The organism is Bacteroidota bacterium (assembly GCA_021300195.1).
Classification (GTDB): Bacteria; Bacteroidota; Bacteroidia; order J057; family JAJTIE01; genus JAJTIE01.
This window is the reverse complement of the sequence record JAJTIE010000005.1, coordinates 172,728-223,398: the sequence shown is the minus strand read 5'-3', so window position 1 is coordinate 223,398 and position 50,671 is coordinate 172,728. Positions and strand designations below refer to the sequence as shown.

The 50,671-nt window shown below is 58.8% G+C and carries 42 protein-coding genes and 1 tRNA gene; 27 read left to right on the top strand and 16 right to left on the bottom strand.

Going from position 1 to position 50,671, the window contains the following annotated elements; genetic code table 11:
* On the bottom strand, positions 1-1,721 hold a 1,721-nt coding region (locus tag LW884_02290), incomplete at its 3' end, for a hypothetical protein (GenBank protein MCE3007166.1).
* A 163-nt stretch (positions 1,722-1,884) separates the two neighbouring features.
* Between LW884_02290 and metG the strand changes: the two genes are divergently transcribed.
* A complete protein-coding gene (gene metG, locus LW884_02285) occupies positions 1,885-4,035 on the top strand; it encodes a methionine--tRNA ligase (protein MCE3007165.1) in 2,151 nt (716 codons plus the stop codon).
* A 23-nt stretch (positions 4,036-4,058) separates the two neighbouring features.
* A complete protein-coding gene (locus LW884_02280; GenBank protein ID MCE3007164.1) occupies positions 4,059-5,498 on the top strand; it encodes a DASH family cryptochrome in 1,440 nt (479 codons plus the stop codon).
* A 9-nt stretch (positions 5,499-5,507) separates the two neighbouring features.
* On the opposite strand, the gene LW884_02275 is transcribed toward LW884_02280, so the two are convergent.
* The gene (locus LW884_02275; protein ID MCE3007163.1) at positions 5,508-5,828 is read right to left on the bottom strand and encodes a hypothetical protein; all 321 of its coding nucleotides are present in this window, start codon (positions 5,826-5,828) and stop codon (positions 5,508-5,510) included.
* 109 nt (positions 5,829-5,937) lie between these two features.
* Between LW884_02275 and LW884_02270 the strand changes: the two genes are divergently transcribed.
* Positions 5,938-6,204 carry a hypothetical protein gene (locus tag LW884_02270; protein ID MCE3007162.1) on the top strand — a complete coding sequence of 89 codons (267 nt, stop codon included), beginning with the start codon at positions 5,938-5,940 and terminating at the stop codon, positions 6,202-6,204.
* 56 nt (positions 6,205-6,260) lie between these two features.
* Here LW884_02270 and LW884_02265 read toward each other — a convergent pair whose 3' ends face one another.
* Positions 6,261-7,712 (bottom strand): hypothetical protein, encoded by a 1,452-nt coding sequence (locus LW884_02265; protein MCE3007161.1) that lies wholly within the window; start codon positions 7,710-7,712, stop codon positions 6,261-6,263.
* A 435-nt stretch (positions 7,713-8,147) separates the two neighbouring features.
* Here LW884_02265 and hisH point away from each other — a divergent pair, with 435 nt between their 5' ends.
* The 11 genes from hisH to rimK all read left to right on the top strand — a co-directional run bounded on the left by hisH (position 8,148) and on the right by rimK (position 17,990).
* Positions 8,148-8,732, top strand: a complete 585-nt coding sequence (gene hisH, locus LW884_02260; GenBank protein MCE3007160.1) for an imidazole glycerol phosphate synthase subunit HisH — start codon at positions 8,148-8,150, stop codon at positions 8,730-8,732.
* A 29-nt stretch (positions 8,733-8,761) separates the two neighbouring features.
* The gene (gene hisA / locus LW884_02255) at positions 8,762-9,481 is read left to right on the top strand and encodes a 1-(5-phosphoribosyl)-5-[(5-phosphoribosylamino)methylideneamino]imidazole-4-carboxamide isomerase (protein ID MCE3007159.1); all 720 of its coding nucleotides are present in this window, start codon (positions 8,762-8,764) and stop codon (positions 9,479-9,481) included.
* 28 nt (positions 9,482-9,509) lie between these two features.
* Positions 9,510-10,265, top strand: coding sequence for an imidazole glycerol phosphate synthase subunit HisF (hisF, locus tag LW884_02250; GenBank protein MCE3007158.1), 756 nt, complete (start codon positions 9,510-9,512; stop codon positions 10,263-10,265).
* Complete coding sequence (gene hisIE, locus LW884_02245) at positions 10,262-10,873, top strand: bifunctional phosphoribosyl-AMP cyclohydrolase/phosphoribosyl-ATP diphosphatase HisIE (GenBank protein MCE3007157.1); 612 nt, start codon at positions 10,262-10,264, stop codon at positions 10,871-10,873. Before hisF ends, hisIE begins: the two co-directional genes overlap by 4 nt.
* Positions 10,874-11,073: 200 nt before the next feature.
* Complete coding sequence (locus LW884_02240; protein ID MCE3007156.1) at positions 11,074-11,967, top strand: hypothetical protein; 894 nt, start codon at positions 11,074-11,076, stop codon at positions 11,965-11,967.
* A 65-nt stretch (positions 11,968-12,032) separates the two neighbouring features.
* Positions 12,033-13,733 carry a gliding motility-associated C-terminal domain-containing protein gene (locus tag LW884_02235; protein ID MCE3007155.1) on the top strand — a complete coding sequence of 567 codons (1,701 nt, stop codon included), beginning with the start codon at positions 12,033-12,035 and terminating at the stop codon, positions 13,731-13,733.
* A gap of 115 nt (positions 13,734-13,848) precedes the next feature.
* Positions 13,849-15,288 carry an LptF/LptG family permease gene (locus LW884_02230; GenBank protein ID MCE3007154.1) on the top strand — a complete coding sequence of 480 codons (1,440 nt, stop codon included), beginning with the start codon at positions 13,849-13,851 and terminating at the stop codon, positions 15,286-15,288.
* Between the two features lie 58 nt (positions 15,289-15,346).
* Entirely contained in the window at positions 15,347-16,231 is an 885-nt protein-coding gene (locus tag LW884_02225; GenBank protein MCE3007153.1) for a sigma-70 family RNA polymerase sigma factor, read from the top strand.
* Positions 16,232-16,274: 43 nt separating this feature from the next.
* The gene (locus LW884_02220; protein MCE3007152.1) at positions 16,275-16,607 is read left to right on the top strand and encodes a hypothetical protein; all 333 of its coding nucleotides are present in this window, start codon (positions 16,275-16,277) and stop codon (positions 16,605-16,607) included.
* Between the two features lie 37 nt (positions 16,608-16,644).
* Positions 16,645-17,067 (top strand): RimK/LysX family protein, encoded by a 423-nt coding sequence (locus LW884_02215; protein MCE3007151.1) that lies wholly within the window; start codon positions 16,645-16,647, stop codon positions 17,065-17,067.
* Between the two features lie 14 nt (positions 17,068-17,081).
* Positions 17,082-17,990, top strand: a complete 909-nt coding sequence (rimK, locus tag LW884_02210; GenBank protein MCE3007150.1) for a 30S ribosomal protein S6--L-glutamate ligase — start codon at positions 17,082-17,084, stop codon at positions 17,988-17,990.
* A 66-nt stretch (positions 17,991-18,056) separates the two neighbouring features.
* On the opposite strand, the gene LW884_02205 is transcribed toward rimK, so the two are convergent.
* Entirely contained in the window at positions 18,057-19,139 is a 1,083-nt protein-coding gene (locus tag LW884_02205; protein MCE3007149.1) for a mannose-1-phosphate guanylyltransferase, read from the bottom strand.
* A gap of 325 nt (positions 19,140-19,464) precedes the next feature.
* Here LW884_02205 and recQ point away from each other — a divergent pair, with 325 nt between their 5' ends.
* The 3 genes from recQ (at position 19,465) to LW884_02190 (ending at position 23,774) form a co-directional block, all read left to right on the top strand.
* Positions 19,465-21,651, top strand: coding sequence for a DNA helicase RecQ (gene recQ, locus LW884_02200; protein ID MCE3007148.1), 2,187 nt, complete (start codon positions 19,465-19,467; stop codon positions 21,649-21,651).
* 49 nt (positions 21,652-21,700) lie between these two features.
* Complete coding sequence (locus tag LW884_02195) at positions 21,701-22,828, top strand: leucine-rich repeat domain-containing protein (protein ID MCE3007147.1); 1,128 nt, start codon at positions 21,701-21,703, stop codon at positions 22,826-22,828.
* A 727-nt stretch (positions 22,829-23,555) separates the two neighbouring features.
* Positions 23,556-23,774, top strand: a complete 219-nt coding sequence (locus tag LW884_02190; protein ID MCE3007146.1) for a DUF2283 domain-containing protein — start codon at positions 23,556-23,558, stop codon at positions 23,772-23,774.
* A 284-nt stretch (positions 23,775-24,058) separates the two neighbouring features.
* Here the strand turns inward: LW884_02190 and scpA are convergent, their stop codons facing one another.
* From scpA to LW884_02165, 5 genes are all read right to left on the bottom strand, one after another.
* A complete protein-coding gene (gene scpA, locus LW884_02185) occupies positions 24,059-26,119 on the bottom strand; it encodes a methylmalonyl-CoA mutase (GenBank protein MCE3007145.1) in 2,061 nt (686 codons plus the stop codon).
* A 120-nt stretch (positions 26,120-26,239) separates the two neighbouring features.
* Positions 26,240-26,797, bottom strand: coding sequence for a NifU family protein (locus tag LW884_02180; protein ID MCE3007144.1), 558 nt, complete (start codon positions 26,795-26,797; stop codon positions 26,240-26,242).
* A gap of 250 nt (positions 26,798-27,047) precedes the next feature.
* Entirely contained in the window at positions 27,048-28,328 is a 1,281-nt protein-coding gene (locus LW884_02175; GenBank protein MCE3007143.1) for a hypothetical protein, read from the bottom strand.
* 116 nt (positions 28,329-28,444) lie between these two features.
* Positions 28,445-30,349 (bottom strand): molecular chaperone DnaK, encoded by a 1,905-nt coding sequence (gene dnaK, locus LW884_02170; protein MCE3007142.1) that lies wholly within the window; start codon positions 30,347-30,349, stop codon positions 28,445-28,447.
* Between the two features lie 190 nt (positions 30,350-30,539).
* The gene (locus tag LW884_02165; GenBank protein MCE3007141.1) at positions 30,540-31,568 is read right to left on the bottom strand and encodes a DUF4249 domain-containing protein; all 1,029 of its coding nucleotides are present in this window, start codon (positions 31,566-31,568) and stop codon (positions 30,540-30,542) included.
* A 173-nt stretch (positions 31,569-31,741) separates the two neighbouring features.
* On the opposite strand from LW884_02165, the gene LW884_02160 reads away from it, so the two are divergent.
* Entirely contained in the window at positions 31,742-33,004 is a 1,263-nt protein-coding gene (locus LW884_02160; protein ID MCE3007140.1) for a CinA family nicotinamide mononucleotide deamidase-related protein, read from the top strand.
* 10 nt (positions 33,005-33,014) lie between these two features.
* Positions 33,015-33,659 (top strand): hypothetical protein, encoded by a 645-nt coding sequence (locus LW884_02155; protein ID MCE3007139.1) that lies wholly within the window; start codon positions 33,015-33,017, stop codon positions 33,657-33,659.
* A 21-nt stretch (positions 33,660-33,680) separates the two neighbouring features.
* On the opposite strand, the gene LW884_02150 is transcribed toward LW884_02155, so the two are convergent.
* The gene (locus LW884_02150) at positions 33,681-34,343 is read right to left on the bottom strand and encodes a hypothetical protein (protein MCE3007138.1); all 663 of its coding nucleotides are present in this window, start codon (positions 34,341-34,343) and stop codon (positions 33,681-33,683) included.
* Positions 34,344-34,458: 115 nt separating this feature from the next.
* Between LW884_02150 and LW884_02145 the strand changes: the two genes are divergently transcribed.
* Both LW884_02145 and LW884_02140 read left to right on the top strand, forming a co-directional pair.
* Positions 34,459-34,530 (top strand) — tRNA-Arg (locus tag LW884_02145).
* 247 nt (positions 34,531-34,777) lie between these two features.
* Positions 34,778-35,644 (top strand): methylated-DNA--[protein]-cysteine S-methyltransferase, encoded by an 867-nt coding sequence (locus LW884_02140; GenBank protein ID MCE3007137.1) that lies wholly within the window; start codon positions 34,778-34,780, stop codon positions 35,642-35,644.
* Positions 35,645-35,687: 43 nt separating this feature from the next.
* Here LW884_02140 and LW884_02135 read toward each other — a convergent pair whose 3' ends face one another.
* Genes LW884_02135 through yidC form a run of 3 tightly spaced genes read right to left on the bottom strand, consistent with a single transcriptional unit; the run spans position 35,688 to position 38,987 of the window.
* The gene (locus tag LW884_02135; protein ID MCE3007136.1) at positions 35,688-36,281 is read right to left on the bottom strand and encodes a hypothetical protein; all 594 of its coding nucleotides are present in this window, start codon (positions 36,279-36,281) and stop codon (positions 35,688-35,690) included.
* Positions 36,282-36,299: 18 nt separating this feature from the next.
* Positions 36,300-37,076: a bifunctional hydroxymethylpyrimidine kinase/phosphomethylpyrimidine kinase gene (gene thiD, locus LW884_02130; protein MCE3007135.1), complete on the bottom strand. Its 777-nt coding sequence runs from the start codon at positions 37,074-37,076 to the stop codon at positions 36,300-36,302.
* A gap of 15 nt (positions 37,077-37,091) precedes the next feature.
* Positions 37,092-38,987 (bottom strand): membrane protein insertase YidC, encoded by a 1,896-nt coding sequence (gene yidC / locus LW884_02125; protein ID MCE3007134.1) that lies wholly within the window; start codon positions 38,985-38,987, stop codon positions 37,092-37,094.
* 110 nt (positions 38,988-39,097) lie between these two features.
* Here yidC and LW884_02120 point away from each other — a divergent pair, with 110 nt between their 5' ends.
* The 5 genes from LW884_02120 to LW884_02100 all read left to right on the top strand — a co-directional run bounded on the left by LW884_02120 (position 39,098) and on the right by LW884_02100 (position 43,472).
* Positions 39,098-39,361 (top strand): DUF4031 domain-containing protein, encoded by a 264-nt coding sequence (locus LW884_02120; GenBank protein ID MCE3007133.1) that lies wholly within the window; start codon positions 39,098-39,100, stop codon positions 39,359-39,361.
* 61 nt (positions 39,362-39,422) lie between these two features.
* Entirely contained in the window at positions 39,423-39,884 is a 462-nt protein-coding gene (locus LW884_02115) for an SRPBCC family protein (GenBank protein MCE3007132.1), read from the top strand.
* Positions 39,885-39,929: 45 nt separating this feature from the next.
* Complete coding sequence (locus LW884_02110; protein ID MCE3007131.1) at positions 39,930-40,718, top strand: WG repeat-containing protein; 789 nt, start codon at positions 39,930-39,932, stop codon at positions 40,716-40,718.
* 89 nt (positions 40,719-40,807) lie between these two features.
* Entirely contained in the window at positions 40,808-42,211 is a 1,404-nt protein-coding gene (gene lpdA / locus LW884_02105; GenBank protein ID MCE3007130.1) for a dihydrolipoyl dehydrogenase, read from the top strand.
* Positions 42,212-42,419: 208 nt separating this feature from the next.
* Complete coding sequence (locus LW884_02100; protein ID MCE3007129.1) at positions 42,420-43,472, top strand: hypothetical protein; 1,053 nt, start codon at positions 42,420-42,422, stop codon at positions 43,470-43,472.
* Between the two features lie 168 nt (positions 43,473-43,640).
* Here LW884_02100 and porV read toward each other — a convergent pair whose 3' ends face one another.
* Both porV and porU read right to left on the bottom strand, forming a co-directional pair.
* Positions 43,641-44,789 carry a type IX secretion system outer membrane channel protein PorV gene (porV, locus tag LW884_02095; protein MCE3007128.1) on the bottom strand — a complete coding sequence of 383 codons (1,149 nt, stop codon included), beginning with the start codon at positions 44,787-44,789 and terminating at the stop codon, positions 43,641-43,643.
* A 74-nt stretch (positions 44,790-44,863) separates the two neighbouring features.
* Entirely contained in the window at positions 44,864-48,823 is a 3,960-nt protein-coding gene (gene porU, locus LW884_02090; GenBank protein ID MCE3007127.1) for a type IX secretion system sortase PorU, read from the bottom strand.
* 221 nt (positions 48,824-49,044) lie between these two features.
* Between porU and ftsY the strand changes: the two genes are divergently transcribed.
* Entirely contained in the window at positions 49,045-49,992 is a 948-nt protein-coding gene (ftsY, locus tag LW884_02085; GenBank protein ID MCE3007126.1) for a signal recognition particle-docking protein FtsY, read from the top strand.
* A 69-nt stretch (positions 49,993-50,061) separates the two neighbouring features.
* On the opposite strand, the gene LW884_02080 is transcribed toward ftsY, so the two are convergent.
* Complete coding sequence (locus LW884_02080) at positions 50,062-50,652, bottom strand: hypothetical protein (protein ID MCE3007125.1); 591 nt, start codon at positions 50,650-50,652, stop codon at positions 50,062-50,064.
* Positions 50,653-50,671 lie beyond the last annotated feature (19 nt).

Sequence of the window (50,671 nt, the reverse complement as noted above, 5' to 3'; positions counted from 1 at the left end):
TGGCCGCTCAGGGGTAGGTAGGTGGGCTCCTCGCTCAGCAGGCTGCCGTCTTCGTCCGTCCAGCGATAGCTAAGGCCGGGGGCTTCGGGGGCCTGCAGGGGGCGGCCCTGCTGGATGCAGCGGTCGTATAGGGGCGGCAGGTTGAGGCTCAGGGTGCTGGGGTCTGCCTGCCGGGTGATGACAACTGAGTCGCGGTAATAGTTGCCGCAGCTGTCGATGGCCGTCAGTCGGTAGGTGCCGGGCTGGGTGAGGGCAATCTGCCGGGTGGTGGCAATCACCTGGCTAAAGTCGGGGGCGCGGGCCCACTCCCAGGTGTAGGCAAAGCTGCCGCTGGGGCCTACCCAGGTTTGGGTTTCGCCGGGGCATAGCTGGGGTTCCTGCTGGCTGGCCAGGGTGAAGGGTTGTACTTCGTCGTAGCGGGTAAGGGTCACGGTGTCTCTGCTGGTCAGGTTGCAGCCGTTGCCTACTTCCAGCACATAGGTGCCAGGGTCGGTAATGGCGAGGGTGCGGCTCGTCTGGCTGGTCAGCTCGGTGCCATTCCGCCACCACGTGTAGGTGAGCAGGCTACCCACGGGGCCCGCCAGGCTGGGGTTGCTGGCAGCGGGGGGATAGGCGGGGTCGTTGGCGCTCTGGTCAGTCCAGCGGCACCAGGGGCGGTCGGGGCCAAGGCTAGGCTGGGGGAGAGGGGGAAGTATCTTGCGAATGGTGTAGTTGAAATAATCAACTACATATATAATACCCGTTGCATCCACCACTACATCGGTGGGGCCATCGAAGCGCGCATCGGTGGTGCTTCCGTCGGTGCTGCCCGATTCCCAGGCCTTGCCCGCCAGGGTGCTCACTACCCCATCGGGGCTAATCTTGCGGATGGTATTGGCACCATAGTGTGCCACATATACATTCCCCTGTGCATCTACGTCCACACCCACTGAACCCCAGAATCGGGCATCGGCTACGCTTCCGTCGGTGCCTGCCAGGGTGCTCACTACCCCATCGGGGCTAATCTTGCGGATGACCTCATTGTAATCCTCTGTCACATACACATTTCCTACAGCATCTACAGCCACACAAATGGGTCCATGAAAGCGAGCGTCTGTTCCCCTCCCGTCGCTACTGCCAGGTTCCCCAGTCTTGCCCGCCAGGGTGCTCACTACCCCACTTGGGCTAATCTTGCGAATGGTGTGATTATTCCTATCAGCCACATACAGGTTACCCATCGCATCCACGGCTATGCCTGAGGGTGTTCGAAAACGAGCATCGACCCCTGTGCCGTCGGTACTGCCAGGTACCCCAGCTTTACCTGCCAGGGTGCTTACTAGCCCGGTCGGGCTTATTTTGCGAATCGTATGATCAGCCTGGTCGGCCACATACAGGTTTCCCCCCGCATCCACTTCCAGGAAGATAGGTTCTCTAAAGCGGGCATCGGCGATGCTCCCGTCGGTGCTACCCGCTTCCCAGGCACTGCCTGCCAGGGTACTTACTACCCCTGCAGGGGTCATTTTCCGAATGGTGCGAGTACCATAGTCCGCTACGTATATATTCCCCCCGGCATCCAGGGCAATACCAGAGGGATGCCCAAAGCGGGCATCCGCCCCTGGGCCATCGGTATAGCCGGCCTCTCCCGCCTTACCCGCCAGGGTGCTTACGCACTGGGGGTAGGCAGAGGCCAGCAGGCCAATGAGCAGAAAGCAGAGCCGAGGGAGGTGGGGGCTAATCCTCATGAAAGCAGTGATTGACCCCCAAATATACTTCCGCACGTCCGAAGGGGCAATAGCTAGTTCGCGAACGGTACAAATTGGGCGCTGAACGGGAGCGAAAGCGGCAGCGCCGCCCCAAAGTTGTTCGTTGCCTGTCATGCCACCCTCCATAGCCTATATTTGTGGGATGAATAAAGCGGACACCAAAATCCCGGAACGCACGCCCAGTCGCTATCTGGTTACCTCGGCCCTGCCCTATGCCAATGGCCCCATCCACATCGGTCACCTGGTGGGGGCCTACCTGCCTGCCGATATCTATGTGCGCTACCTGCGTAGCATGGGGCGCGATGTGCTGTATGTGTGTGGCAGCGACGAGCATGGCGTGGCCATTACCATCCGTGCCCGGCAGGAGGGCCTAAGCCCCCAGCAGGTGATCGACAAATACCACCCCCTTATCCGCGATAGCCTGCAGCAGTTTGGCATCAGCTTCGACAACTACAGCCGCACCAGCCTGCCCATCCACCACGAAACGGCAGCAGGTTTTTTCCGCACATTCCATGAACGGGGCCTGCTAGACGCACACGAGAGCGCACAGTTCTACGACCCCCAGGCGGGCATCTTCCTGCCCGACCGCTACGTAACCGGCGAGTGCCCGGTGTGCCACCACCCCCGCGCCTATGGCGACCAGTGCGAAAACTGTGGCAGCAGCCTGAGCCCTACCGACCTGATCGGGCCCAAGTCTACCCTAAGCGGGGCCACACCCGAGCTGCGAAGCACCCGCCACTGGTTTCTGCCCCTGGACAAAATGCAGGCCGAATGGCTGCAGGGGTATGTAGACGCGAAGCAAGACCACTGGAAAGCCAATGTGTATGGCCAGTGCCAGAGCTGGCTGAAGGCTGGCCTGCAGCCCCGCGCCATAACGCGCGACCTGGACTGGGGCATACCCGTACCCCTGGAGGGGGCCGAGGGCAAGGTGCTGTATGTGTGGTTTGATGCCCCCATTGGCTACATAAGCAGCAGCCGCGAGTGGGCCGAAAAACGCGGAACCCCCGATGCCTGGAAACCCTACTGGCAGGACCCCGATACGGAACTGGTGCACTTTATTGGCAAAGACAACATTGTCTTCCATACCCTCATCTTCCCCGCCATGCTGCACTACGAGGGTAGCTACATTGTGCCCAGCCAGGTGCCGGCCAATGAGTTTCTGAATCTGGAGGGCAATAAGATGAGCACCAGCCGGAACTATGCGGTGTGGCTGCATGAGTACCTGGCCGCATTCCCGGACAAGGTGGATGTGCTGCGCTATGTGCTGGCCGCCACCATGCCCGAGACCAAGGACAACGACTTCAGCTGGAAGGACTACCAGGCCCGAAACAACAATGAGTTGGTGGCCATCCTGGGCAACTTTGTAAACCGTGTGCTGACGCTGATACAAAAGTACTATGGCGGCACGGTGCCCCCCTGCCCCGCCACCCAGGCCGATGTGGCCGAGCGCGCCGAGCTGCACAGGGCCCTGCAGGCCGAACAGGCCCAGTATGCACAGAGCCTGGAGAAATTCCGCTTCCGCGATGCCCTTACAACCCTCATGAACATGGCCCGCGCGGGCAACAAATACCTGGCTGATACCGAACCCTGGAAGCGGATACAAACCGATGAAGCCGCCGTGCAGGCCATCCTGTACACCGCCACGCAGCTGGTAGCCCAGCTGGCTGTGTATGCAGAACCATTCCTGCCCGGCACAGCACAGCAGCTGGGCCTGCTGCTGGATACCCCCGTGCCTAGCCTGGCCCAGCTGCACCAGCAGGATGCCTGGCAGCTAGTGCCCGCCGGGCGCGTGCTGCCCCAGCCTACCCTACTCTTCACCAAGATAGAGGACAGCACCATAGCCGAGCAGCAGCAAAAACTGGAGGCTGCCCTGGCTGCCAGTGCCGCCCAGGCCCTCCCCACATCAGCCCCAGAAGATGCGGTGCCCATGGCTGCGCCCGTGCCTGCACCCAAACCCGAGGTGGCCTTCCCCGACTTTGAGAAACTGGACATTCGCATAGCTACCATTACGGCCGCCGAGCGGGTGCCCAAGGCAGACCGCCTGCTGAAGCTGACGCTGGACACTGGCCTGGACACGCGCACCGTGGTGAGCGGCATAGCCGAGCACTATGCGCCGGAGGACCTAGTGGGCCAGCGGGTGAGTGTGCTGCTAAACCTGGCACCGCGCAAGCTGAAGGGGATAGAAAGCCAGGGCATGGTGCTGATGGCCGAGGGGCCAGATGGCAAGCTGCGCTTCGTGCAGCCGCAGGAGCAGGCCCCGGCCGAGCTACCAAACGGGAGTGTAGTACGCTAGGGTAAGAAAAAAGACAAAGACCCATGTGCGTACTCGTATGGTTCCGGTATGACCTGCGGGTGGCAGACCACCCCGCCCTGTGGCACGCCGCCCAGACGGGATTGCCCCTGCTGCCCGTCTACATCTGGGAAGACGACTGGGAGAGTGTATGGATGGGCCAGCCCCGGCTGGGCCCACACCGCCGCCAGCTGATGGAGGCCTGCCTGGCCGAGCTGCAGCACCGCCTACAGCAGCTGGGTGCCCCACTGCGCGTCCTGAAGGGCGATAGCCGCAGGCTGATACCCCGGCTGGTGCAGGCCACCGGGGCCACAGCCGTATACACCCACTACGAGCCCGCGCCCAATGAGTCGGCCACCTTCTACACCCTGCGGCAGCAGCTGCGCAGCCAGGGCCTGGCCTGGCACAGCTGGGATGGAAACAGCCTGTACCAGCTAGACGATCTGCCCTTTCCGCCCAGCCAGGTGCCCGACCTGTTCAAGCAGTTTCGCCAGCGGGTAGAGCCTGCCGCACTTATCCGCACCCCCCTGCTTGCGCCACACCACCTGCTGGCCTACACCGGCGCGTGGCCCGAGGAGATGCTCACCCACAGCCTACCCCGGGCAAACACGGTAAGCGGGGGCGAAACCGCTGCACAGGCACGCCTGCACCACTACCTGTGGGAGAGCGATGCCATAGCCACCTACCGCGAAACCCGCAACGGCCTACAGGGTGAGCACTTCAGCAGCCGGCTAAGCCCCTGGCTGGCCCAGGGCTGCCTGAGCCCACGCCAGGTGTATACCGAGCTGCGACGCTATGAGCAGGCACGTACCCGCAACGAAAGCACCTACTGGCTATTCTTCGAGCTGCTGTGGCGAGAATACTTCCGGGCCGTAGCCACCAAGTTTGGCCCCCGGCTGTTCCGCCCCGCCGGAATTATGAACATAGACATACCCTGGAAGGAAGATGCCGTGCACCTGCGCCTGTGGCAAGCGGGCCAGACCGGCTACCCCCTGGTAGATGCGGCCATGCGCGAGCTGAAGGCCACCGGCTGGATAAGCAACCGGGCACGGCAGGTGGTGGCCAGCTTTTTCACCAAGAACCTGCACCTGGACTGGCGCCTGGGTGCCGCCTGGATGGAGCGCTGGCTGATAGACTACGACCCCTGTAGCCACTACGGCAACTGGAACTATGCCGCCGGAGTGGGCAACGACGGGCGGGGCTACCGGTTTTTCCATGTAGTGAAGCAGGGCGAGCAGTACGACCCAGAAGGAGCCTATGTACGCACCTGGGTGCCCGAGCTGGCACAGGTGCCTACCCCATACATCCACCAGCCCTGGCTGCTAGACCCTGCGCCAGAGGGCTACCCCGGCCCGGTGACAGACCTGATGCAGAGCGCCCGCGAGGGCGAAACAGCCTGGAAGCTGGGCTTCAAGGCGAGCGGCATACACAAGCGCATTTCGCGCATCCGCAAGTTTGTAAGGTAGTGCGTAACCCTAGCTAAATCGCCTGCGCAGTGCCAGGCGCTGTAGCTCGCGGTCTATCACCAGGTCGGCCACCCGGCTGGCCGCTTCTGGCAGGCCTTGGCTAGCATACAGGGCCGCCTGAAACAGAGGTTCGGCCACATCCAGCCGATACATCAGCTGGGCCAGCTGTTCGGGTTGCTGGTCTAGCAGCTGGTAGATCCACTGCTGCAACAGCGCATGCAGCGCGGCCCTATCTGTGGCCAGGGCTAGCGGCTGTGTGCCAAAATAGGGGGCAACCCGGTTTTCTATATCGTTCCAATCTTCCATGCCGAAGCACTTAGTTTTTTTCAAGTATCTACAAGTATTTTTTGCGGGATAAGCCTCCTATTGTAAATTAGGCATTTACAATCAAACCAGGTACACCCCGCCCCCCAAACAGGCATCAGACTGGTAATTAAACATGATACATGCCCAATATTACCTTGCCCGACATAGCAGACAAGCTACCCGCTATTTCGCCATCCTGAATGACTACGAATATTTGGCTGTGTGCATGTACGATACCCGAGGGCGCACTACCTATCGGTTCGACTTTGTGAACGACCCGCTATCGGTGGGCCTGATGCTGGCAAGCGATGCGTACGTGCCCTGTACGGCGGCAGCGTTTGGGCGCATGCTACAGGAAGTGCAAAAACACATGCCGAGCCACTACACGCCTGCGGTTTAGCCCCCCCAGCGCATTCGTACCGGGGAGCCAAGACTCGACATAGCCCACCGGGGCAGCTAGAATACGCGCTTGCGCTGCTCCCAGTCTTGTGTTAGCAGGTTGTAGTAGAAATTGCTCTGCTTCTTGGCCAGCAGCAGCAGGTCGATACGTAGAATCTGCTCCCAGTGTGGGGGGAAAAGGTACGAAGCACGCATCTTCACTTTTTTTCGCTCCAGTAGGCCCTCTATCAGGTACAGGTTATCCTGATACTTGCGAATGTCTTTCATCTTGCGAAGCTGGATCTTGATGCGCTCGATCATCAGCAAGATTTCGCCCGACTCGGCATGATCCTCCAGGGCGATCACCACCTGTAGCACCCACAGGATCGGGTTATTCGCAAGGGCAGGTAGGCGCCGCTTGTACTGCTCTGCCTCCTGTTTTGCTTGCCTGGGCAGGTTTGCAGCTATCAGAATGGCCAGGCGGTAGTAGATGCAGCGGTTCAGCACTTCATAGTCCAGGTCTTTGATAGCCAGTAGCCGCTGGAAGTACTCCTGCGCCGTTATCAGGTCCTTTTCGTAGAAGTAAAATAGCCCGGCAGTCTCCAGGTAGCCGGGTAGGAAGCGGCTTTTGACCTCGGAGTCCATGGTTTCCAGCAGTCGGGTAACCTTGTAGATAGCGCCCTGCAGGCTCAGAAAGTCGCCCGCCTTCAGGGCGCTACTCAGCAGCAGGTTCAGCACTTCATACTTGAAGTAGCGGTCCTCGCTATAGTCGGCCGCGTGCTGCTGATAGTAGGCGGACAGGAACCGGTGATTCTCTTCTTGCGTGCCGGTCATTTCGGCATACATCAGCCTTGTACGCAGGATCTTGACAATGGCACGCAGGTTCTCCGGTTTCAGATCCGTCAGGTCATATTCCGCCACCTGGTCCAGGTAGTGCGCAGCCTGCTGCACCCGCTGGTCCTGTGGCAGGGCATCGTGGTTATGGTACAGCAGCTGCATGGCCTGCATGGCGCTACGCGCCCGGTTTCGGGCGCGTAGCTCGCCCTGTATTTTGTCCAGCTCTTCATGTATCCGCCTAAACTGATCGAAAGAAGGCTTTTCGCAAATCATCAGGGCTTCGCCCTGAAAAACCAGGGCGGTACGCTGCCGATGCCGATAGCCCCCCTCTGCAGCAATGCCGGTGGCCTCTTCCAGCTGCTCTCGTGCCCCCTCGCCCAGCTGGCGCTGCAGCAGGATCATGCCCCGGCTGTAGGCACGCAGGTACTGGTAGGCCGGGTGCCCGCTGTTGCTAAACTGCAGCAGTACAAACAGAATGTCATCCAGCAGTGCCCGCTTCTGCATGCTGTAGAAGGCGCGGGTTACATCCGAGAAGTGCTCCTTGTACAACTGCTGGTCTATCGCCTTGGTATAATGCACGGCCTTCAGGTAGCCCTCGTACAGGTGGGCAAGCCGCCCACCCTTGCCATGGAGGTGGTAGAGGCGCTTCTCCTCTTTGGTTAGCGAATGGATGAGATCTGAAAGAACCTGCATGCGGTAGATAGATAGGTAGGTAGGGCAAAACTATTACTTTTCCACCAACAGACAGGGCCCTGAACACTTAAAAAAAGCCACACATCTGCCGGCAATTGCCTATGCTTATTCGCCCCAAAAATCAGCAACAAGATAGTAGCCCGCTGTGCGATTCATTAAGTGTTTAGACAAGACGTGCCTATGCGCGGACAAGTCTGTCAATTTGTTCGGGCAAGAACATAACCGTCTGCCTGGGGCTTTCTAGTACAGATATGGCCGTGAGGACACACACCCTATGCGCAAAAAATCCCGGCGGCTCCTTTTAGCCTATTTAGCCTGGCATCATCCGCAGGCCCGGCATCCACACTGGTACCGGTAGCATGTGCGGAAACCCTACGCAAGCATACGGCACACACAGCACATGGCATAGTTTTTAGCTGTACCTTTGCCCCTGCCATGCAGCTAGCCCTTGTACAATACAATGCCGGAAATCTGAGCTCGGTGGTGAATGCCCTGAACCGGCTGGGGGTGGAGCCACTGGTAACAGATGATGCGGAGCAGCTGCGTGCCGCAGACAAGGTGATCTTCCCGGGCCAGGGCCATGCAGGCACTGCCATGGCCTACCTAAGGCAGCGGGGCCTGGATGCCGTACTGCGGAGCCTACACCAGCCTTTTCTGGGCATCTGCCTGGGGCAGCAGCTCATGTGCCTGCACAGCGAGGAAGAAGATACCGAATGCCTGGGCCTCATCCCCCTACAGGTAAAGCGCTTTCCGCCGGATGAAAAAGTGCCCCACATGGGCTGGAATACCCTGACGGACCTGAAAGGCCCCCTGTACACCGGCGTGCCCGAGGGCAGCCATGTATACTTTGTACACAGCTACTACGCGGAGCACCACCCCGACTATACGGCCGCTACCTGCCACTACATGCTACCCTTTAGCGCCAGCGTGCAGTACCAAAACTACTATGCCGTACAGTACCACCCCGAGAAGAGTGGGCCCCTGGGTAGCCGGATACTCGAAAACTTTTTGCGCCTGTAGCCTCACCCTTTTTTTCCGCTTCCGCAAGCATGCAAATCATCCCCGCCATAGACCTGATAGACGGCAAGTGCGTGCGCCTGAGCATGGGCAACTATGCCCACAAAACCGTGTACAGCGAGGACCCGCTGGCCACAGCCCAGCAGTTTGAGCAGGCAGGCCTGCAGCGGCTGCACCTGGTAGACCTGGACGGAGCGAAGGCCGGGCGGATCGTGAACGGAGCGGTGCTGGAGCAGATATGCCGCCAAACCAGCCTGATTGTAGACTTTGGCGGAGGCATCTCTACCGACACGGAGCTGGAGAAAGCCTACGCACTGGGTGCAACCATGGTTACGGCTGGCAGTGTAGCCGTGCGCCAGCCCGAGCGCGTGCTGCGCTGGCTGGAGGTATATGGCCCCGACAGGCTGATACTAGGGGCCGATGCCCGAGACGGGCGCATAGCCGTGGCGGGCTGGCAGGAGGACTCGGGCCTGGATATCATCACCTTTCTAAGGCCCTACTACACGGCTGGCTTCCGGCAGGTAATCAGCACCGACATTGCCCGAGACGGCATGCTGCAGGGCCCCAGCTACAAGCTGTATGAAAGCCTGCTGACGCACTACCCCGAGCTGCGGCTCATTGCCAGCGGCGGCATAGCCCACAGCGAAGACCTGGCCGAACTGCAGCGCATGGGCCTGCATGGTGCCATTGTAGGCAAGGCTTATTATGAGGGTAAGATCAGTCTGGCAGAACTCTCTTCCTACGTAAATTAGCAGTCCACTATCCCCCCACCGCCCCGCCATGCTAACGAAGCGCATCATCCCCTGCCTGGACATCAAAGACGGGCGTACGGTGAAGGGCACCAACTTTGTGGGCCTGCGTGACGCGGGCGACCCCGTAGAGCTGGCGGCCCAGTATGCCGCCCAGGGAGCAGACGAGCTGGTCTTTCTGGATATTACCGCAACCGTAGAGGGTCGCAAAACCTTTGTCGAACTGGTTACACGCATCGCTCAGGTCATCAATATCCCCTTTACCGTGGGCGGGGGCATCAGCGAGGTAGGCCAGGTGAGCACCCTGCTCCGGGCCGGGGCCGACAAGGTGAGTGTAAACTCGGCCGCCGTAAGCAGGCCCGGGCTGATAGACGAGATCGCAAACGAGTTTGGCAGCCAGTGCCTGGTGGTAGCCATAGACACACGCCGTATGGAGGACGGCACCGAACGCGTGCACACCCACGGGGGCCGCATCCCCACCGAGTGGGAAACCGTGGCCTGGGCCACAGAGGTAGACCGGCGCGGTGCGGGCGAGATCCTGCTGACCAGCATGGATGCCGATGGTACCGGCGCGGGCTTTGCCCTGGACATTACCCGCCGGGTAGCGGCGGCAGTGCGCATACCCGTGGTGGCCAGCGGTGGCGGTGGCACCGCCGAGCATTTTGCCCAGGTATTCCGCCAGGGCGGGGCCGATGCAGCCCTGGCCGCCAGCATCTTCCACTACGGCACCCTGCCCGTACCCGTGCTAAAGGAAACCCTGCGTACCCTACACTTCCCCATCCGATGATTGCCCCCGATCCGAAACTAATCGACTTCGAAAAAGGCCAGGGCCTGGTACCTGCCATTGTGCAAGACGCGCATACCGGCCGGGTGCTGATGCTGGGCTATATGAACGCCGAGGCCTACCAGCACACCCTGCAAACCGAGAAAGCCACCTTCTATAGCCGGGGCAAGCAGCGGCTGTGGACCAAGGGCGAAAGCTCGGGCCACTACCTGGTGGTCAAATCGATCTCGCTGGACTGCGATGCCGATACCCTGCTGCTGAAAGCCAAGCCCAAAGGCCCCACCTGCCACACCGGGGCCGGCACCTGCTGGCAGGAGGCCAATACCCCAAACGCGCTCTTTCTGCACCGGCTGGAGAGAAAACTGACCGACCGGAAGCTGAACCCCAAACCAGGCAGCCACACCAGCCAGATGTTTGCCCGCGGCATAAACAAGATAGCCCAAAAGCTGGGCGAAGAGGCCGTGGAGCTGGTGATAGAGGCCAAAGACTCGAACCGGGAACTCTTCCTGAACGAAGCGGCAGACCTGCTGTACCGCTTCACCACCCTGCTGGTGGCCAAGGGGGTGCAGCTGGAAGAGGTGATTACCACCCTGGCTGAGCGCGACCGATAGCAGCCCACTTACTCGCCCTGGTGCAGTGGCAGGAAGCGAAAAAACCCCAGGTGTAAACTTTAGCTGACTGAAAAGCCGCTGAACAGTCCAGCTTCGCTATTTAGTGTGAATTTATCGTGAAGTCCTTGCGGTTCGGCACCAAGAGCCTGTGTGGCCCGTTTACGCCCATGTATCACGTCAGCACGAAGTTCCATACAGCCATGCGTTCAATACCCAACGTTCAATACCTTGTTCATTTTTTACTCGTTTGCCTGGCAGGCGTACTCACCGCCCAGGCCCAGCCCACTATCGAGTGGGACAGAACCCTGGGAGGAAGTGGTTTGGATAGGATCAATTCCCTACAGCAAACCGCAGACGGCGGCTATATTCTGGGGGGAGCGTCTAATGCAAACTACTGGGTGGTAAAGCTGGACGCAAGCGGAAACAAACAATGGGACAGAACCCTGGGAGGAATTAGTTTAGATGTACTCAATTCCCTCCAGCAAACCAGCGACGGCGGCTATATTCTGGGGGGAGAATCTTTTTCTGATGCAGATATAGCCGGAGGGAAAAGTGAAAACAGCCGTGGAAACGGCGACTACTGGGTGGTAAAGCTGGACGCAAACGGAAACAAACAATGGGACAAAACCCTGGGTGGAAGTGATTGGGATTGGCTCAGTTCCCTGCAACAGACCAGTGACGGCGGCTATATACTGGGGGGAGGGTCTGTGTCCGATGCCGATATAGCCGGAGGGAAAAGCGAAAATAGCCGTGGATTCTCGGACTACTGGGTGGTAAAGCTGGATGCTAACGGAAACAAACAATGGGACAAAACCCTGGGCGGAAATGGTTTGGATGGGATCAATTCCCTACAGCAAACCGCAGATGGCGGCTATATACTGGGGGGAGAATCTTCGTCAGATGCAGATATAGCCGGAGGGAAAAGCGAAAACAACCAAGGTCGAGACTACTGGGTGGTAAAGCTGGACGCAAACGGAAACAAACAATGGGATAAGACCCTGGGAGGAAGTGGTTGGGATGTGCTCAGTTCCCTGCAACAGACCAGTGACGGCGGCTATATACTGGGGGAGGGTCTGACTCAAATACGGATATAGCCGGAGGGAAAAGCGAAAACAACCGGGGTCCACGATACTACGGCGGTCAAGGAGACGACTACTGGGTGGTAAAGCTGGATGCCAATGGAAACAAACAATGGGACAGAACCCTGGGAGGAAGTGGTACGGAAGGGCTCCATTCCCTACAGCAAACAGCGGACGGCGGCTATATACTGGGGGGAGAGTCTAACTCAGATACGGATATAGCCGGAGGGAAAAGCGAAAACAACCGGGGTCCACGATACTACGGCGGTCAAGGAGACGACTACTGGGTGGTAAAGCTGGACGCAAACGGAAACAAACAGTGGGACAAAACACTTGGCGGAAGTGGTGAGGACAATCTCTATTCCCTACAGCAGACAGCTGACGGCGGATATATCCTGGGGGGAGGATCTAGTTCCGATACGGATATAGCGGGTGGAAAAAGTGAAAACAGCCTGGGCTTCTCCGACTACTGGGTGGTAAAGCTAGGCTGCGAGACATCCCCCCCACGTGTAAACCTCGGCCCCGATATCTCCCTTAGCTGTGCTGAGCCCGATACCCTGCGCACCTATTACGCCCCCACCCTCAGCTACCGCTGGTACACCCTGGCGGCAGGGGTAGAAGATCCAGTACCGGGTGCTGCCAGCCACGAGCTGGAAGTTCTCAGCCCCGGCACCTACATCGTAGAAGTAGAAAACACCTGCAACCTTACCAGCCGCGATACGGTGGTGGTAGGCCCGCCTGCTGCGTCCCCGAAGCCCGCCCTGGGCCCCGACCGCCCCTGGTGCCGCTGGACAGACCAGAACGCCAACGACCCCGCCTATCCCCCCGCTGCTAATAACCCTGTGCTGACCGGGCCCGCAGGTACTGGCATCAGCTACCGCTGGTGGCGGAATGGCGCCGAGCTGACCAGCCAGACTAGCCGAACCCTGACCCTTACCGAACCCGGCGAATACCTGCTGGAAGTACGCAATGGCTGCGGCAACACCGCCCGCGACACCGTAACCCTCACCCGCTACGACGACATCCAGCCCTTCAGCCTCACCAGCACCAGCGAGCCCCGACTCTGCCCCGGCGAAACCCAAACCTGGGTAGGCCCCAGCGGCAGCTTTGCCTACACCTGGGAGTGGACCCGAAATCCCGACTTTAGCCAGGTGATTGCCACCACCCGGCAGATTGCCCTTTCCCAACCCGGCACCTACCGCCTGACGGCCATCGACAGCTGCGGCAACTATTACCGCGACTCAGTTGTCATCACCCGGCAGGCAGACCCCAGCACCCTGAGCCTCAACCTGCCGCCCCTGTACGACCGCTGCATCCAGCAGGGCCGCCCCCTGCAGCTGCCCGCCGACCTCGGCCTGGCCTACCGCTGGACCAGCGAAGACGGCAGCCTGCTGAGCGAGGAACCCGCCTACCTGCCCACCCAGTCTGGCACCCTGCGCCTGGAGATTAGCGACCGCTGTGGCCGCAGCGCCCAGGCGCTGCTGGAAGTGATAGATGCCGACGAGTCTGCTATCCAGCGCTGGGGCACCGCCTTCAGCCCCAATGCCGACGGCCTGCACGACACCTACCCCCCCGCCAGCTACCTGGATGGCGCCTACCGCCTGCAGGTCTTCAACCGCTGGGGCCAGCTGGTATATGCGGGCAGCCAGCCCTGGCGCGGCACGGACGGCAGCACCGGCAATGCCGATGCCCCCGAGGGTACCTACGTAGTGCACATCCAGGTGCCCGACTGCCAGGGCGGCACGCGCGAGCTGATCCGTACGCTTACGGTTATCCGGTAGGAGCACCGAGGCTGGAAATAACGGCTGGTAAGCGGAACCAAAGAGTGGGCCAAGAGGCAAAGCCCGCCGTACGAGACCGCGCAAAAGGCGTAATTTAGCGGCATACCCAAGGTTTATGAAGAAACTGCACATCCTCCTGCTACGTGCCTTTGTGCCACCTTTTTTAGCCAGCTTCAGCATTGTGCTGTTCATCCTCACGCTGCAGTTTATCAGCACGTATCAGAACGACATTTTCGGCAAGGTCTTCAGCCCGGGGGTCATTGCCCAGCTGTTCTTCTACGCCATGGCCAACCTGATCAAGATCAGCCTGCCCATCTCGCTGCTGGTGGCCGGGCTGATGACGCTGGGCAAGCTGGGCGAGCAGTACGAGCTGGCAGCTATCAAAAGCTCGGGCGTCAGCCTGTTTCGGGTCATGTATCCCCTACTGATGTTTGGGGCACTCATTACCGGAATTTCCTTTTACCTCAGCTGGTTTGTTATCCCCGCTACCAACCTGAAGCTCTACAGCCTGCTGTATGATGTAAAGCAGGCCAAACCCGAGTTTGCCCTCAAGGCCGGTATCATCAATAGCAATATACCGCGCTACCGCATCTGGTTCAGAGACCGCGACGAGGCAGGCATGATGCACGACTTTCACCTGTGGGACCACTCGGACCAAGCTACGGCAAACAGCCAGCACCTGGTGGCAGACAGCGCCTATGTGGTGATGGATGACCGGCTGCTGTACCTGCGCCTCACCCTCTTCGGGGCCATACAGTACCAGGAAAAACCCGCCCTGAACCAGCAGGCGGGCTATGTAGCCCCCTTTACCCGCATGTACTTCGACTCGCTAAAGTACAGCCTGGACATGACAGGTGTAGGCCTGCAGCGCAATGACGAGAGCCTCTTCAGCCGCCACCAGTACACACAGAATGTACTGGAGATAACCGGCAGCATAGATAGCCTGAAAACCCTGCCGCGCAAACCCGCAGAGGCCGTACGCCGGCTGCTGAACCAGCAGATACGGATAGACACTGCCCTAGCACAAATAGCCGGGCTGAAACCGGCCCCCACACAGCTGTATACACGCTCTGCCCTGGAGCTGATTCCGGCTAGCCAGCAGCCTGCCTGCCTGGCCCGCGCCCAGCATACCGCGCGGCAGATGAAACAGTGGTGTGCCGAGCAGCAGCGCAACCTGAAAGAGCACCGGGAGGTGCTAAACAAGTTTCGCATCGAATACCAGATGATGTTTGCGGTGCCCCTGGCGTGCATCATCATGCTCTTTATAGGTGCACCCCTGGGGGCCATCATTCGCAAGGGCGGCCTGGGCCTGCCCTCTATTATCAGCATTCTGTTTTTCATTGTCTACTACGTACTGCTAACCCAGGGCAAGAAGCTGGCCATAGACGGTGCCGTGCCCGTATGGTTCGGGGTATGGATGCCGGTCATGATTATTTTTCCCATTGCCCTGTACGTAACCTACCAGAGCGCTACAGACAGCCGCCTCTTCGACCTGGCCGCCTGGAGGCAGCTGCTGCCCGGCAGGGGGAAGACGAATGGCAGAAAAACCGGATAACTGCCCCAACAGGGCATTTTTGCGGGTCTTTCTAGTAAATTCGCTCCATACTTGCATCTTGTTTCCACCCCCCCCCACTGGCATGAGCAGCCGCAGCCTGACCGATACCGACCGAAAACTGCTAAACCAGATAAAAGCTGGCCAGACGGGTGCCCTGGAGCAGCTGTATGTGCAGGCACTACACATTGCAACGGAGGAAATGGGCGTTGCCCGCCTGGTGCATGACTATCTGCAAGAAGCCGTGCTGGCGCTAAAAAAGGCCATCCAAATGGACCGGGTAGACCTGAGGGGTAGCCGGAGCCTGGCCGAGTACCTGGCCCGCCTGGTGCACGAACGCTGGGAAAACACCCTGAAAAACCAGGAGCTGGACCAAAAGATAATAGCCACCCTGCAGAGCGACAAGGATAGTGGCTGGGCCTTCTACTACATGCAGCGCCACTACTTTCCTGGGGTCAGCTACTTTGTGCGCGGCCATGGCGGTACCGAAGAGGATGCCAAGGACATTATCATGGACGGCATCTACGCACTACTGAGCAATGTACGAGCGGGAAAATATACGCCCACAGACAGTGCTAGCCTGAAGACCTACTTCTTTAGCATCTGCAAAAACAAGTGGCGCGATTATCAAAAGAAAAAGAAGAACAACCCCATTGCCGACCCGATAGAGGGGCTGCCAGATAGCGAGGGCGAAGTGCACTACTATGCCGAGTTTGACGAAGACCTGCTGAACGAACGCCAAAAGATGGTGGCAGACATCTTTGGCCACGCTGGCGAAAAATGCCACCGGATTCTATCTTACTTCTATTACGAGAATCTAAGCCATGAGCAGATAGCTGAACGAATGGGCTACGAGGGCCCAAATACCAGCAAGGAACAGAAGAAACGCTGCATGAACAAAATTCGCGACCTTGTACTAAAGCGATTCCAAGATTTGCAATTTTAAGTAATTTCGGAACGCAGAATGCGCTATCCCGTATACATGCAGAATGGCCCATATTGACCTACATACTGAGCAGTGGATAGATCAGTACTTGCGCAGGGAGCTGACGGAAGAGCAGGCAATAGCCTTTGAGGCTCGCCTGCGGGAAGACCCTGAGCTGCTGGAGGAGGTGATGCTGCGCAAGGACATCGTGGTGGGGATACGCGTAGCAGAGCACCGGCTGATGCGTGCACGCCTGGAGCAAATTCGCAGATCGGTAGAGAAGGGCCAAAATATACCCACCCCCACCGCCAGCAGGCAGAAACACCTCCTGTATCTTACAGCTGCCGTGGCTGGCCTATCTGTGCTGGGGCTGCTGCTGTACTATTTACTTTTCTAGGTCTACGGCCCTTGCCCGGTACGAATATCCCAAAACCATGAAGATACTGGGCCGCCAAGAGAAGCTGTACCTGCCCGATGTTTCGGAGCACCCGATTGCCGCCAAGGTAGACACCGGAGCCACCACATCGGCCCTGCACTGCACCAGTATACAGCCCTACGTAGCCGATGACGGGCAGCTGATGGTGCGCTTCGTTGCCCTGGATGTGTCATACAAAGCCTACACCGGCCAGCTACTCAGCCTACCCGTAGTGCAGACCCGGACCGTGCGGAGTAGCAATGGGCAAAGCGAGCAGCGCTACTATGTAGCGCTGGAGGTAGTGCTGGGCACAGAGCGGTTCTCCACCTGGTTCTCCCTTACCAAGCGGCACACCATGAGCTTCCCGATCCTGATTGGCCGCAGCCTGCTCAGTGGCCGGTACATCGTGGACGTATCGAAAAAAAGCATGCACCACTCCTAAAAATTGACAAACCGATGAAACTGCTGGTACTAAGCAGAGAACCCCAAAGCTACTCCACCCGGCGCCTGGTGGAGGCCGGCAAGAAGGCAGGCCTGGGCATACGCGTGGTAGACCACACCAAATGCAGCATGGTGCTGGAACCCGAAATGAATGGCGTACTGTACAAGGGCGAGCTGCTGCAGGATGTACAGGCTGTCATCCCCCGCATCGGTGCCTCCGTTACCTACTATGGCACAGCCATTGTGCGTCAGTTTGAGATGATGCAGGTTTTCTGTGCGGTAGACTCTGTGGCCATCTCGCGTAGCCGGGATAAACTGCGCAGCCTGCAGATGCTTACCCGGGCTGGTGTCAATATCCCCAAGACCGCCTTTGCCAAGTTTCCCAAGGGCCAGGACGTAGAGGCACTGTTACAGGAGGTAGGGGGCGCACCTGTCATCATCAAGCTGCTGGAGGGCACACAGGGCCTTGGGGTAGTGCTGGCCGAGAGCAAAACCGCCGCCCAGAGTGTAATCGAAGCCTTTAGTGGCCTGCAGGCCAATATCCTGGTGCAGGAGTTCATTAAGGAAGCTGGGGGCGCAGACATACGAGCCTTTGTAGTAGATGGCAGGGTGGTAGCTGCCATCCGCCGCCAGGGCGTGAAGGGCGAGTTTCGCAGCAACCTGCACCGGGGGGGGCAGGCAGTACCCATCACCCTCAGCCCCGAGGAAACCCAGGCCGCCATTGCTGCGGCCAAAGCCATGCGGCTGGGCATAGCCGGGGTAGACATCCTGCCCAGCAACCAGGGACCCTTTGTGATTGAGGTAAACAGCAGCCCGGGGCTGGAAGGGATAGAGACTGCCACAGGCGTAGACGTGGCGGCCGAAATAATTGCCTACGTACAGCGAGGCGTGGCACGAAGAGAAGTGGCCGAAGAGCGCGGGTAGGCCCTCTTTCCACCCCAATCATAAAAGAAGGAGCGAGGAGTACCAGGACACGGCCCACAGACCTGGCTACAAGAATGCATCCAGCTTTCCGTTTCGCAGGTCTTGTACAATCTCGCGTATCTCCTGCTCCTGGTCCTTGGGGCAGATGAGCAGGGCGTCCTTTGTCTCTACTATAATCAGGTTGTCCACGCCCTTTATCACGCCCAGCTTGCCATCACTCAGCCGTACCATGTTGTGGCTGGCATCGTAGGTCAGTACCTGGCCGTGTATGGCATTCTCGGCCTCGTCCCTCAGCGATCGGTCGTACAGGCTGGCCCAGGTACCCAGGTCGCTCCAGCCAAAGTCTCCACGGAGCACATACACCTCCTGGGCCTTCTCCATCACCGCATAGTCTATGCTGATGCTTGGGCATCGGGCATAGGCTTCTTCCACCTTTTTTGCCTCGCGGGCGGTGCCCAGCACGGCCTCTATCCCCTCAAATAGTTCGGCCACGTCGGGCTGGTAGTGCCGGATCTCTGCTAGCATCAGCTGGGCGGGGAAGAAGAACATCCCGCTATTCCACACAAACTCGCCACTTGCCAGGAAGGTCTGCGCCATCTCCAGGCTAGGTTTCTCCATAAACGTCTTTACCCGCCAAAAGTCTGGCCCAGGCTCTTCGCGTATCTGAATGTAACCATAACCGGTATCGGGACGCGTGGGTGTGATGCCGAGGGTTACAATAGCCTGCTGGGCCTGCCCCACTTCCAGGGCCCGGCGCACAGTCAGCTCATAGTGTATCTCGTCGGCAATAAAATGATCCGCCGGGCTTACCATTACCATGGCATCGGGCTCCAGGGCCAGTATCTTGTGCAAGGCATAGGTGATGCAGGGGGCCGTGTTTCGGCCCATAGGTTCCGCTATCACGTTCTCTGGTGCCATCATGGGTAGCTGCTCCAGTACGCTGGGTGCGTATTGCCGGTGGGTTACCACCAGGATGTGATCCAGCGGCAACACTCGCTTCAGGCGGCGCACGGTAGCCTGTAGCAGGCTCTCGCCTGTGCCCAATATGTCATGAAACTGCTTGGGATGCTGCGTACGGCTGAGCGGCCAGAACCGAGACCCTATCCCCCCTGCCATTACAATGGCATACGCGTTGGAATTATCCTTCATACACCGCTAAGATACGAAACCCCGGCGGGCACGAGACAAAGCAAGTACTGAGCTGTAGGCAGGTGTGCTGTTTTTTGCCCGCCGCACCCAAGGCCAAATAGTAGCGTGCACAAAAATGGCCCCAAAGATTGCGGATCTGGAGTTCAAAGCTTACTTTTGGTTAAGGCTATGTGATGCCTGGGTACGGAGCGAGTAACCCAAAAGGGGAGCGGCGGCGGCCGCGAGCAATATACCGGGTGGGCAGCAGCGTTGGAATACAGGACTGTACAGGCAGGCCGCGGAGAAACGAGAGACAACCAAAAAGATATTTACCTTGATTCCAAAGATGGTAGCACAAGATATTTCCTACAACATCAAGGGTGCGCTAAAGCAGTACTTTGGATACGACGCTTTCCGAGGCGAGCAAGAGTCAGTGGTACACACAATCTTAAACCGGAAAAGCGCCTTTGTTATCATGCCCACCGGTGCGGGCAAGAGCCTGTGTTACCAGCTGCCAGCCATCCTGATGGAGGGAACAGCCCTGGTAGTAAGTCCGCTGATTGCGCTGATGAAGAACCAGGTAGACCAGATGCAGGCCCTGGGCATAGAGGCTGGCTTCCTGAATAGCAGCATGAATAAGGCCGACTATGAGGAAGTGAAGGCCAAAGCACGTGCCCAGACCCTGAACCTGCTGTACGTGGCACCCGAAACACTGGTGCGCGATGAGTTCATCGAGTTTATGCGCGAGATCCGGATCTCCTTTGTAGCCATAGACGAGGCACACTGCATCAGCGAGTGGGGGCACGATTTTCGGCCCGAGTATCGACGCATACGCCCCATCTTGGCGCAGGTAGACCCCAGCATCCCGCTCATCGCCCTCACAGCCACTGCCACCCCCAAGGTACAGCTGGATATACAGCAAAATCTGGGAATCGAGGACTCGCCGGTGTTTCTTACCAGCTTCAACCGTTCCAACCTCTACTACGAAATCCGCCCGAAAATAAACCCGGTACAAGACCTGGTAAAGTTCATCAAGCAGCGGGGCAAAGACAGCGGCATCATCTACTGCCTGAGCCGTAAAAAGGTGGAAGAGCTGGCCGAAGTGCTAAATGTGAACGGCATACACAGTGTGCCCTACCATGCCGGCCTAGACAGCGAAACGCGCAGTAGGCACCAGGATATGTTTTTGCACGAAGATGTACAGGTGGTAGTAGCCACCATTGCCTTCGGCATGGGCATAGACAAGCCGGATGTACGCTTTGTGATCCACTACGATGTGCCCAAGAGCATAGAAAGCTACTACCAGGAAACAGGCCGCGCCGGACGAGACGGCCTGGAGGGGCACTGCCTGCTGTTCTACAGCTTTCACGACATCGTGAAACTGGAAAAATTCATGAAAGACAAGCCGCTGAGCGAACGCGAGGCAGGCAAGCACCTGCTGTATGAAATGGCCGCCTTCTGCGAAAGCGGCATGTGCCGCCGCCAGCAGCTGCTGCACTACTTTGGCGAACAGTTTGACAAGCAGCGCTGTGGCCACATGTGCGACAACTGCCGGAGCCCCAGGCCCAGCTTCGATGCCACCCAGTATGTAAGTATGGCAATGGAGCTGGTGCAGGCCACAGGCGGCCGCTTCGTTATGAACCACCTGATAGCCGTGCTGCGGGGTAGCAAGAGCCAGCAAGTACTAGCCGTGCAGCACGACCGGCTGCCGGTATATGGCCTGGGTGCCGAGCTGGACGAAAAAGAGTGGCACAGCATCTTCACCCAGCTGCTGGTGCGAGACTTTCTCATAAAAGACATCAATGACTATGGCGTTATCAAGCTGGGGCCCTATGCCCACACCTGGCTAAACCAGCCCCAGGCGGTGGAACTGGTAAAGTATGAGGCCTATGGTGAAGCAGAGAAAAAAGAACTACAAACTCCGCTGGAGCAGGTAAAGCTCTACGACGAAGTACTGTACGACCAGCTATTTACCCTACGCAAGAAAGTAGCGCAGCAGCACGGTGTACCCCCCTTTGTGGTGCTGGGCGAGCCGAGCCTGGAAGACATAGCCGCCAAGTACCCACTTACCCTAGACGAGCTAGCGCACATGCACGGCATAGGCCAGGGCAAGGCGCAGAAGTTTGGCAGGCCATTCCTGGAGCTGATAAAGCAGTATGTGACCGAAAACGAAATTGTGCGGGATGAAGAGATAATTGTAAAAACTCAGGGCAAAAACAGTGCCTCCAAGCTCTATATCATCCAGCAGATAGACCGGAAGGCACCACTCGATGCCATTGCCCATGCCAAAGACATGGACTACGAAACGCTGCTGGAAACCGTGAGCCACATTATATACAGCGGCAGCAAGCTGAACATCCAGTATTACATAGACGAGGTGGTGGACGAGGATCGGCAGAACGACATCATCGACTACTTTATGGAGGCGGAGACGGACGACCTGGAGGCCGCACAGGCCGAGCTGGGGCCGGACTATAGCTGGGAAGAAATTATCCTTGTACGCGCACAGTTTATAAGCGAAAACGGAAACTAGCGCCCGCCCTTCATACGCCCCCTCCTTCGTCCAGGCCTTTGCTTCTTTTATGCCCCGGGCAACCAAAACTCGACGCTTTGCCAGAATCCGGCCCTACCTACTCTGGCTCCTGCCCCTCCTGGCCAGTAGCCCACTAGTGCACGCACAGGGCGAGGCTGTGGCAGACCCCACCGTATACGAGGGCTACCACATCAGCCTGCGCACGGCACTCAGGTATCCCCACAGCGTGCATACCCTGAACCTGGTAGACCCCAAAATACGCACCCTGCCCGCAGCCGTGGGCCAGCTGGACAAGATGCAGGAGTTTCACTACCGCGCCGGGCAGCTACAGGCCCTGCCGCCCGAGATAGCCGGATGGAAGAGCCTGGAGCTACTGGAGCTGCCCCTGTGCCACCTGAACACCCTACCCCCAGAGGTTGGCATGCTGAACCGCCTGCAGCGCATAAACCTGAACGGAAACCAGCTGACCACGTTGCCACCCACCCTCGCCAAGCTGTATAACCTGAAAGATCTGCGGCTAGAAAACAACCAGCTGGACACACTGCCCGCGGTCATTGGCCAGCTGGGCAGCCTCACCACACTGGATATCAGCAGCAACTTCCTGAAAGCGCTACCCGACGACCTGGCGGGCCTGGGCAGGCTGGAGAGCCTGGTGGCCAGTGGAAACTACATTGCCGAGGTACCACCCACCCTGGGTAAGCTCAAGGCGCTGAAGCAGCTCGACTTTCACAACAACCGCCTCCGGTCTATTCCCCCGTCCTTTTGGGGCTTGGAGGGCCTGACTACCCTGGACCTGAGCAAGAACCTGCTGGACAGTGTAGGCACGGGCATAGCCCGCCTCAGGCGCCTGAATGTACTGATCCTGGCACAGAACCCCCTGCGCAAGCTGGCCGATAATCTGCACGAAATACCCTATCTCTACTCGCTGGACCTATCGGACTGTGGCATAGACAGGCTGCCGCCGCGCTTTGGGCAGATCCGCTGGATGCACACCCTGTACCTGGACGGGAACAAGCTAAGCACCCTACCCAAATCCCTGTACCAGCTAGAGGCACTAGAGAAGCTGGACCTGCGGGGCAACCCCCTGCCACAGGCCGAGGTGGATGCCTTTCGGGCTGCAAGGCCCGAGGTGTATGTGCTGTTTGAACAAAGTGCCTCGGAACCCTATACCGACTAGCCCAAACCGCCGTCTGTAGCACAAAGCCGGGCGGAGCTTAGCACGCCGGATTAGTAGGCACTACTGGCCACCGGCTCGCGCTCTCATCCGGCCCCCCCCCGTATGTGTAGCTGGATGTATGCAGGGGTATCGGATTGCCTATTCCTTAGGCAGATGTATCGGCCTTTATCGTCGCGAAAGGTTCGCCTGAATTCACCCCCCATTTTCCGCCACTCATCGGCAGCACGCCGTATTTGAACAATTACTAAACCTATTTTAGAACCTGGCCGACCCTGAATGCGTAGAAGATGGCATAGGACGCTAAATGTACCACCCGTGCAAGTAACCCGTAACCCAGCTGATAAGGCAGCTCGCATTCAGCCTTCGCAGCGTGTAGCTGCAGATAGGGCTAAGAATCGGCCCGGACTCAGGAGGAATTTCGGTGCCGAAGATTGGGTTGTGCATATCTGGGCTTTGCATGCCAGCACCCTGATAGATCACCCAAGGACGCAGGCTATACAACTTAACAGGGTGATGAGGCGAGTGATTAAACACACCACCCCAAGATTCAATCATTTGTTTAGTATATTTGGCCGATCCTATAATCCGCACGTTGAAGTGCCCGACGCTCGCGTCGGCGTGAACCTCGGATTTATATCGGTTCGGGGTAGTCGTTAGAAATGTTTCTGAATAACTTTTGTTATTTTTTTTGTATATTCAACTATCAATTACAATAAACTACTAGACTATGCATGTAACGTACGATCCCCGGTTTGGCATGATTCGCATTCAGTTTTCCGAGCGTGCTGTAGCAGATAGCGATCGGGATGAGAATGGCACGACGGTAGACTACGACGCGGGAGGCCAGGTAGTAGGCATAGCCATGGCCGATGTAAAGATGGACGTAGGAGCCGCCGGGTCTTACTCAGGCTGGGATTTCCACCTGCTGCAAACGCCGCGGGCCTGAAGCTGTATGACAGACAAAAACAGAAAAAAAGCGCTTATGGCGCTTTTTTTCTGTTTTAAGCCGCCCTATTGGTGCCTGATATCAGAAGCGATCGTGCCGTATAAACATATAACCAAGCCCATGCAGGCTTTATCTGCCAGAGCCGGAGATACAACAGGCAGGGTGGCCGATGCCGGGGGAGGTAACGTACGAAAGACGAGGAGGCAGAAAGGAGGGAGTGCGAACCAGCGGCTTTCTATTTCCCCCTACCCTACCTCCTTCAGGCTAGTTTGGGGTACGCCGCGCTACATCAGGCCTTTCAGAATTTGAATGGCCGCGTCGGCTATCACAGTGCCGGGGCCAAACACATGGGCCACACCCGCCTGGTGCAGCGCATCATAGTCTTGCCGCGGAATAACCCCACCGGCTATAACCAGGATGTCTTCTCTGTCCCACCTTTTCAGCTCCGCTATCAGCTCGGGCACCAGGGTTTTGTGCCCACCAGCCAGGGAGCTGATGCCCACAATGTGCACGTCATTCTCTACAGCCTGGCGCGCGGCTTCTTCCGGCGTTTGGAATAGAGGGCCTATGTCTACGGTAAAACCCAGATCGGCAAAGCTGGTGGCAATCACCTTGCTACCCCGATCGTGGCCATCCTGGCCCAGCTTTGCTATCAGCAGGCGGGGGGGTCTTCCCTCCACCTTAGCAAACTCGGCCACCAGGCGCTGCGCCTCGCTAAAATTGGGCTGACCTTGGGCCACCGCGCTGTATACGCCACTGATGGGGCGTAGCGTCTCGCGAAAGCGGCCAAAATGCTTCTCCATAGCGTCCGATATTTCGCCCAGGGTGGCACGCCTTCGTGCTGCCTCCACGGCCAGCTCCAGCAGGTTGCCCTGGGTGGTGCCCTGTGCGCAGGCCGATAGGGCGGCTAGTGCCTGCTGCACGGCTTCGCCGTCTCGCTCAGCCCTCAGGTGTGCCAGGCGTGCAAGCTGAGCCTCTCGCACAGCCGTGTTATCCACCTCCAGGATGTCGATGGGGTCTTCGCTCTCGGGTCGATACTTATTTACCCCCAGTATCGTGTCTTGGCCGGTGTCTATCCGCGCCTGCTTGCGTGCGGCAGCCTCTTCTATCCGCATTTTGGGCAGCCCGGCCTCTATGGCGCTAGCCATACCGCCCAGTTCTTCTACCTCCCGGATCAGGATCTGGGCCTTGGTCAGCAGTTGGTCCGTCAGGTACTCCAGGTAGTAGCTGCCACCCAGTGGGTCAATATAGGGCGTTATCCCCGCCTCTTCTTGCAGGATCAGCTGGGTGTTGCGGGCAATCTTGGCGCTGAAGTCCGTAGGCAGGGCAATAGCTTCATCCAGGCTATTGGTGTGCAGGCTCTGCGTACCCCCCAGCACGGCAGCCAGGGCCTCTATGGTGGTGCGTGCCACGTTGTTGTAGGGGTCTTGCTCGGTCAGGCTCCAGCCACTGGTTTGGCAGTGGGTGCGCAGGGCCATGCTCTTGGGGTCCTTGGGGTGGAACTGGCGCACCAGGCTGGCCCACAGCAGGCGGGCAGCCCGCATCTTGGCCACTTCGGCAAACAGGTTCATGCCGATGCCCCAGAAGAAGCTGAGCCGGGGGGCAAAGTCATCTATCTTCAGGCCGGCAGCCAGGCCTGCACGGATGTACTCCAGCCCATCGGCCAGGGTGTAGGCCATCTCAATATCGGCCGTGGCACCGGCCTCCTGCATGTGGTAGCCGCTGATGCTGATGCTGTTAAACTTCGGCATATGCTGGCTGGTGTAGGCAAAGATGTCGGTAATGATGCGCAGGCTGGGCTTGGGGGGGTAGATGTAGGTGTTGCGCACCATGAATTCTTTCAGGATGTCATTCTGAATGGTGCCACTTAGCTGCCCTGGCTGCACACCCTGCTCCTCTGCGGCCACGATGAAGAAAGCCATAATGGGGATCACCGCCCCATTCATGGTCATAGATACGGAGATCTGGTCGAGCGGAATCTGGTCAAACAGGATCTGCATGTCCAGCACCGAGTCTATAGCCACGCCGGCCTTGCCCACATCGCCCCGCACGCGGGGATGGTCGCTATCGTAGCCGCGGTGGGTGGCCAGGTCGAAGGCTACACTCAGGCCAGTCTGGCCAGCAGCCAGGTTTCGGCGATAAAAGGCGTTGCTCTCCTCGGCCGTACTGAAGCCCGCATACTGCCGCACTGTCCAGGGCCGTATGGCATACATGCTGGCATAGGGGCCACGCAGGTAGGGGGGTATGCCGGCTACGTAGCCCAGGTGCTTCAGCCCGGCCAGGTCTTCCAGGCCGAACTGGGGCTTCACCGGTATGCCCTCGGGAGTTATCCATGCGCTTTCCATCGCGTAAATATAGCAGCTCTGGTGCGGGGTTTTACGCCAAAGGTGGTTTTGGATCGGCGAGTCGGACCGCCCCGATGCGCAAGCCGGGATGAGCAACCAGCTGCGTGTGCGGTATATTGGCTAGCCGTTTACGGCCTCTACCTCCTTCACGTCGTTGGGAAACATACGGGTCAGCAGGCCGTGTATGCCCTGCTTCAGCGTCATGGTACTGCTGGGGCAGCCGCTACAGGCACCCTTCAGCTTCAGGTGCACCACGCCATCCTCAAAGCCCTCGAAGGTAATGTCTCCTCCGTCCATGGCTACGGCTGGGCGTACCTGCTCCTCGATTACCGTCTTTATGTTTCGCACAATCTCCGGCTCATTCTCATCCAGCACCGCCACGGCCTCTTCGCCCTCTACAATGGGGGCACCGCTCTCCAGGTAGCGGGTCAGCTCATCCTTTATCACCGGGATGATGTCTGCCCAGCCGGCAGCCTCTGTTTTGTTGAGTGTTACAAAATTTCGGCCGATAAACACCTGGGTAACAAAAGGGTAGGCAAACAGTTTTTCTGCCAGCTGGCTTTTTCCGGCTGCGTCCTCCCGGGCTGGGAAATCGGCCACCCGGTTATTCAGCAGCAAACGGTCTACCACAAACTTGAGCGAAGCAGGGTTGGGGGTTAGTTCGGTATAGATTCTCATGGGTAGTAGCATAGAATGATTCTACATAGACTACCGTGGCAACAACTGGGGCAAAGGATTGGTTCGAGCCGGTGCTGCTGAAATGCGAAGTTTATACGGGATACGAAGATAGCACCTGTGCCCAAAGCCCTACGCCCCCCCCGAGACGCACAGCCGATCGGCTCCGTGCAGCTGGGCATTGCATCCTCCGGGCGGTAATTCCGCCCTTGTTATTTCATGGCCCCTAGGCCCGTGCACGAATGTAGCGTGGCTAGCGCAGACGAGCCTGCACGGGCATCATGCCGGTGGTAAGCTTGCCTCGCACTGCCCACAGCAGCAAGCCCCAGCACCACCAGAAGTTTGTGCCGAAGAGATAGCTGTAGGGTAACTGCAGAAAGCTAAGGAAAAGGGCATGATACACGGCTAGGCCAAGCAGGCCATACCCGTACAGCTTGTTTCTGGGAACAAAGAAGGCACCCAAGGCCAGCAAAAGCCCGCTGGTGGCAGTAACAAGTAGATGTACCGTTTGCAGGCTTTGTATGCGTGCTAGTATGCTACCGTTTCCCCACTCGTAAAAGTACAGGGCAAGGCCCCGACCAAAGTACAAGTGTACTGGCCTGCCGCCCGATGTGTTATAGGTCCACTCGTTAACGGTGGCAGTGGTATAGCTTTGCAGGCTGCGCAGTACAACCAAGGGGTCGTGTACCAAAAAGAGTAAGAAGAAAACAGCCAGACCCACCAGGGTAAGCCCGAAAACCCACAGGGTATGGCGCCAGCCGTGCAGCCGCAATACCACCACCAGGGCAGCGGGCACCCAGAACACCAGGCTGTAACGGCTGAGCAGGCACAGCAGGAATGCCAGCACGGCCAACCAACGGTTGGACCCCAGCCCCCACACGAGCAGTAGGAGGTAGTAGCCGTAAATAAGGGGCTCGATGGTGTAAATGTGCACATTGGGGTTTAAACGGATAAGCAGGAGGACGACCACCTGGGTAGCGACCATCAGCACTAGCGGCCACCTGCCGGGCAGGCCACCCAAAAGGCGAAAACCGGCTACCAGCAGGGCCAGCTGAAAGTAGCAAAATGCGGCTATTCGGTAATCGATACCCAACAGTTCTGCGGGCACAAAGGGCAGCCAGTGGAATAGCAGATAGCCTGCTTCATACACATTATTGGGCCCCACGGTCACCATTTGATACACCACGTCGCCTGCCAGCAAGCGCTGCACATACACTTGCACCACTAGCACGATGTCCCCCTTTGCCACATCTAGTGGGTTTGCTGCCACCAGGCCGACAACGAGGAGCATGCCAAGTGCAGCACCTGCCAGCCAGGTGCCCAATAGTTGCGGATTAGGCTGTGTCCGGCCCAGGTAGAAAATGGAGGTGGGCTGCCTCCAGAGCCAGGCCAGCAGGCCAGCGATAAGCAGCAAATAGCCGATCGGACCGCCGTAGGGGCCAAACCAGGTCATGTTGTTTGCCATATAGGCTACGAGCAAAGAACCCAGCAGCAGGGGCGGCCACCAGGGTTTGAGTAGACGAAGGAGGTACATAGCAGAGAAGAGGGCAAAAAACCCTACAGGCTGCAAAAATAGCTGAGGACGGCAGTAAAAAAAAGCTGCCCCGTGCAGGAGGCAGCTTGACAAGAAGATAAGGCTAGGATACGGGCCTATTTTGTGTCGTCCACCTCTTCGTATTCTACATCGGCCACATCGCCATCGGCCTGGGGGTTGCCCTGCTGCTGGCTACCCGCGCCGCTGGCACTACCCGCACCGGGCTGGGCACCCATCTCGGCACTGGCGGTGCTCCAGGCCTGGTTTAGGGCTGCCATGGCGGCATCCACCCGGCTCAGATCCTTCTGCGTATGTGCGTCTTTCAGCTCGGCCAGCGCCGCCTGCAGGCTACCTCTGCTCTGCTCGCTCAGCTTGTCGGCGTGCTCCTTCAGCTGCTTCTCGGTGCTGAATATCAGCGTATCCGCTTCGTTCAGTTTATCCACCTCCTGCTTGCGGCGGGCATCCTCGCTGGCGTGCCGCTCGGCATCCTTACGCATTTTGTCTATCTCGTCCTTGCTCAGGCCGCTGCTGGCCTCTATGCGGATGTTCTGGGTTTTGTTGGTTGTGTTATCCTTTGCCGTTACGTTCAGGATGCCGTTGGCATCTATGTCAAAGGTTACCTCTATCTGCGGTACCCCACGGGGTGCGGGTGGAATGCCATCCAGGTGGAAGCGGCCCAGAGACCGGTTGTCGCTGGCCATAGAGCGCTCGCCCTGTAGTACGTGTATTTCTACACTGGGCTGGCTATCGCTGGCGGTGCTGAACACCTGGCTCTTTTTGGTGGGGATGGTGGTGTTGGCCTCTATCAGCTTGGTCATTACCCCGCCCATGGTTTCTATCCCCAGGCTTAGCGGGGTTACATCCAGCAGCAGTACGCCCTGCACATCTCCACTCAGCACCCCACCCTGTACGGCAGCGCCCAGGGCCACTACTTCATCCGGGTTTACGCTGCGGTTAGGCTTTTTGCCGAAGAACTGCTCCACCATCTCTTGCACCCTGGGGATGCGCGTGGAACCCCCTACCAGGATCACCTCGTTGATGTCATTGGCACTCAGCTTGGCAGCCTCCAGGGCCTTTCGGCACGGCTCCATACAGCGGGCAAACAGTTTGTCGGCCAGTTGCTCAAACTTGGCACGGCTCAGGGTGGTGTCCAGGTTCTTGGGGTTTACCGGATCTAGCACGATGTAGGGCAGGCTAATGTCCACACTATTGCTGCTGGAGAGTTCCTTCTTGGCATTCTCTGCGGCCTCCTTCAGGCGCTGCAGGGCGCGTGGATCCTGGCGCAGGTCTACCCCCTCTTGTTTTTTGAACTCATCTGCCAGCCAGTCGATAATGATCTCGTCAAAGTCATCGCCACCCAGGTGCGTGTCGCCATTGGTGCTCAGTACTTCAAACACGCCGTCTCCCAGCTCCAGGATGGAGATATCGAAGGTACCACCACCCAGGTCGAACACGGCTACTTTTACGTTCTGGTGTTGCTTATCCAGCCCATAGGCCAGGGCCGCTGCCGTGGGCTCGTTTACGATCCGCTTTACTTCCAGGCCGGCTATCTCGCCTGCCTCTTTGGTGGCCTTGCGCTGCGCGTCGTTAAAGTAGGCAGGCACGGTTATTACCGCCTCCTTTACCTCGTGGCCCAGGTAGTCTTCTGCGGCCTTCTTCATTTTTTGCAGCACCATGGCCGATATTTCCTGGGGCGTGTACTTGCGGTTCCCCACCTCTACGCGCACGGTGTCATTATCGCCCTCCACCACCTTGTAGGCGGTGTTTTTCAGCTCAGCCTTGCTCTCGCTCCAGCTTTTGCCCATAAAGCGCTTGATGGAGGCTATGGTGCGCTCGGGATTTACGATAGCCTGGCGCTTGGCCTGCTCGCCCACCTTGCGTTCGCCGTCTTCCATAAAGGCTACTACGCTGGGTGTTGTGCGCTTGCCTTCTGCATTCACAATTACCACGGGCTCATTCCCTTCCATCACAGCCACACAGCTGTTGGTGGTGCCCAGGTCTATACCGATGATCTTTCCCATTGTATCCGTTCTTTTCAGGTTGTCGTTTTTCCTCTTTCAGCCGTGCTAGCTACAAGGAGTATGCCATGCAGTCGGGTTGGCAGCTTTTATGGCAGGATGGCAGGTGCTTGTCAGGCAACGCCTCGGGTTTGACAGCTTTAAGTGTCTGGCTGGCAGCTTATTTACGGCCCGGCTGCTGCCGGCGCGGGGTCTACTGCCTGGGGCAGTCCCCGGGGTTGGGTGTGCCGTTCAGGCCCGCCAGAAACTCGGTACAGGCAGGCAGGCGCACATAGCGCGGATAGCTCACGCTGATGCTGCCAAAGACACCCAGCCCGCCTTCGATGTTGGTATAGTCGGGGCGAATAAAGTTGATGTCGGTAAAAGCCGGGCTGTTAACGCGCAGAAAGTCGTGCAGCACGTCGTCCAGCGCAGTTACCTCTATACGCGTGCTCTGGTTCAGGGTGCCATTATCATACGTCTTTAGCCCGGCCACACGGCCCAGGCTTGCCTGCAGGAAGCTCTGAAAAGACTGCCCGATCACAAAAAAGCCGCTGGAAGGATCGCCGGTGAGGGTGCGGGGCGCGGCAGGCCCCAGGCGCAGTTCGGGCTGTGGCACACCATCCAGCTGGTAGTTGAAGTAGATACGGTATTCAAAAGACCGACCCGGGGGCTGATTTCTTGCCGAGAATGTGAGTGGCGTAAAACGGATAGAAAGACCGTCCGAGTTGAAATCAACCTGGGGGTACGTCTCGGTTTGGCCGGGCCCGGTGCGGATGCTGTCGGGGCTGGTAATGCGTGGCCGGGCCGGCACCACCGTGCGTGCGCGTAGGCTGATGGGTTGCTCGCCAGGCAGGGTGATGGTCAGGTCGTAGCGCAGGCCATTCCTGATGGGTGCACTGCTTACATACACCGTGCTAGCCTGGGTAAAGAGCCCCGGCTCCTTCAGCGTATCTTTTGCCCGAAAGCTGATCTGATTGCCCTCCGGGTCGGTAAGCAGCACCGTAGCCTGCTTCAGGCTCAGGTCATTCGCCTCGGCATAGGCTTGCAAGTCTCCGTCTATCAAGAAGGCACGCGACACCCGAATCACCTGCTCGCTGGCTTGCGGGTTCAGGATGCCATATACCACATACAGGTCCTTGGGCTTGGCCGTGGGGTCCAGCTCATTGCTACAGGCTGCAAGCAGGGCAGCACACAGCAGAAAGGCCCGGATGCCGGATGCCAGGGGTAAGCGCAGATACATGGTGCCCAATATACCAGGCGGCCGTGTATTTTTGATGAAGAAAGGTAAATAGACAGCCCCCCGGGGAAAATCCTGTAGCCCGGCAGGCCACTCCTCTACGGCGGTATCTTTTAGCGCCAGACGCCTCGTTTTTTCCGGTAGTTCTCGGTACTTTTCGTTTCTGAATACCACATATGACAAAGGTAGAGCTACTGACCATAGGCGATGAGCTGCTAATAGGCCGCACGGTAAATACCAATGCCAGCTGGCTGGGTGCACGCCTGGCCGAAGCGGGCCTGCAGCTGGGGCGGATAAGCACCCTGGCTGATGTGCCCGCAGATATACACCGGGCACTAGACCGGGCACTGGCCGAGTATGACCTGGTGATCCTAACCGGTGGGCTGGGCCCCACGCGCGACGACTATACTGCCCAGGCACTGGCCGACTATGTGGGCCAGCCGCTGGAGGTGCATGCCCCCAGCGAGGCGCGTTTTCGCAGCTTCCTGGCGGAGCGCAATCGCCCCTATACGGCCAACCATAACCAGATGCTGAGCATCCCCCGGGGCTCGGTGGGGCTTGTCAATCCTGCGGGGGCGGCCCCGGGGATCCGGATGATGGTAGGGGGGAAAGCCGTGTTTGCCCTGCCTGGCGTGCCGCACGAGATGAAGGCCCTGTATGAAGCCGAACTGCTGCCCTGGCTACAGCAGCACGTACCAAGGGCCGAAGTGCGCTACGAGAACTGGCGGCTGGTGGTGGCCGAGAGCGAGCTGGCCAACCGCCTGGCCGAGGTGGAGGATGCGCTGGCCCCGGGCCTAAGCCTGGCCTACAACCCCGGCCTGGGTATGCTGGACCTACGCCTGGGCATGCGCACCGAGGAGCCCGGAAGCCTGGATGCGGTATTTGCCGATACCGTGCAGGCCATAGATGCCCGGGTGCAGCCCTGGTGCTTTGCCCGTGGCAACACCAGCCTGAGTGAGGCGGTGGGCCGTGCGCTACAGGTGCGCGGCCTTACCCTATCGGTAGCCGAGAGCTGCACAGCGGGCACACTGGCACGCACACTGGCCGAAACCCCCGGCAGCAGTGCCTGGTATCAGGGGGGGGTGCTTACGTATAGCAATGAGCTGAAGACCAAGCTGATAGGCGTACCTGCCGAGCTACTGGCCACCGCAGGGGCAGTGAGTAGCGAGGTGGCGACGGCCATGGCCGCCGGGGTGGCGGGCCTGTGCCACACGCCCCTGGCCATCAGCACCACCGGGATAGCCGGCCCCGATGGGGGCACACCGGATAAGCCGGTGGGCACCGTGTGGGTGGGCCTGCACACGCCCCTGGGTACCACCACCCACCTGCTGAGGCTGGAGAAAGACCGACTGCGCAATATGCAGCGGGCCAGCACAGCAGCATGCTGGATTTTGTACGGCTGGCTGAGGCAAAACATGCCCCTGCCCGCCAACAGCTAGTTGTATCCGCATGTTTGAGCATATTGAACCCTTCGACGGCTGGCTGTATCTATACAACCACGATATGGACGAGCACTCGCCCTTCCACGGGGTGGAGCACAGTCTTTTTGACTACGATCGGGCCATCTACACCTTTCGGGCACACCCGCTGTGGGACCAGATAGAGAGCGAGAGCCTGCTGGTAAAGATCCTGTACGCCAGCTACCCGGGTAGCTACCTGCCGCCAGCCGATCCCCATACCGAGCCAGACAACATACCCCCCGCTGCGCCCGATGGCGAAGGCTTTGCCATACTCGAGCTACTGGGCGAGTGGAACGACCTGCACGAGAATGACTTCCGCCTGCTGTGGGAAAACTGCCTGCATCCGCTGGCGGTAGCGGGCATCTCGCGCTTCATTTTTATTTGCGAAAATGTCTTTAACGTCTACCCGGGCGAAAGCGACTACTACGAGCTGGCTACCGAGGCCATGGAGGATGGCTGGATGTGCCTGCTGCGTGCCCGCCCGCACGTGCTGGAAGAGCTGGAGGCCTATGAGATTGGCCGCTACTTTTACTACAGCCCCAGCCTGGCAGATGTGCGCTGGCGCAAGATGAAGCCCTGGCACGTGTATCAGCTGGTGAAGGACAACCTGGAGCGCTTTCTGCTGCCCGAATAGGCGCCCCGGGCCACAATGACCCTAGAAGCCATACGCCAGGCGCAGCCCCAGCACCACCCCGGGCAGGGTGCTGCTTTCGGTATGGTCGCGGCTGATGCCCACCCGCTTGTCAAAGTCGTTGAAGTACGTGCCCTTCAGCTCCTGAAAGCGCAGCACGGCACCGGCATAGTACTCCAGCAGCATATTGCTATTCAGAAAATGCTGGTTGCCAAAGAGTATCTGAATATCTGTCAGCCGCCGGCTTTCTTCAAAGGTATCTGTCTGTAGCACAGCGCCCTCCACTGCCTGGTAGTCCTTGTAGGTGGCTGTCCACCCATACTGCTTGTGCTGAAAACCGATGCCAAAAAACAGCCGGTTCAGGTCTGTGGGCAGTTCGCTGGGGTATAGGCGTACCGAGGCGCGGAGTGCAAAGCCATTTCGCACCTCGTCGTAGTACTCGGGGTTCATAAACTCGCGGTCGGTAACACTGCGAAGCAGGTGCCAGTAGTAGTCTTGTAGCAGCACACCAGCCCCCAGCTCCACCCCCAGCTGGTCTACAATCCGGCGCTCGTAGTGCAGGCCAAACTCGCCATGCGCCAGCTGCAGGCCGTCAAACTTGAGGATGTTGTTGTTTACGCGTGATTGCGCCCACCCCTCGGGGCTGGCCACCACACCCAGTAGAAAAAAGAGAATAACCCGCTTCATACCTACACAAAGCTAGCAACTGCTGTGCCAGGCCGAGCTGTATTTTGTGCACAGGTTTGTTTTGCATGCGTGGGGGTATGTTTCGTTTGGTGGCTTTTTGTACCTTTGCGCCGCTGCACCCGTAGTTGAATGGATACAATGCAGGCCTCCGGAGCCTGAGATGCTGGTTCGATTCCAGCCGGGTGTACTACTAGCGGGGCGTCATCTTCAGGTGGCGCCATTTTTATTTTAAATTCGTTCACCCGGTTCGATTTTCTGAACTTCGGGGGTACGCCCATTAAGGCGCTTTGGGGTGGCTGAAACCCCGTCTTCTTTGGGCCCATTGTGGGTTTTGGGAGCAGGGGGCGCGCGTAGAAGATGGACAAACACGCGGGGCCGGGCAGAATAGCAAGTATCGGGTAGGGCGAACCAGGGGCCGATGCGAATTTTGGGACATGAAATCAAAGGAGGATAGGCAGCTCGTGCCACAGACGGCACTGGATTTTGACCGGATAGCGGATGCTATTGGCTACATCCAGCAGCACTACCAGGCACAGCCTACACTGGAGCAGGTGGCCGAGCGGGTGCACATGAGTCCGTACCACTTCCAGCGGATGTTTACCGAATGGGCCGGAGTAAGCCCCAAGAAATTTTTGCAGTTTATTACGACGGCGCATGCCAAGAAGCTGCTGCGCGAAGACCTGCTTAGCATGCCCGAAACCACGTTCCAGTTGGGATTATCCGGAACAGGGCGACTGCACGATCACTTCATTACCCTGGAGGGCATGACCCCCGGCGAGTATAAGCAGGGGGGCCGGAGCCTTACCATTACCTACGGTTTTTATGCTAGTCCGTTTGGGGAGCTGCTTATTGCCGCTACGCCCAAGGGGATATGCCACATGTCTTTTGGCCATGGCGAGCCGGCAGTTCAGGACCTGGTCCGGCAGTTTCCGCAGGCCAGGCTGGTTTCCGGGCAGGATCCCTATCACCAGCGGGCCTTGGCATTCTTCCAGCCAGGCCAGGCCGGAACGGAATCCCTGAACCTGCACCTGAAGGGAACCCCATTCCAGCTGAAGGTTTGGGAGGCGCTGCTCCGCATACCGGCGGGTGGGCTTAGCAGCTATCGGGCCGTAGCCCGGCACATCCGCCAGCCGGGTGCTGCCCGGGCCGTGGGCTCGGCCATAGGGAGCAACCCGGTAGCCTACCTGATCCCCTGCCATCGGGTTATACAAGCCACGGGGCACTTTGGTCAGTACCACTGGGGCAGCGAGCGAAAGGCTGCCATGCTGGGCCTGGAGGCCGCACAGAACAGTGAAGCCTAGCCAGCGAGCACCTACTTACAGTAAAGCAGAAACCCTAAGTGGACTACTTCAGGCCATCGTCCTTATAAGCCTCTATGCCTGGCAGGCGCACCTTTTCGGCCAGTAGGTAGCGGATGAGCTCCAGATCCAGGGTGGCCCCCCAGCTGCCGCCGTTAAACTTGCCCTGAAAATTCAGGTTATGCACGTTGAAGCTAAAGTCTTGATTGATACCTGCCCGCGCATAGGCCTTCAGTAGTTCCTCCTCAAAGGCTAGCTTCCAGCTGTAGTAGTCGGCATCGTGGTAGAACACGCGGTTCATCAGCATGATTACCTCACGGGGGTAGAAGTTGGCATCGTAGGGCTGTGCCGCATCCTTGGTTACCACCAGCTCCAGCCGGATGTGGTGGCGCAGGCAGGCTTCCTGGCTGATGGTGAGCAGGCGGTCGGGCCCCAGCTGCACCGTCTCTATTTTGGCATTGGGCTGCCACTTATAGGCGGATACGAAGGGATTGTACGGCTGCATCAGCGGCCTCAGGTCTTCGTTGCGCATCCGGCAGTCCTCGCTGCCGTAGGTTACCTTCAGCTGGGCACCCGCCAGGCCCGGGCACAGCCCGCCCAGGGCAAGCAGCAGGAGCAGGAGGATGCACATCCGGGTCATGGGGGCGAAAATACGTACTTATACCGAATGGTTGAGGGGTTGGGCGCCCTTTCCCAGCTGCCTGGGTGCCTTCTCCAGTGCCTGCTGCAGGTAGGCCCTGGCCTGCAGCACCGCCAGCGAGAGGCCATGGCCCAGGGCCAGCCCGGCAGCTATGGCCGCGCTAAGGGTGCATCCGGTGCCGTGTGCCGGGCGGCCCATGTCCAGGTAGGGGTAGCGCAGGCGCAGGCATTCGGTGGGGGTTTGTAGCACATCCACCACCTCGCCAGTGTGTAGGCTCTGTGGGTCGTGCCCGCCCTTTAGCAGCACCGCACACCGGAACAGCTTGGCCAGCTGTGCGGCTGCAGCCTCCAGGTTCTGCACGGGCTGGCCCAGCAGGGCCGCTGCCTCGGGCAGGTTGGGCGTTATCAGGGTAGCCCGGGGTAGCAGCGCCCGCAGGGCAGCCAGGGCGGCGGGGTCTAGCAGGCTATCTCCACTGGTGGCAATCATTACCGGGTCTATCACCAGGGGGATGCCGGCAGGCAGGGCCGCCGCCACTGCGGCTATGCGCTCGGCATCCAGCAGCATGCCGGTCTTGATGGCCGCTACGGGAAAGTCGGCCAGCACAGCCTGTATCTGTAGGGTCAGTACCCGGGCCTCCACCGGCTGCACGGCCTGTACACCCAGGGTATTTTGGGCCGTGATGGCTGTAAGGGCCGAGGTGCCAAATACCCCATAGGCCGAAAAGGTCTTCAGGTCGGCCTGTATGCCGGCCCCCCCTCCGCTGTCGCTGCCTGCTATGGTCAGGGCTACCTTCATGCGTGGGGCCGGGGCTTACTTGCGCCGTTTGCCGGTGCGCGGCTGTGCAGCCTGGCGGCGGCTACGGGCCAGAGCTTCCTGCTTCTTTTGTTGCTTCTCCATCCACAGGGCCACACGGCCCTTGGCCTTCTTGGGGCCTTTGGCTTTGGTGGCATGCACGCGGTCCTCCAGCTTCTTTTTATCGATTGCCGCCTTCAGGATATACGTTTGTGCAATGGTGAGCAGGTTGAAGATAAGGTAGTAGTAGCTGAGTGCGGCTGCATAGTTGTTCAGGATACCCAGGAAGAGGATAGGCATCAGGTAGCCCATCCACTTCATGTTGGGCGCGCCGGCCATACTCGTATTGCCCTGCATCTGCTGCTGCATGTAGGTATACACCAGCGTACTGATGGTCATCAGCAGGGTGAAGAGGCTTACGTGGTCGCCATATATTGTGTTGAGGATCGGAACGTAGCCAAAGTCCCAGATGCTGTCGTAGGTACTCAGGTCCTCGGCCCACCACAGGCCCTGCTGGCGCAGCTCTATGGACTCGGGGAAGAAGTTGAACATGGCAATGAGCACCGGGAACTGGAGTAGCATGGGCAGGCAGCCGCCGAAGGGGCTGACCCCCACCTGGCGGTAGAAACTCATCTTGCGCTGCTGTAGCTCGGTGGCATTGTCTTTGTATCGGGCCTCCAGCTCCTTCATCTCTGGCATCTGGTTCACGATCTGCATCTTCACCATGCTCTTATGGCTTTTCAGGGTGAGGGGCAGCAGGATCAGCTTGATGAAGATGGCCAGGATGAGGATGATGAGCCCATAGCTGGCAGTCATCCCCTCCAGGGTGTGGAACACCCCGATGATGAAGAGCGTAACGTAGCGCAGGGGCCCCCAGCCCAGGCGTACAGTCTTGTCCAGGCTTACACCATAGGCATCCAGGATGTTTATGTTATTTGGGCCAGCGTAGAGGGTTAGTCGGTGCACCTCCTTGGGCATGCCACTATAGGGCAGGGCTACATTGGCCTGCATGTACTTGATGGCTTCGGTGTGGCGGCGCTGGGGCAGGGGCTTGGTACGCAGAATGCCGCCGCCCTCAAACTTATCCTGGGCAATAAGTGCCAGCTGAAAAAACTGACTCTTGAAGCTCACCCACTTGGTGCTGTAGTTCAGTTCCTCCTCTACCTCCTCGTCGGCACTCACGTCCAGGTGGTTTACCTCCACACCCTCGTCCTGCGCCAGGGCATACACCAGATTTGCATTGGGCAGCATTTTTTCGGCATCCTTCTCGGTTTTGGGTATCTCCAGGCCGCTTAGCAGCTCCAGGCGGTTTGCCTGCACGTAGTTGCGCATGTTTATCAGCCGTACCTCCCAGTCCAGGTCATAGCCCCGGCCCTTCAGGCTGTACACATACTCCAGGTAGCTGGCACTATCCAGCTGGGCGCGGAAGCGCAGGGTCTTTTGCTCGCTTCCCTTCAGGCTCAGGCTGTCTGGCCCCTGGTAGCTGAAGAACAGGTCTTGGGTAGACAGCACATTGCCGTTGTAGGGCAGCGTAAAGCTAAAGCTGTTTTTGGGCCCTGTGGGCAGGACGGGTAGCGGTGCCCCATCGTAGGTTTTATGCTTGTTCAGGTAGATGGCCTCGGGCACCCCACCCTTGTTGGTAAACAGCAGGTGCAGGTCTTCGGTCTTCACCTCCACCTTCTGCACACCGCCACTGCGCAGGGCAGCATAGGGGCCATAGCGCTTGCTCAGCTCGGCACTGTCTGCAGCCTGGGGTACAGGTGCTGTAGGCTGCGGGGCAGCCGCCGGAGCTTCGGTACGTGCTTTCTCGGATTGCGATTTCTTTTCTTTTGCGTCATCATCGCCAGTCAGCGTTCCATACAGGAGGAAGAGGCCTACAATGAGGGCGATGCCCACAAGGGTATTACGATCCATAGCTAAGATCTGGGGTTCAATGGGGTTTTCAGGCGGCAATTTAGCAAACTCGCCTAGCCTGCCGACATGTGGAACTCGAAAAGCCTACTTTCGTATTGCTGTACACAGCTATGGCCGTATACATTGATCGTCCCAAACCTATCTGGTTCCATGGCAAGGAGCGCCGTTTTGTACACCTGGCGGCAGACAGCCTGGAAGAGCTGCACCGCTTTGCCGAGCGGCTGGGCCTACCCCGCAGCATTTTTCAGGATAAACCCCGCCGCCCACACTACGATGTGTTTGACCACCACATAGCCCGGGCCCTGAGCCTGGGTGCCACCCAGGTCGGGAATAAAGAGCTGCTGCTGATCCTGAAAAAACAATACGGCGAATAGGTACGCATGGCAGCGGCATACGGTGTATCTTTAACCAACGGAGAAAAATAGGGCAGGAAGTATGAAGCTTACATTCGATGTGCACATAGCCGCCCCACAAGCGCGGGCCTTCGGCTGGGCAGCAGAGGCGGAGAAGCTAGCCCAGTGGATGCCAGACCTGGAGCATACGGAGTACCAGAACAAGGTGTCGATCGATCCGGCAAATCCGGTGGGGCTACGATTTAGGCAGCACATGCGCGCCGGAAAGCGCGTGCTGGTATACGAGGGCAAGATTATAGAATACCTGAAACCCAGCCTGCTGGTGGTGGAGCTTGACGGTCCGCAGTTTGAGATGCGGCTAAGCTACCAGTTTCGCGCCACCGCTGCCGGCCGCTGCGCCCTATACGCCACGGTCGAGCTTCGGTTCAAGACCCTAAGCCTGCGCCTGTGGGGTCTGCTTTTCCGGGGTGGGGTGCGGAAACGCTTCCGCAATCAACTGGAGTGCCTGCGGCAGCTGGCCGAGCAGGAGGCGCAAGCCGAGTAAAGCCCCCTGGTCTCCGGCTTTCGGGTTTCTGCCTACCTTTGCGCCATGGCAGCAAAACCACGTCCGCAGGTGCGGCGCAAGGCCGCCCCCGGGGGCGCGGCCGACATCAATACCGAGGGGGGGCTCTTTGCAGGCATGAGCTGGGTAATGGGCATCACCTGCCTGCCACTTAGTGCCTTCTATGTATACCTGTTCGTGGGCATCCGGGCCACGGCGGCCGTGCTGCTACTGTCCCTGTGCTACCTGCTAGCCGCCAACCTGATGATTCCGCCCATCCGGCGCTTCTGGATCCGGGCCACCGGCTTCCAGCTATACGGCCGCAGGCTGGTGTATATCTACCTGGCGCTCTTTCTGCTCATCATGGGGCTGGGCTACTTTGCCGACCTGATGCAGGAGAGCCGCAGCCTGCCTGGCTACGCGCAGCCCGATGAGCAGGCCAGCAGCGCCCCCATAACCCCCATGGATACCCTGCTGGCCCCAGCCAAGCGCGGCCTCTTCTGGGGCTATGTGAACGCGGACGGCCAGTGGATAATACCAGCCCGCAGCTACACCCGGGCCGAGCCCTTCTACCAGGGCGTAGCGCGCGTATGGCAGGGCCCCGAGGCCCAGTATATCAACTGGCGAAACGAGCCGGTAGTGCATACCGGCAGCTATCCGGCCCGGGTGGAGGCCCCAGCTGGCTTCCCGTACCAGCCGGCAGACTCGCTGGGCCTATGGGGCTGGAAGGATGCACAGGGCACCTGGCGGCACCCCCCGCAGTACGATGCCGTGGGCCACTGGGGCTACACCACCCAGGTGCAGGCCCGCAATGCCGCTACCCCGCCCAGGCCGTAGCCCATGCACGGGCAGTCGGTATAGGGGGGGTTACTGGAATGGTTTGGGGCTTTTGCCTACCTTTGCCGCCAATAGAATTCCCCTGAATCATGTCCCAAGCTTTTGATATCGTAGTAATAGGAGCTGGCCCCGGTGGCTATGTAGCCGCCATACGTGCCGCGCAGCTAGGCTTTGCCACTGCCCTGGTAGAGAAGGAAGCCAGCCTGGGTGGCACCTGCCTGAATGTAGGCTGTATACCCAGCAAAGCCCTGCTGGATAGCAGCGAACACTACCACAACGCCGCCCACACCTTTGGCGAGCATGGCATAGAGCTGAAAGACCTGAAGGTAAACCTGAAGCAAATGATAGCCCGAAAGGCCGACGTGGTGAGCAAAACCGTGGCCGGGGTGGAGTTCCTGATGAAGAAGAACAAGGTGCAGGTGTACCGCGGTACAGGCAGCCTGAAGGATGCCACTACTGTGCTGGTGCGTGGAGAGAAAGAAGAAACCCTGCAAGCCAAATACATCATCCTGGCCACTGGCTCGGTGCCAGGCACCCTGCTCGGGGTACAGATGGACGGCAAGCGCATTATCAGCAGCACCGAAGCCCTGGAGCTGACAGAGGTGCCCAAGAAAATGTTGGTGATAGGCGGCGGCGTAATAGGCCTGGAGCTGGGCAGCGTGTATGGCCGCCTGGGGGCCCAGGTGCAGGTGGTGGAGTATGCCGATGGGCTGATCCCCACCATGGACAAAGACCTGGGCAAGGAGATACAGAAGATTCTGAAAAAACAGCTGGGCTTCGAGTTCTTCCTGAACCACCGGGTGCAGTCGGCCACGGTGCAGGGCGATACGGTAACGGTAACTGCCCTGGACAAAAACAACCAGGAAGTACGCTTTGAGGCCGACTACTGCCTGCTAAGCGTGGGCCGAAAGCCCTATACCGATGGCCTGGACCTGGAGCAGGTGGGCATTGCCCTGAATGAACGCGGGCAGATACCAGTAAATGACAACCTGCAAACCACCGTACCCAACATCTACGCCATTGGCGACTGCATCCGCGGGGCCATGCTGGCCCACAAGGCCAGCGATGAGGGCGTGGTTGTAGTAGAAAAAATAGCCGGACACCATGCCGAAATCAACTACCTGACCATACCCGGCGTGGTATATACCTGGCCGGAGGTGGCGTCGGTGGGCTATACCGAGCAGGAGCTGAAAGACAAGGGCATGCCCTACAAGACCGGCAAGTTCCCCTTCATGGCCAGTGGCCGCGCACGCGCCAGTATGGATCTGGACGGTTTTGTGAAAGTGCTGGCCCACAAGGATACCGACGAAATCCTGGGTGTGCACATCATTGGCCCACGCGCGGCCGACATAATAGCCGAAGCGGTGGCCCTGATGGAGTTTCGTGCCAGTGCCGAGGATGCAGGCATCTTCAGCCACGCCCACCCCACCTTTACCGAGGCACTGAAGGAGGCAGCCCTGGCCGCCACAGGCAATCGGGCCATCCACATTTAGCCCCCCATCAGGCCATGCGCTTGAGCCCCAATCTACGCTCCTATACGCGTACCCCCTATTTCTGGGTCGCGGTGGCTTATGGGCCAATAATGTGGTTTGTCCGCTGGCGTTTGCTGAACGCCCCGGCTTCCGAAGCCGCCCTGGAGACCGGAGCTTCGTCGCTTATACTGCTGGTGGGCTTTTATGTACTAGCGCATAAAAAGAGGTCATGAGGCACGGAGCCTGGTTCCTGGCCCTCTATGTGCTGCTGGCTGGCTGCGTACCCGAGCCCGACCTGAGCCCGGAGGGTGCGCTGCAAGCAGAATACCGGGGTCTGTTTGTGCTAAGTGAGGGCCAGTGGAACCAAGCCAACGCCACCCTGGACTACTACGACGCAGCGGGAAACCGCACAGCCGATGTTTTCAGCCGAGTAAATGGCCAGCGCCTGGGGGATGTGGCAAACAGTGTACTGGTAGATGCCGATACCCTCTTTATCGTGATGAACACCAGCCGCCTGCTGTACAAGGTGCAGCTGCCCACGCTGCGGCTGCTGGCCACACTGGCGCTGCCAGAGGCCAGCTCGCCCCGGAATATGGTGCGGGTGCGGCCAGACCTGGCCTACGTAAATAACCTGTATGGCCAGCAGCTGTACCGCATAGACCCCCGCACACTGAAGCTGCTGGGCAGCCTGCCGGTAGAGGACCATACCGAAGACATGGTCCTGCACCTGGGCCAGGTGTACCTGGGCAGTGGAAACTACCCCGGGGGGCGCATAAACCAGAAACTGGCGATCCTGGACCCAACTACCGAACAGATTACATACCGTAGCCTGCCCATTGAGAATCCGGGCCCTATCCGCGCCCTGCCAGATGGGCAGCTAGCCATCTGCTGCCGGGGCAACTACCTGAATACCAATAGTGCGGTGGTGTGGTACCAGCCTGCCACCGGCCAGTTTACCGACACGGTGTATGTGCAGGGCTACCTGTACGACATGGCCGTAACGCCGGATGCCATCCTGCTGAACAGCGACCAGGACATCTCGGCCATTTCGCTGGCCGACCACAGCCTGCGCTACCGCGTGATAGACCGGGCAAACCTGGGTGCACGGGATAGTGACCTGCTGTATGCCCTGCACTACGAGCCAGCTACAGACCGCATCTACCTGACCAATGCCGGCTTTGGCGCACAGGACGGGCAGTGCTATGTGCTAGACCGAAGCTACCGGCTGCTGAGCACCCTGCCCACGGGGGTGTTTCCGGGCACAGTGTTCCGAGTGCCCTAGGCGGGGGAGTGGGGGCAAAAACCCTAAAACAGAAAACCGAAAGCAACCTATCAGGATACTTTCGGTTTTCGTCCCACGCAGCGGGGGCGTATGAGAGTAGTACAGGAGGGGAACACCTCGGCACTTGGCCCACAGCTTCTTCTCGCGTCCGCCTGCTACTTGTACTGACTATTTGAAGTCGAAGCCCAGCGAGAAGCGCAGGGTGTTCTGCAGCGGGTGGTTCTGCTGCAGGGGGGCCAGATAGGCAAAATCCAGGGTGATGACCTTGAAGTGCACACCTGCACCCAGGGTAATGTACTTTCGGTTGCCTTTTCCGGGATCTTCGTAGAAGTAGCCGGCACGCACCGCAAACAGGTCATTGTACCAGTACTCCAGGCCCAGGCTCACGTTTATCTCCGTTAGCTCTTCGCTGAAGCCGCCATCGGCATCACCAAAGCTGCTAAATATGCCCTCTATCACGCTTTGCTCAGACTCTCCTTCCGCAGGCACCTTGCTGGGTACCAGTAGTTTATTGAAGTCGTTGGTGAAGGTAAGCTTGTTGAAGTTGTCGATCTCAGCCGTAAGGGCATACCCCACCTTCAGGTTGGTAGGCAGAAAATCCCGACGGCCCACGTCTGTATACCGCATTTTGCCGCCAATGTTGCTGATGTTCACCCCCCAGGCGAATAACATGGGTATTTCGGGTGCGTTTCGGTTAGCCTTGAATTTAAAGGGCTTTTCGCTAGCCAGATAGATATCGCCGGCTACACTGCTGGCGGGGTTTGTGCTGATGCCGCCGCCCAGGTTCTGGCTACCGGCCAGGTTGCTGTTTATATAGCGCAGGCCTATGCCTGTGGAAAGGGATTCGGTAATGCGAATGGCATAGCTGGCCGAGAAGGCCAGTTCATTTGCATTGAAGCTGCCGGTCTCCAGTCCGTTCTCGTCGGTAAAGTTGATGTTACCCAGCGAGAAATAGGTAAGGCTGGCACCCACTACGCCTCCTTTTTGGCCAAAGTTGTAATAGAAAGGGAGAAAGGCGTGGTTGATATCCGGTATAATCTGCTGTAGCCAGGGGGTGTAGTTTACAGCAAAGCCATAGCGCTCGTCTGAGAAGGTGAGGCGTGCCGGATTCCAGTACTGGGCATTGGCCCCCTGGGCTATGGCCACACCGGCATCGCCCAGGGCTCCACTGCGGCTATCGGGGGTAATGAGCAGAAAGGGTACAGCTGTGGTAATGGCCTTTTGCTGGCCAGCCGCATTGGGCTGCGCAAATACGGTGCCCGTCATCAAAAACATAGACAGAACAGCCGCCTGAATGGAAAAGCGTGGTGAAAGCATAAAGAGAAAATAAAAATCAGGTAAAGCTGCTTCTGATAGGCCGTTCTGGTATTCGGTGCGCTAATATACGTGTTTTATTTCATGAGCACCAGGCGACTGTACTTGCGTACTACTTCTCCGCTTTCTTCATTTGTTACGCGTATTTCATACAGGTAGATGCCCTTCTGCAGTGGGCTGCCATCCGCCCGCTGGCCTTCCCAGCTCAGGTGGTCCAGCACGTAGGAGCTGGGTGTAAGGCGGCTATCCAGCTGGGTGGCCAGGTTCCCCGCTTGGTCGTAGATGCGTACCTGTATGCGCAGGGGGGTTCCCACCTGGTTGTGGTTTAGCTGGAAGCGGGTGCTCTCGGTAAAGGGGTTCGGGTAGTTCAGCACATGGTCTACGGCGGTGGAAACCCGGCTAGCCACTACAAACTGCGTTTCGGCTGTGGCCGATCGGTTGGCCACGTCCCACACACGCACCTTCAGGCTATGGGGCCCCTCGGGCAGGTTTTCAAAGGCATACAAGATGCTGCCGCGCTGATAGCTGTCTTCGACAGTTGTGTAATAGTCATTCAGGAGGATAGGCTCGATGGTATTGCCATCCAGCACGGCTGTTAGCTCCCGGCCTATGCCCAGGCCGCTGGTGTTGATACCCACATCCGAGTACACCTCCGCCATCAGGTCGGGGTTCGGGTCGGTCAGGTTTCCGCTGCGCCAGTTGGGGCTATTCAGGTATAGGTTGATGGTGGGGGGGCCGAGTGATTGTACCGGGTTTGGATCTGTGCAGCACACGGCAATCTGGCGCGTGCAGCCTGCCGCTTCTTGGTCTGCCGAAGTGGCAAAGAGGCTGATCTGTCCCAGCCCCGGGGTGTAGTCTATGTCCAGGGGCACTACAAATTCCAGTGTGAATGCACCCTGGCTTACGGTGGCCCGTCCGTTGAAGAGAATGTTTCGCTGCTCGTCGAACTGGAACTGGCACCGGCTGGTAGTGGAGCGCTGTGCCTTATCGTAGATGCTGGCGTACACCGTGCCCTCAAAGTTTGACAGACGACCTCCGCCTGGCTGGCGTAGCTCTCCGCGCAGGGATACACGGCCCAAGGCCTTCAGGGTGTCTATCTGGCCGGGTACCAGGGCTTGCCCATTTATCTCGGTAATCACAGCCTCATACTCAGGCAGGCCAATGCGCATGGCGGGATCGCCCATCAGCATGAAGTTGCGGGTATTGATCTCGTAGGAGCTCCAGGAGGCGTTTTTGGCCTGCTGCATCACCTCGCCCAGTGTCAGGTACCGGCTGCCATCCGCTGTTCGGTCAAAGAAGTGCTGGTATGTATTCTGGTTAAACACAAAGTTGCCCGCGCTAAACACCTCGCGGGTAGAGGTAATCAGGGCAATTGCTCCGCCCTTGCTTTTCAGCAGCAAGCGCTCGGCTCCAGAGGGGAAGCTGGGCACATCGCAGCGGCCAAAGTCGCAGGTGGCAGTTATCCAGATGGCTTCTCGTCCCTCATTTTGCAGGTTGCTGATGTCGTTCAGCTCCAGGATGCGCGAGTTCGACAATCCATCCTCGCCCCCGTGGCCCGTATAGTTCACCACCAGGGCACCTCGGTTTATGCGGTCTATCATCTGCTGCTGTGCAATGGGATATTGCACACCATCGGCCCCATTCACACTGGGGTAGGCATCCAGATACACCTTTTGGGCAACCATGCAGGGGGCCTCGGTAGCCACGGTGTTTTTGGCCAGGTTATCGGCCTCGGTGTGGTGGTTACATTCGTCTCGATACACATCACCAACAAAGAGGATCCGGTTTTTCCAGGGGTCGTCTTGCCGGCCCCGGGTACCATACCCGATGATTTTGTCTACCATTGCCTCGGCTTCGGCCACACTGTTTACAGGTAGGCGGCCCACGGCTAGGTCCATGGTATGGGTCTGGCGCACCCGGTCCTGCCAGTCCTCCGCATTGCCTTCGCCCCAAAGGCCTTCGTTTGCATCCATAAAGGCATAAAAGTCGTCGGACACAAAGGCACTGGGGGGAAAATTACTCTCGCGGGCCTGGTAGGCGGGCACGCGGCTGGGCTGTGTTTCGTAGCCCTTGTAGTCGTAGCTGGCATCGCCAAAGAGTAGTACATACCTGGGGCGCTCGGCGGCATTGCTGCCTGCCCGTAGCCAGAACATGCGGATAAAGTCTCGCAGGGCGGTAATGTCGGGCATTCCGCTGCTGAATTCCTGGTAAATCTGCCCCGGGCTAACCACATGGAACCTCAGGCCATCGTGCTGCTGGTGCCACTGGCCCAGGCGCTGGGCAGCGGGTACAAAGTCGGGGTCGGATATAATCAGGTACTCGGCCTGGGGCAGGCCGTGCAGGTTCTGGTTTGCCACCGTGCCCACATACTGCGGCAGCTGGTGGGCAGCAGGGGTAAAGGCTACCAGCCAGGGGCTCTGGCTAGCGGTTAGACGAGTGCTGAGGGTGCTGCCGCTCAGCTGGTAGTCCAGGGCTGCCGGTGTGGTGGGGTCATTCACCAGCCACAGCTGGTGCTGGGCCGTGCCGCCTGCAAAGTCCAGGCCCAATGTACGCGCCCGGCCAATGGGAATAAAGCCCTGGAAGAAAGGTACATCCAGCGATAGGCTCCGCTCATAGTCTACATTCAGGTAGTCCAGCCAGCCCTGGGTATTCTGTCCGCCCGAATAGCTAACAGAGACCTGGGCACCGTCTTGCAGCCTGTCGCCCCCCAGGGCCCACACGTTCTCGCGGATATCGGCACGGTCGCAATAGCTACAGCCCGTGTTTACGGGCTGGCAGCCAATGCTGCCCAGGCTGCTGCTGCCTTCGCCCAGCTGGAAGGTGGTGGCATTGTCACTCCGGCCAGCCACGCGGGCGTACAGCCGGTGCTGGCCATTGGGCACGGCACCGGGGGTAGCCAGGCTAAAGGTAAAGCTAAGGCTGCTGCCCCGGAACTCTTGGCCAAACCACAGTCGGCCACTCTCGTTCAGGTTGTGCTGATCCAGGTTCCAGTAGGCCAGGTGTCGCAGCCGGCTCACCACACTGTCTGCCGTAGTGGCAGCAGGCTGCAGGCTTATCCGCTTGCCCGCGCTTTGCCCCACGGTCAGGTAGTAGTGGGTCCGGTCTGTGTACAGGTGGTTCTGCTGTCGCATACGCTTGTCCAGCGAGTCGTACACCAGCACATGGGGCCCCAGGCCGTAGAAGAGCAGGTAGTCTCCATCGTTCCACACCCCGTCGGCCTCACCCACCACCTGGATGGCCACCTCGGGCAGGTCGTCGTGCCGGAAGGCGCTGTTCTGCTGGGGTAGCATGCCGCCGCCTTTGCCATACAGCTGCAGGTTGCGGGGATCTAGCCCAGCCGTGGAGATGCCCATCCCCTCCAGGAAGGCCTTGTCTATCTTGTAGATGCCTGTTTCGCTAATAGCTAGCTGGTGCCACACCCCGGTAGCCAGCTTGCTGGTGGGGGTGTTTTGCGTTTTGCCCAGTGCCTGCTGCGTGGTGGCCACAGCAGCGGCAGGGGCCAGCTCGCTGTAATGCAGGGCTCGCCAGGTGCGGATCCGGGTGCCCGAGCGGTGCAGCTGGATGGGATAAAGGTGCAGCACCGAAAGGGCCTGACCCCCCTGCTGTAGTGGTATGTGCTGCATCGGACTAGCCGGGTACCACTCGCTACCCCGGAAGAGGGCATCCACATCTGCCACCTGCGCCAGGGCATCAAAAAATTCCAGGCTCTCGGTTTCTTCCATCTGGCTGGTAGTCAGCAGCCCATAGGTGGCGTGTGCTGTGCCTGGATGCAGAACCTGTAGGGCTTGGTAGGGTAGATTATATATGCGTTCATCGTACACACAGCCCTCAAAAGCCGGGGCTGGCACCGTGTAGGTTGGCTCCATAAAGGGGTGTACGTAGCGGGCATCTGTCCACTTGGGCACAAAACTACGCTCTACAGACTGTGCGCTCAGCCATACGGGCAGAATCAACAAAAGGACCACGCCCACAAAGGCCAGGCGGTAGAACCAGGAACTTGCCAGGGTATCTCTCATTTTGCTACACGACTTCTGCATACAGCAAGCTAACCACCAAAGAAGTAAAAATGTTGTCTGTCCGCCAAATTTTAGTTCCATTTGCGCCTATTCGGGTTTGAACGGTCTATTCAGGCCGCTTGTGTGAAGGGCGTGTGAAGCCAGGGATAACGTACGGCCCAGCGCGGTCCGGCTGCCTGTAGCACGTGCTTTATGCAACGCCCGCTCCTCAAGGATCTGTGTTTTGTCGCTATCTTTGCCCAATGGGCCTATTTGATGTATTTAAGCGGGGGAAAAAGAACGAATCGCTGCACGCGGGCCTTAGCCCCACACGCCGTGGGCTGCTGGGCCGGCTGGCCGGGCTGCTGGGCCGGAAAAGCCCGATAGATGCCGCCGCGCTGGATGAGCTGGAAGAGATCCTGATGCTGAGTGATGTGGGGCTGGATACCACGCTGAAGATTATTGAACGCATACAGAAACGAGCCGCAAAGGAGCGGGCCACCACGGCCGAGATAGATGCCCTGCTGCGCGAAGAGATAGCCGGCCTGCTGGTGCGGAATGACAAGACCTTTGACCCCATCGAGCCAGACAAGCGCCCCTATGTGCTGATGGTAGTGGGAGTGAACGGGGTGGGCAAGACAACCACCATTGGCAAACTGGCCTACCAGTTCAAGGCTGCCGGAAACCGTGTGATGCTGGGCGCGGCAGACACCTTCCGGGCTGCAGCCGTAGACCAGCTGAAGATATGGGGCGAGCGGGTGGGCGTGCCCGTGGTAGACAAGGGCATGGGGGCCGACCCTGCCAGCGTAGCCTACGAAGCCACACAGGCCGCCGTGCAGGCAGGGGTGGATGTGCTAATAATAGACACAGCCGGGCGCCTGCACAACAAGAAACACCTGATGGATGAGCTGGGCAAGATAAAGCGTACCATCGCCCGGCACGTGCCGGGTGCCCCGCACGAGGTGCTACTGGTGCTAGATGGCAGCACCGGCCAGAATGCCCTGGCACAGGCACGCGAGTTTACCGAGGCCACCGAGGTGAGTGCACTGGCTATCACCAAGCTGGACGGAACGGCCAAGGGCGGGGTAGTGATTGGCATCAGCGATCAGTTTCAGATACCGGTACGCTACATAGGCGTAGGCGAAGGGATGGAAGACCTGCAACGCTTTGAGCCCGCTGCCTTTGTAGACAGCCTGTTTGAGCAGGCTTAAGGGCACACAGTGGGTTTTTGTGCAGCCAGGATTTGCATCATTTGGCGGGGCGTTTTTTGCAGACTTCGCTTATTCTGCCCGTAGCTGAAACTTGTCTCGCACAAAGTCGAGGTATGCTATCGGTTCCTCTTCATTAAATCCCACTATGCGTACACCCAGGCTGGTGCCCCCCTTGGGCAACTGGTAGATGACCGGGTGCTCGGCCAGCTCGGCCAGCGAAACGGAGTAGCCCGCGGCACGCAGCAGGTCCTGCAGCTGCTCGGGGCCCAGCAGGTCTATCAGGTACTCATCCATTCGCCGCCACTGCTTCCCGTTGTTGTAGCCCTGCCAAAACTCCAGCGTCTGCTCGCACCCGGGCTGGCAGCGGAGGATGCTGACGACAAAGACCGCATTATTGTTCTTTTTCAGAAACTTGGCCACCTCCAGCGTGGCCTCGCCATCGGGTGCTTCGGCGCGCAGGTAGCCCCCCAGGGTATTGCGCTCTGTCAGCCAGCTTTCGGCCTGGTCTTTTTTTGTCGGCACCCAGTCGGCCAGGGCGCTTTCTGCTGGCGGATCGGTGTAGAACTGCACCACCGTTTGGGCAACCGCAGGCTGAGTGGGCAACAGACCCAGGATACACAGGCCAACGGCCAGGAACGGACGGAAAAAAAGGGCGTGCATGGGAGATAAGGAACTTTAG

Bases quoted from the DNA above. Each gene is read 5' to 3' on its own strand.
- hisIE (MCE3007157.1), top strand. From the start codon at position 10,262: ATGATTGCCCCCGATCCGAAACTAATCGACTTCGAAAAAGGCCAGGGC.
- LW884_02135 (MCE3007136.1), bottom strand. From the start codon at position 36,281: ATGACCCGGATGTGCATCCTCCTGCTCCTGCTGCTTGCCCTGGGCGGG.
- LW884_02120 (MCE3007133.1), top strand. From the start codon at position 39,098: ATGGCCGTATACATTGATCGTCCCAAACCTATCTGGTTCCATGGCAAG.
- LW884_02140 (MCE3007137.1), top strand. From the start codon at position 34,778: ATGAAATCAAAGGAGGATAGGCAGCTCGTGCCACAGACGGCACTGGAT.
- porU (MCE3007127.1), bottom strand. From the start codon at position 48,823: ATGCAGAAGTCGTGTAGCAAAATGAGAGATACCCTGGCAAGTTCCTGG.
- LW884_02110 (MCE3007131.1), top strand. From the start codon at position 39,930: ATGGCAGCAAAACCACGTCCGCAGGTGCGGCGCAAGGCCGCCCCCGGG.
- LW884_02080 (MCE3007125.1), bottom strand. From the start codon at position 50,652: ATGCACGCCCTTTTTTTCCGTCCGTTCCTGGCCGTTGGCCTGTGTATC.
- LW884_02100 (MCE3007129.1), top strand. From the start codon at position 42,420: ATGAGGCACGGAGCCTGGTTCCTGGCCCTCTATGTGCTGCTGGCTGGC.
- LW884_02180 (MCE3007144.1), bottom strand. From the start codon at position 26,797: ATGAGAATCTATACCGAACTAACCCCCAACCCTGCTTCGCTCAAGTTT.
- LW884_02240 (MCE3007156.1), top strand. From the start codon at position 11,074: ATGCGTTCAATACCCAACGTTCAATACCTTGTTCATTTTTTACTCGTT.
- rimK (MCE3007150.1), top strand. From the start codon at position 17,082: ATGAAACTGCTGGTACTAAGCAGAGAACCCCAAAGCTACTCCACCCGG.
- LW884_02190 (MCE3007146.1), top strand. From the start codon at position 23,556: ATGCATGTAACGTACGATCCCCGGTTTGGCATGATTCGCATTCAGTTT.
- recQ (MCE3007148.1), top strand. From the start codon at position 19,465: ATGGTAGCACAAGATATTTCCTACAACATCAAGGGTGCGCTAAAGCAG.
- LW884_02230 (MCE3007154.1), top strand. From the start codon at position 13,849: ATGAAGAAACTGCACATCCTCCTGCTACGTGCCTTTGTGCCACCTTTT.
- LW884_02195 (MCE3007147.1), top strand. From the start codon at position 21,701: ATGCCCCGGGCAACCAAAACTCGACGCTTTGCCAGAATCCGGCCCTAC.
- LW884_02215 (MCE3007151.1), top strand. From the start codon at position 16,645: ATGAAGATACTGGGCCGCCAAGAGAAGCTGTACCTGCCCGATGTTTCG.
- porV (MCE3007128.1), bottom strand. From the start codon at position 44,789: ATGCTTTCACCACGCTTTTCCATTCAGGCGGCTGTTCTGTCTATGTTT.
- LW884_02155 (MCE3007139.1), top strand. From the start codon at position 33,015: ATGTTTGAGCATATTGAACCCTTCGACGGCTGGCTGTATCTATACAAC.
- LW884_02280 (MCE3007164.1), top strand. From the start codon at position 4,059: ATGTGCGTACTCGTATGGTTCCGGTATGACCTGCGGGTGGCAGACCAC.
- LW884_02265 (MCE3007161.1), bottom strand. From the start codon at position 7,712: ATGCAGGTTCTTTCAGATCTCATCCATTCGCTAACCAAAGAGGAGAAG.
- hisF (MCE3007158.1), top strand. From the start codon at position 9,510: ATGCTAACGAAGCGCATCATCCCCTGCCTGGACATCAAAGACGGGCGT.
- lpdA (MCE3007130.1), top strand. From the start codon at position 40,808: ATGTCCCAAGCTTTTGATATCGTAGTAATAGGAGCTGGCCCCGGTGGC.
- metG (MCE3007165.1), top strand. From the start codon at position 1,885: ATGAATAAAGCGGACACCAAAATCCCGGAACGCACGCCCAGTCGCTAT.
- LW884_02220 (MCE3007152.1), top strand. From the start codon at position 16,275: ATGGCCCATATTGACCTACATACTGAGCAGTGGATAGATCAGTACTTG.
- hisH (MCE3007160.1), top strand. From the start codon at position 8,148: ATGCAGCTAGCCCTTGTACAATACAATGCCGGAAATCTGAGCTCGGTG.
- scpA (MCE3007145.1), bottom strand. From the start codon at position 26,119: ATGGAAAGCGCATGGATAACTCCCGAGGGCATACCGGTGAAGCCCCAG.
- LW884_02175 (MCE3007143.1), bottom strand. From the start codon at position 28,328: ATGTACCTCCTTCGTCTACTCAAACCCTGGTGGCCGCCCCTGCTGCTG.
- LW884_02150 (MCE3007138.1), bottom strand. From the start codon at position 34,343: ATGAAGCGGGTTATTCTCTTTTTTCTACTGGGTGTGGTGGCCAGCCCC.
- yidC (MCE3007134.1), bottom strand. From the start codon at position 38,987: ATGGATCGTAATACCCTTGTGGGCATCGCCCTCATTGTAGGCCTCTTC.
- LW884_02165 (MCE3007141.1), bottom strand. From the start codon at position 31,568: ATGTATCTGCGCTTACCCCTGGCATCCGGCATCCGGGCCTTTCTGCTG.
- LW884_02270 (MCE3007162.1), top strand. From the start codon at position 5,938: ATGATACATGCCCAATATTACCTTGCCCGACATAGCAGACAAGCTACC.
- hisA (MCE3007159.1), top strand. From the start codon at position 8,762: ATGCAAATCATCCCCGCCATAGACCTGATAGACGGCAAGTGCGTGCGC.
- LW884_02115 (MCE3007132.1), top strand. From the start codon at position 39,423: ATGAAGCTTACATTCGATGTGCACATAGCCGCCCCACAAGCGCGGGCC.
- thiD (MCE3007135.1), bottom strand. From the start codon at position 37,076: ATGAAGGTAGCCCTGACCATAGCAGGCAGCGACAGCGGAGGGGGGGCC.
- dnaK (MCE3007142.1), bottom strand. From the start codon at position 30,349: ATGGGAAAGATCATCGGTATAGACCTGGGCACCACCAACAGCTGTGTG.
- ftsY (MCE3007126.1), top strand. From the start codon at position 49,045: ATGGGCCTATTTGATGTATTTAAGCGGGGGAAAAAGAACGAATCGCTG.
- LW884_02205 (MCE3007149.1), bottom strand. From the start codon at position 19,139: ATGAAGGATAATTCCAACGCGTATGCCATTGTAATGGCAGGGGGGATA.
- LW884_02160 (MCE3007140.1), top strand. From the start codon at position 31,742: ATGACAAAGGTAGAGCTACTGACCATAGGCGATGAGCTGCTAATAGGC.